The sequence below is a fragment of the Streptomyces zaehneri genome, from assembly GCF_032248645.1.
GTDB classification, from domain to species: domain Bacteria; phylum Actinomycetota; class Actinomycetes; order Streptomycetales; family Streptomycetaceae; genus Streptomyces; species Streptomyces coriariae.
Map to the genome: position 1 here is coordinate 113,677 of NZ_JASTTJ010000016.1, position 56,172 is coordinate 169,848.

Genomic DNA, 56,172 nt, shown 5'->3' on the forward strand with positions numbered 1-56,172 from the left:
TTGCGCCTGCTGCGCACCGACGAGGACCGGATGCCGGCCTTCCGTGACGTGGCCTGGGACAGGGCGTTGGCCTGGCTGAGGTCCCGTACCGAGGCCGCACTCGCGCCCGAGCAGGAGGCGGCCGTCAGGCTCGCGCTGACCGAGAAGGTCGCCGTGCTCACCGGCGGCCCCGGCTGCGGCAAGTCCTTCACCGTCCGCTCGATCGTGGAGCTGGCCCGCGCCAGGAAGGCGAAGGTCGTGCTGGCCGCCCCCACCGGCCGCGCCGCCAAGCGCCTGGCCGAGCTGACCGGCGCCGAGGCCTCCACCGTCCACCGCCTTCTGGAGCTCAAGCCCGGCGGTGACGCGGCCTACGACCGGGACCGCCCGCTGGACGCGGACCTGGTGGTGGTCGACGAGGCGTCGATGCTGGACCTGCTCCTCGCCAACAAGCTGGTCAAGGCCGTACCCCCGGGCGCGCACCTGCTCTTCGTGGGGGACGTCGACCAGTTGCCCAGCGTCGGCGCGGGCGAGGTGCTGCGCGATCTGCTGGCCGACGACAGCCCGGTGCCCGCCGTGCGCCTCACGCGCGTGTTCCGCCAGGCCCAGCAGTCCGGCGTGGTGACCAACGCGCACCGGATCAACGCCGGACAGCACCCGGTCACCGACGGCATGAAGGACTTCTTCCTCTTCGTCGAGGACGACACGGAGGAGGCCGGCCGCCTCACGGTGGACGTGGCCGCCCGGCGCATTCCGGCGAAGTTCGGCCTGGACCCGCGCCGGGACGTGCAGGTGCTCGCGCCCATGCACCGCGGCCCGGCCGGCGCGGGCGCCCTCAACGGCCTGCTCCAGCAGGCCGTCACCCCCGGTCGCCCCGACGTGCCCGAGAAGCGGTTCGGCGGCCGGGTCTTCCGCGTCGGCGACAAGGTCACCCAGATCCGCAACAATTACGACAAGGGGAAGAACGGTGTCTTCAACGGCACCGTGGGCGTGGTGACCTCGCTCGATCCGGTCGACCAGCGCCTGACGGTGCTGACCGACGAGGACGAGGAGGTTCCGTACGAGTTCGACGAACTGGACGAGCTGGCCCACGCGTACGCGGTCACCATTCACCGTTCACAGGGAAGTGAATATCCCGCAGTGGTGATCCCCGTCACCACGGGAGCATGGATGATGCTTCAACGGAACCTCTTGTATACGGCCGTGACGCGCGCCAAGAGGCTGGTCGTCCTCGTCGGCTCCCGCAAGGCGATCGGTCAGGCGGTGCGCACGGTGTCGGCGGGCCGTCGCTGCACGGCCCTGGACCACCGGCTGGCGGGCCGCTGACGGGCGGTTCGTGCGGGAACGTCGGGACATCACAAAAAATGATCGATCAAATGAGTCGTGAAGGTCACAGAGCACTTCCCCAAGCGTGACGAAGGCGGCAGGATGAGCTGGTTGGCGGCACTGAGTGCCGCCGATAAGCCCAATGGTCGACCCCGAGTGCACTCTCGTGCGCCAAATGGGGGATGGTTAGAGACAGTCAGGGCAACCTCGAAGAAGAGGCACAACGTCGGTGAGGGATGACGTGAGCGAGCACACCAACAACGCTGTAGTACTGCGGTTCGGCGATGGCGAGTACACCTACCCGGTGATCGACAGCACCGTCGGCGACAAGGGCTTCGACATCGGGAAGCTTCGCGCCCAGACCGGTCTGGTGACCCTGGACAGCGGCTACGGCAACACCGCCGCCTATAAATCCGCCATCACGTACCTCGACGGCGAGCAGGGCATCCTCCGGTACCGCGGCTACCCGATCGAGCAGCTGGCCGAGCGGTCGACCTTCCTCGAGGTCGCGTACCTGTTGATCAACGGCGAACTGCCGACCGTCGACGAGCTGTCCGTCTTCAAGAGCGACATCACCCAGCACACGCTGCTGCACGAGGACGTCAAGAACTTCTACCGCGGCTTCCCGCGCGACGCCCACCCGATGGCCATGCTCTCGTCGGTGGTCTCCGCGCTGTCCACGTTCTACCAGGACAGCCACAACCCGTTCGACGAGAAGCAGCGCAACCTCTCCACGATCCGGCTGCTCGCCAAGCTTCCGACGATCGCGGCGTACGCCTACAAGAAGTCGATCGGCCACCCGTTCGTCTACCCGCGCAACGACCTCGGCTACGTCGAGAACTTCCTGCGCATGACGTTCTCGGTGCCGGCGCAGGAGTACGACCTCGACCCGGTCGTCGTCTCCGCGCTCGACAAGCTGCTGATCCTGCACGCGGACCACGAGCAGAACTGTTCGACGTCCACGGTCCGCCTGGTCGGCTCCTCGCAGGCGAACATGTTCGCCTCGATCTCGGCCGGCATCTCCGCGCTGTGGGGCCCGCTGCACGGCGGCGCCAACCAGTCCGTGCTGGAGATGCTCGAGGGCATCCAGGCCAACGGCGGCGACGTCGACTCCTTCATCCGCAAGGTGAAGAACAAGGAGGACGGCGTCCGCCTGATGGGCTTCGGCCACCGGGTGTACAAGTCCTTCGACCCGCGCGCGAAGATCATCAAGGCCGCGGCGCACGACGTCCTCTCGGCCCTCGGCAAGTCCGACGAGCTGCTGGACATCGCGCTGAAGCTGGAGGAGCACGCGCTCTCCGACGACTACTTCGTCTCGCGCAACCTCTACCCGAACGTCGACTTCTACACGGGCCTGATCTACCGGGCCATGGGCTTCCCGACCGAGATGTTCACGGTCCTGTTCGCCCTGGGCCGCCTCCCGGGCTGGATCGCCCAGTGGCACGAGATGATCAAGGAGCCCGGCTCCCGCATCGGCCGCCCGCGCCAGATCTACACGGGTGTCGTCGAGCGCGACTTCGTTCCCGTCGAGGAGCGCTGACACCTGCCGGTGGGGGCGCCGCTGCTTGAGGGCGCCCTGTCGGCGGGTCGTGTCCTCCTGGCTTGCCCGGGGCGTCGTCCGGGTCCGCTGGTCACGGGATCGCGGGTGGTCTCGGGGTTGCGGCCGGGGGTCCGGGGGGTGCCCCCGGGCGGCACGGCCACGGGTGTCGTCGAGCGCGACTTCGTTCCCGTCGAGGAGCGCTGACACCTGCCGGTGGGGGCGCCGTCCGATCGGGCGCTGCGTCACCGGCGAATATTCCTGACTGCCCGGGACCGATGTCCCGGGCAGTGGTGTGTCCGGGCAGTGGTGTGTGCGTCACCCGTGGTCCTGCCTGGCGGCAGTGGTCGTCGACGGGCTCGTGCGCGGCGGTGTGGCGGCCTGCTGCACGGGTGTCCGGCGGTCAGGTGCGCGGGGCATACGGAAGGCGCCCCGGCGCCAGTCCCCCCACGGGCCGACGACCAGGGCGCCTTCCCATGTCCCGGTGCGGATTCCCCCCACGGGATCCGGCCGGGCGTTGTGAGAACAGCGCCTGAATTCGCTGTTTGTAACCATCTTCGGTTGTCGTGCCTGCGGTTGGGCAGAACGAGCAGAACTCGTCCCGCCGCCGTGTGCGATCTGCCGGGACAGCGCACGCTGGGAGGGCCGCTCAAAGCTTCCCGGTGTACGTGCCCCGGCAACGCATCTCTGAGGAAGTCCCCCAAGACACCCTCAGACGTCAGGTCACGCCCCCCAAGACGCTTCCTGACATCGTCAACTTAGACCTTCGAACCCCTTCGATGGTTACGTTCACATCACTGTGATCTGTGTCTCTTGCATATGTCCGTTAGATGCGCAAGAGACCGGATACAGCGATCGAGGCCCAAGCGTAAGAATGATGCGCGAGCCTTGTGAAGAGCTTATGTGAGGCTCGCGCAGGACTCCAGGGGTCTCCCTGATCGGCGACGTCCTACTCGGCGGTATTACTTGAAGGCACGCAGCCGCAGGCTGTTCGTCACGACGAACACCGACGAGAACGCCATCGCCGCCCCCGCGATCATCGGATTCAGCAGCCCGGCGGCGGCCAGCGGCAGCGCGGCCACGTTGTAGCCGAAGGCCCACACCAGGTTGCCCTTGATCGTCGCCAGGGTCCGCCGGGACAGCCGGATGGCGTCCGCGGCCACCCGCAGATCGCCCCGCACCAGCGTCAGGTCGCTCGCCTCGATGGCCGCGTCCGTGCCCGTCCCCATGGCCAGCCCCAGATCGGCGGTGGCGAGCGCGGCCGCGTCGTTGACGCCGTCCCCGACCATGGCGACGACCCGCCCCTCGTCCTGCAGCCGCCGTACGACGTCGACCTTGTCCTCGGGCAGCACCTCGGCGATCACCCGGTCGATTCCGACCGCTTCGGCGACCGACTCCGCGACCGCCCGGTTGTCCCCGGTCAGCAGCACCGGGGTGAGCCCCAGAGCCCGCAGCTGCCGTACCGCCTCGGCGCTGGTCTCCTTGACCGCGTCCGCGACCGCGAGGACCCCGCGCGCCACGCCGTCCCACCCCACGACGACGGCCGTGCGGCCGCCTCGCTCGGCCTCCTCCTTCGCCCGGGCCACCTCGTCCGGGACCGTCTCGAAGAGGCGCCCCACGGCCACCTCGTGGCCCTCCACCCGTCCGCGCACCCCGCGCCCGGGCACGTTCTCGAACCGCTCGGCCGCCGGCAGTTCGCCGGCCCTCTCCTCGGCGCCCGCCGCCACCGCCCGGGCGACCGGGTGCTCGGAGGCGTGCTCCAGGGCGCCCGCGAGCCGCAGCAGCCGACGCTCGTCGGTGCCGTCGACGACGTACACGTCCTGAAGGGTCATCCGGCCGGTGGTGACGGTCCCGGTCTTGTCGAGGACGACGGTGTCGACGCGGCGCGTGGACTCCAGGACCTCCGGGCCCTTGATGAGGATGCCGAGCTGGGCGCCGCGCCCGGTGCCGACCATGAGCGCGGTCGGCGTGGCGAGCCCGAGCGCGCACGGGCAGGCGATGATCAGGACCGCGACGGCCGCCGTGAACGCGGCTACCGTGTCACCCGTCGCGCCGAGCCAGCCGCCGAAGGTGGCGAGCGCGATCAGCAGCACCACCGGTACGAAGACCCCCGAGATCCGGTCGGCCAGCCGCTGCACCTCGGCCTTGCCGGTCTGCGCGGCCTCGACCAGCTGCGCCATGCGCGCGAGCCGGGTGTCCGCGCCGATCCGGCCGGCCTCGACGACCAGCCGGCCGCCGGCGTTCACGGTCGCGCCGGTGACGGCGTCGCCGGGCCCGACGTCCACCGGGACCGACTCGCCGGTCAGCATCGAGGCGTCCACGGCGGACGTGCCCTCCACGACCGTCCCGTCGGTGGCGATCTTCTCCCCGGGCCGTACGACGAACCGGTCCCCGACGGCCAGCAGGTCGACCGCGATCCGCACTTCCCTCCCGTCGCGCAGCACGGCCACGTCCTTCGCGCCCAGCTCCATGAGCGCCCGCAGCGCCGCCCCCGCGCGCCGCTTGGAGAGGGCCTCCAGGTAGCGGCCGAGCAGGATGAACGCGGTGACGCCGGCGGCGACCTCCAGATAGATGGTGGAGGCGCCGTCCGTACGGGAGACGGTGAGTTCGAAGGGGTGCCGCATGCCGGGCATGCCCGCGTCGCCGAAGAACAGTGCCCACAGCGACCAGCCGAGCGCGGCCAGCGTGCCGACCGAGACCAGCGTGTCCATGGTGGCCGCGCCGTGCCGCAGGTTCGTCCAGGCGGCCCGGTGCAGCGGCCCGCCGCCCCAGACGACCACGGGCGCGGCGAGCGTCAGCGAGAGCCACTGCCAGTTGTCGAACTGGAGCGACGGGACCATCGCGAGCAGGACGACGGGCGCGGCGAGCAGCGCGGAGACGAGGAGCCGGTGCCGCAGGTCCGCGAGCTCGGGGTCCTGGGGCGTGTCCTCCCGGACCGGCTCCGGGGCGGGCACGGGTTCCTCGGCCGTGTACCCGGTCTTCACCACGGTCGCGATCAGGTCGGCGACCTCGGTGCCGGCCGGATAGCTGACCTTGGCCTTCTGAGTCGCGTAGTTGACCGTCGCGACGACACCGTCCATGCGGTTGAGTTTCTTCTCGACGCGGGCCGCGCAGGAGGCGCAGGTCATCCCGCCGATGAGCAGTTCGACCTCGGCGGTCGGCGCGGGCGGTTCGGCTATCGGGGTTTCCGTGCTGGTGCTGGTGCTGGTCATGTCCGTGCTCCAGGAAGCTGACCGGGCCGTACGGAACCAGTATCAGCTGGTCGGCACGGCCCGGTGGTGGAGGAGGGGTGTCGAGGAGAGGTGATCGAGGTGCGGGTGCCTCAGGCCTGGCCGACCAGCTCGAAGCCCGCCTCGTCGACGGCGGCGCGTACGGCCTCCTCGTCGAGTGCGGCGGCGGAGACGACCGTGACCTCGCCGGTCGAGGCGACGGCCTTCACCGAGGTGACACCGGTGAGCTCGGAGAGCTCGCCGGAGACGGCGCCCTCGCAGTGGCCGCAGCTCATGCCGCTCACCTTGTAGACGGTGGTGACGGAGCCCGTGGTGTCGGTTTGAGCGGTCATGTCGTTCTCCTCGTGGAGGCAGGTGGGGCGGGCGGGGCCGCGAGAGGTCTCCCGTCCATCGAGACTATACCCCTAGGGGGTATCAATCAAAGAAACGGGACCCGCCGCGCGGAGGGTGTGCGGATGCTTCCGGCGCAGGAGGCGGGTACCCGGACTACCGGGCCGTGGCGACCTCGGCGCCGCTGTCCTCGGCGCGGCCCGGCCGGTCGCCCACCAGCGGCTCCAGGTAGCGGATCAGTACGTGCTTGAGCTCCTGTACATACGCGTCGCGCTCGGCGCCCTCGTGGCCCAGGACCAGCTCCAGGCCCGCCTTGTACAGACCCAGGCACATGTGCGCGGTGCGGGTGAGGTCGGCGGGCGGCGAGTCCGGCAGCAGGGAGGAGAGCAGGCCCTCGACGCGGGTGAGCAGGGTGGCGTGCAGCGCGTCGTGCTCCTCGGCCATGTGGCCGGGGATGTCGGGCCCGTGCATCAGGGCGAAGAACACCGGATGGTCGCAGTTGAAGGCGATGAACCGGTCCACGGCCGTCCCGACGGCCTCCTCCAGCGGGGTCGCGGGGTCGACCGGGGCGAGCGCCTCGCCGAAGGTGTCGCGCATCTCGTGCATGAGGCGGTCGCCCAGCTCGATCGCGATCGCTTCCTTGTTCGGGAAGAACTGGTAGAGCGTGCCCGGTGAGACGCCGGCCTCGCGGGCGATGGCGTTGGTGCTGGCGGCGGTGTAGCCGGTCGTGCAGAAGACGCTGGCCGCGGCCTCGAGCAGCTGCGCGATACGCCGCTCGCCGCGCGCCTGGCGCCGGCGCGGCTGTTCCTTCTCCTGGCTCTCGGCCACGCGTTTTCCCCAGCTTTCCCGGACCCGATTGACAAACGCGAGTGGTCGCTCGCATTCTGGGAGCCAGAAACGCGAGCGCTCTCTCGTGTTTGCCATTTTACGGCTTGCACGACTGCTTGCAGGGTGAAGGGGACACCGCACGATGACCGAAGTCAACAGCCCACCCCGTCCCGGAGGCTGGACCCGCTTCGTGACCGCCCGGCCCGGGCTGTCGCTGCTCGCGGCCCTGGTGCTCACCGTGCTCGCGGTGCTGGCCGGCGGCGGGGTCGCCGAGCGGCTGGGCAGCGGCGGCTGGGAGGATCCGGGCGCGCAGTCCACGTACGCGACCAAGGCCCTGGAGCGTGAGTTCCCCGGCTCCCAGCCCAACCTCCTGCTGCTGGTCGACGCGGGCGACGCCTCTGTGGACGACCCGGCGGTCGTCGCCGAGGCGAACCGCCTCACCGCGAGCCTGGCCGCCGAGAAGGGCGTCGTCGGCGTCGGCTCCTACTGGCGGGCCGACGCGGGGGCGGCCCCCGCCCTGCGCGCGCAGGACGGCCACGAAGCGCTGATAGCCGCCCGCGTCACGGGCGCCGAGAAGACGATGGGGGAGACCCTCGACCGCATCGCACCCGCCCTGCGCGGCACGCACGGGCCGGTGGAGGTGAAGATCGGCGGCGGCGTCGCCGTGCGGCACGAGATGCAGACCATCATCCAGGAGGACCTGACCCGCGCCGAGATGATCGCCCTGCCGATCACACTCGTGCTGCTGGTGATGGTCTTCGGCAGCGCGATCGCCGCCCTGCTGCCGCTCGGCGTCGGCATCGTCGCGATCCTCGGCACCAACGCCGTCCTCAGCGGCCTCACGCGGTTCACCGACGTCTCCATCTTCGCGATGAACCTCACCACGGCCCTGGGCCTCGGCCTCGCCATCGACTACGCCCTGTTCATCGTGCGCCGCTTCCGCGAGGAACTCGCCGCCGGCGCCGACCCGACGACGGCCATCGGCACCACCCTGCGCACGGCCGGCCGCACGGTCCTGTTCTCCGCGCTCACGGTCGCGGTGTCCCTGGCGGCGATGCTCCTCTTCCCCCAGTACTTCCTGCGCTCCTTCGCCTACGCCGGCATGGCCGTGGTCCTGCTGGCCGCCGCGGCCGCCCTGATCCTGCTTCCGGCTGCGCTGATCCTGCTGGGCGACCGGGTCAACTCCCTCGATCTGCGCCGTCTGTTCCGCCGGGGCCGGCCCGCGCCCGTGTCCGGCGACGAGGGCGGCAGGGCCTGGGGCCGCACGGCGAGCCTGGTCATGCGCCGCGCCCCCTTCCTCGCCCTGGCCACCACGGCCGCCCTCGTCCTTCTCGGACTGCCCTTCCTCGGCGTGAAGTTCGGCACGGCCGACGACCGCCAGCTGCCCTCCTCGGCCGAGTCCCACGTCGTGCAGCAGCACATCAGGGACGGCTTCCCGGGCAGTCCCGGCGGTGGCCTCGAGGTGCTCGCCGAGGGCAGGGCGACCCAGGCCCAGTACGCGGCCTACAAGGAGCGCGTCGCCGCACTGCCGGAAGTGGCCCGGGTGGACGGCCCGTTGGTGAACGGCGACTCGGCGTACTTCACGGTGCTGCCCAAGGGCGAGGCCGTCGACGACGCGGCCCAGAACCTGGTGGGGGAGCTGCGCGCCACATCCGCTCCCTTCGGGACCGCCGTGACCGGCACGGCGGCCGTCCTGGTCGACTCCAAGCACGCGATCGGCGCCCAGCTGCCCTGGGCGGTCGCCTTCATCGCCATAGTCACCCTGCTCCTGGTCTTCCTGCTGACCGGCAGCGTGCTGATCCCGCTCCAGGCGGTGCTGCTCAACGCGCTCAGCCTGACGGCGATGTTCGGCGCCGTGGTCTGGGTCTTCCAGGACGGCCACCTCTCCGGCCTGCTCGGCTTCACCAGCCCCGGATCCATCGAGACCACCCTCCCGGTCCTGATGTTCTGCGTGGCCTTCGGCCTGTCGATGGACTACGGCGTGTTCCTGCTCTCCCGCATCAAGGAGGAGTACGACCGCACCGGCGACCACGAGGCTGCCGTCGCCCTGGGCCTGCGGCGCACCGGCGGCCTGATCACGGCGGCGGCGGTCATCCTGGCGGTGGTGATGGTCGCGATCGGCACCTCGCGCGTCACCAACACCAAGATGCTCGGCCTGGGCATCGCCCTGGCGGTCCTGATGGACGCGATGGTGGTGCGCAGCCTCCTGGTCCCGGCCATCATGCGCCTCACCGGCAGGGCCACCTGGTGGGCGCCGGCGCCGCTGCGCAGGTTCCACCAGCGGTTCGGACTGAGCGAGGGGGAGCCGGCGCGGCAGGCGCCGGCCGCCGCATCGGAACGTCCGCCGGACGAACCCGCGCCCGGCGGACCCGGGCGGGACAAAGTCGACGCGCGCGGTTAGCGTTCGCGGAGATCCATGGTGGACAGAGGTCCGCGGGTCACCGCGGGTCTCCGCAGGCGAAGGCGAGGGTGAGTGCACATGCGGGCTGTGGTGTTCGAGCGGTACGGGGAGCCGGCCGAGGTACGTGAACTGGCCGACCCCCGACCGGCCCCCCACGGAGTCACCGTGCGCGTCGAGGCCACCGGCCTGTGCCGCAGCGACTGGCACGGCTGGATGGGCCACGACCCGGACATCACCCTGCCGCACGTGCCCGGGCATGAACTCGCCGGTGTCGTACAGGAGGTCGGTGGCCGGGTCACCAGGTGGCGGCCGGGCGACCGGGTCACCGTGCCCTTCGTGTGCGGCTGCGGCAGCTGCCCGTCCTGCGCGGCCGGCGATCACCAGGTCTGCGAGCGGCAGACCCAGCCCGGCTTCACGCACTGGGGCTCCTTCGCCCAGTACGTGGCCCTGGACCACGCCGACGTGAACCTGGTCGCGATCCCCGACGGCCTGTCCTACGCCACCGCCGCCTCCCTCGGCTGCCGGTTCGCCACGGCGTTCCGGGCCGTGGTGCAGCAGGGCCGGGTCGCGGCGGGGGAGTGGGTGGCGGTGCACGGCTGCGGAGGCGTGGGCCTTTCGGCGGTGATGATCGCGGCGGCGAGCGGGGCACGGGTGGTGGCGGTGGACGTCTCCCCGAAGGCCCTGGACCTGGCGCGGAAGTTCGGCGCGGCGGAGTGCGTGGACGCGCGGGGTGTGCCGGACACGGCGTCCGCGGTCCGTGAGCTGACCGGGGGCGGCGCCCACCTCTCCCTCGACGCGCTCGGTTCCCCCGCCACCTGCGCGGCCTCGGTGAACGGGCTGCGCCGCCGTGGCCGTCACATCCAGGTCGGCCTGCTCCCCTCGGCGGACGGCGCGACCCCCGTCCCGCTCGCCCGCGCCATCGCCCTGGAACTGGAGATCCTGGGCAGTCACGGCATGGCCGCGCACACCTACCCGGAGATGCTGGAGCTGGTCCGTGCGGGGGTGTTGCGCCCCGGTCTGCTGGTGACGTCGACGATCGCACTGGACGAGACCCCGGCCGCCCTGGCCGCGCTGGGCAGCGCCCCGGGCGCCGGGGTGACGGTCATCGATCCGTGGGCCTGAGCGCGGCCCACTCCCGGTCCAGGATCGCCATGAGCACCTCGTCGACCCACACCCCGTTGCGCAGCGCGGCCTCCCGCCGCACGCCCTCGACCACGAACCCGACCTTCTCGTAGACGCGCCGGGCCCGTTCGTTGTCGCCGTACAGCTCCAGCTGGACGCGGTGCAGGCCCAGTTGCTCGAAGCCGTGGCCGACGATGAGCCGGGTCGCCTCGGTACCGAGCCCGCGGTCGCGGCCCCGGGCTCCGATCAGCGTGCGGAAGGTGCAGCTGCGGGCGTCCGGATCCCACTCGTGCAGCACGACCTCCCCGACCAGTTCGCCCGTGTCGCGGACGGTGACGGCGAGGTCCAGCCGGTCGGGCTGCTCGGCGCGGGAGCCGTACCAGGACCTCACCCGCTCCCGGGTGAGGTCGCTGTTCGGCGGGAAGGTGAAGCGGACGACCTCGGGGTCGCCGATGATCTCCCACATGCTGTCGGCGTCGGCCTCGGTGAAGGGCCGCAGCACGGTCTTCGGGCCGCAGAGCAGGGGCTTGACGGAGAAGTTCACCCGCAGCACTGTGCCCCACGCGTCCGTGAGGCACAGCTGGTTTTCTTCCGACGGTCTTCTTCCGGCGGTCTTCTTCCGGCGACGGTCAGTCCAGAGCGCGTCCCCGGTTGCCCGGCCGGGAGGCGACCCAGGCACGCACGGTGTCGGCGTACCAGAAGGGCTTGCCGCCCTCGACATGGTCGGGCGGGGGCAGCAGTCCGTGCTTGCGGTAGGACCGTACGGTGTCCGGCTGCACCTTGATGTGCGCCGCGATCTCCTTGTAGGACCAGAGCCTTCGGTCGGTCATGAGCTGCACCTCCCTGCGCGCGCGGGGGTCGGCGGCCGGGAGGCCGCCCGGGGGAGCCCGGCACTGCGCTGGCGATCACCAAGCCTGTGCCCGGTGAACGACGCTCGGTGACGGTGAGGAAGCGGCTGTCGGCCTTGTGTGACACAAGAGCCGCGTACGCGCGACATACGTGACGGAAAAGGGGACTTTGTGACACAGATGCAGCACAGAAGTGTGCGGGCTCATGGGAGGGGCGTGTTGACAACCGCCCCGAGTCGCCGACAGGAGGCGGGCCGGGCCCGCTGCGACAGGCCCGACCCGTTCCCGCTCCCCGCCATCCCCCCGGAACGACCAGAACGGCCGAAGCGCCCGGAGCACTCGAAGCACCGGAAGGCTCGAAGCACCCGGAACGGCCGGAAATCGCCGGATCAACTGGCAGACCCCCAGCCTGTATTCAGCCAATGCGGCGGGTCTTGGAAAAATGCGCACCCGGTCCGGACCAATCGTCCGGGCGGGCCGGCAGGACCAGGCTCGTCGCCTCGCCGCTCAGCCGGTCCGCCGCCGGCGACAACTGCGCCAAAAGCCGCCTGGCCTGCGTGAACTCCCTCGGCGTGCACCCTGTCATCGCCTTGAACTCACCGCTGAGATGGGCCTGGTCGTAGAAGCCGCAGAGGGCGGCGGTCTCTGCCGCGCTCCGGCCCTGCGCCAGCAGCCGACGGGCCCGTTGCAGCCGCAGCACGCGGGCCGCCGCCTTGGGGCCGAGCCCGATCTGCTCACGGAAACGGTTCTCCAGGTGCCGCACGCTCCAGCCGACCTCCTCGGCCAGCCGGGGCACGGGTATCGCGCCGCCCGTCCGCACCAGCAGCGACCAGGCCCGCGCCACCCGCTCCGCACTCGGCGTACCGGCCTCCCGCCACCGGGTGAGAACCTCGTCCAGCAGCCCGAACCGGTCCGCCCAGCCGGGTAACGCGGCCAGCGCGGCGGCGAGTTCACCGAGGGGCGATCCCAGGGAGTGCGGCAGTTCGTCGGGGTCGACGGGGCGGTTGACGAGTTCGTGCTGGGGCGTGCCGAAGAGAGAGAACGCGGCCCAGGGGGTCATGAGCACCTCGATGCCCGAGAACCGCCCGCCGTGCTCCCCGACGGCGGGGGTGGTCGTGGGCCCGCAGTACACGGAGACGAGCGTGTCCGGCGTCCGCCCCGCCCGCGAGATCCGCACGGGCTGCTCGAACCCCAGCAGCAGGGTCGAGGCCCCGATGGGCGTCTCGAGCCGCCGCCGCGGCCGGTTCATGGCGAGCCGGATCCCGCGGTAGCTCATCACCGCGGGCCGCAGCCGCGGATGGGGCCGAGCCGCGGCGAACTCCCAGGACCCATCGGGTCCTTCACCGGATCGGGTGCGTACGGCACTTCCAGCCATGGGCACTCATGGTGCTACGGCAGGGGCGACGCCGTTAAGGGGCGCGGGCTGTATTGATGTGCGGCTCCGCCGCGTGGGCGCGACAAGCCGCACCCAACCTGCACTCGCGCGGACACGGAACCCGGCACCCCGGCGGGCGGCGCGTCTACGCCCCGCACGACCTCAAAAACGCCCGCGTACGTTGCGCGATCGGCAGCGGAGCGTCCGGCTCGCACGGATACATGTCCTGCTCGACGATCGCGAACAGATCGACATCCAGCTTCCGCGCGGCCTCCAGCACCGGCCCCAGCGCGGGCACACCGGCGGGCGGCTCGCACATCACGCCGCGCGCGACGGCCGGCCCGAACGGCACCTGGTCGGCCCGCACGTCCGCGAGGATCTCCGGGTCGACCTGCTTGAGGTGCAGGTACCCGATCCGCTCGCCGTAGGTCTCGATCAGCTTGACGCTGTCGCCGCCGCAGTACGCGTAGTGCCCGGTGTCCAGGCACAGCGACACCAGGTCGGAGTCGGTGCCGTCCAGGAAGCGGACCACGTTCTCCTCGCTGTCGATGTGCGTGTCGGCGTGCGGGTGGACGACGATCTGCAGGCCGTACCGCTCCCGCACCTCCCTGCCGAGCCGCTCGGTCAGCGAGGTGAGGTTGCGCCACTGCTCGGGCGTGAGGGTGTCCGGCTCCAGTACCTCGCCGCTCTTGTCGTCCCGCCAGAAGGACGGGATCACGACCAGGTGCTTCGCGCCCATCGCCTGGGCGAGCACCGCGTTGTCCGCGACGTGCGCCCAGGTCTTCTCCCAGACGGCCTCGCCGTGGTGCAGGCCGGTGAAGACCGTGCCCGCCGACACCTTCAGGCCACGTTTCGCCGTCTCCTCGGTGAGGAGTACGGGATCGGTCGGCAGGTACCCGTAGGGGCCGAGCTCGATCCATTCGTAGCCGGACTGCGCGACCTCGTCGAGGAAGCGCTGCCAGGGGACCTGGGCGGGATCGTCCGGGAACCAGACGCCCCAGCTGTCGGGGGCGGATCCGACACGGATGCGGGAAACACCGGAAACTGGTGACTGAGGTGACAACGACGTCATGGGCGTCAGCGTGCTGTCTCACCGAAGGGGGTGTCAAGGGCTGGTCCGAATGTCTGGACAAAACATTGACAGGGCCCGCCGCGCGGGGCTACAAAGCCGTGAGAGCCGATACGGGGACGTGCCGGGGACGTGCCACGAGCGGTCTCACGGGGACGAGCCGATACGAAGGGAACTCGATGGCGTACGACCTGATCACCATGGGGCGGATAGGGGTGGACCTCTATCCGCTACAGACGGGCGTCCCACTCCCGCAGGTCACGTCCTTCGGGAAGTTCCTGGGGGGATCGGCGACCAACGTCGCGGTCGCCGCCGCCCGCCTCGGCCGCGAGACGGCGGTGATCTCCCGCACCGGTGACGACCCCTTCGGCACCTATCTGCACGAGGCCCTGCGCGGCTTCGGCGTCGACGACCGCTGGGTCACCGCCGTGCCCGGACTGCCGACGCCCGTCACCTTCTGCGAGGTCTTCCCGCCGGACGACTTCCCGCTGTACTTCTACCGGCAGCCCAAGGCGCCGGACCTGGAGATCGACGCCCACGAACTCGACCTCGACGCCGTCCGCGAGACCCGCGTCTTCTGGGTCACCGGCACCGGCCTGAGCGAGGAACCCAGCCGGACGGCGACCCTCGCCGCCCTGGCCCACCGGGCCAAGGCCGGCACCACGGTCTTCGACCTCGACTGGCGCCCGATGTTCTGGAGCCACCCCGACACCGCCCGCCCGTTCTACGTCGAGGCCCTCAAGCACACCACCGTCGCCGTGGGCAACCTCGACGAGGTGGAGGTCGCCACCGGAGTGCGCGAGCCCCGGGCCGCGGCCCAGGCGCTGCTGGACGCCGGTGTCGAACTCGCGGTGGTCAAGCAGGGCCCCAAGGGTGTCCTCGCCGTCAACAGCGAGGGCGAGTCCGTCGAGGTCCCGCCGCTCCCGGTGAGCGTCCTGAACGGCCTCGGGGCCGGTGACGCCTTCGGCGGATCCCTCTGCCACGGTCTGCTCGCGGGCTGGGACCTGGAGAAGATCATGCGTCACGCCAACGCCGCGGGCGCCATCGTCGCCTCCCGGCTGGAGTGCTCCTCCGCGATGCCGACACCGGACGAAGTGGAAGCCGCGCTCAAGGCGGGGGCCGTCCTGTGACGACCGTGGACATCTCCGAACTCGTCCGCCTGCGCACGCAGCGCCCCGAGGCGATCGCCGAGGCGGCCGCCCGCCGCCCGCGCAGACCGCTGCTGGGCGACTCCGGCCGCCTGATGATCGTGGCCGCCGACCACCCGGCCCGTGGCGCGCTCGGCGTCGGCGGCGACCGGCTGGCCATGGCCAACCGGGCCGGGCTGCTCGAGCGCCTGTGCCTGGCACTCTCCCGGCCCGGCGTCGACGGCGTCCTCGCCACCGCCGACATCCTGGACGACCTGCTCCTCCTCGGCGCCCTCGACGGCAAGGTCGTCATGGGCTCGCTGAACCGCGGCGGCCTCCAGGGATCGGTCTTCGAGCTGGACGACCGCTTCACCGGTCACCGCCCCGAGGACATCGAGCGGCTGAACTTCGACGCGGGCAAGCTGCTCGTGCGCATCGACTACGACGACCCGGGCTCGCTCACCACCCTGGAGTCCACGGCCCGCGCCATCGACGACATGGCCGCCCGTAGGCTCCCCCTCTTCGTCGAGCCGTTCATCAGCCGCCGTACCCCCGACGGCAAGGTGGGCAACGACCTCTCCGCCGAGGCCGTCACCAAGTCGATCGCCATCGCCTCGGGCCTGGGCGGCACCTCGGCCTACACCTGGCTGAAGCTCCCGGTCACCGACAACCCCGACGACATGGCCGAGGTCATGCAGACGTCCACGCTGCCCGCCGTCCTGCTGGGCGGCGAGGTCGGCGAGGACCAGGACGGCGCCTACGAGAAGTGGCGCGGGGCGCTCCAGCTCCCCACCGTCCGGGGCCTGGTGGTCGGCCGTTCGCTGCTCTACCCGGCGGACGGGGATGTCGCCGCCGCCGTGGACACCGCCGTAGGACTGCTGTGAGGGCCGCATGACACACACAGAGCCGCACCACGACCTGTACCTCCCGCACGGCACCACGGCCGGCGCCGACTACACGCTCGACATCGATCCGAAACGAGCCGGCTGGGGTTACTGCAGTCTGCGGGTCGTCGAGCTGGAGCCGGGTGGCACACACCTGTTCACCACGGGTGACAGTGAGTGGATCGTGCTTCCGCTGCAAGGCGGATGTACCGTCCGAACAGCCGGTGAAGAGTTCCAACTCCTGGGCAGGGAGAGCGTTTTCGCGTCGGTAACCGACTTCGCGTACGTTCCCCGTGGCGCCCGGGTCCAGATCGCCTCCGGCGCGGGAGGCCGCTTCGCCCTGGCAGGAGCGAAGTGCGAGCGACAACTCCCCGCCCGCTACGGCCCCGCGCCGGAGGTCCCCGTCGAAGAGCGCGGCAGCGGCAACTGCGCCCGTCTGGTGCGCAACTTCGCCTCCGCCGACGCCTTCGACTGCGACAAGCTGATCGCCGTCGAGGTGATCACCCCGGGCGGCAACTGGTCCTCGTACCCGCCGCACAAGCACGACGAGCACCGGCCGGGCGAGGAGGCCGAACTCGAGGAGATCTACTACTTCGAGATCGACGGCCCGAACGGATTCGGCTATCAGCGCGTATCCCCTTCACGCGAAGGCGGATCCGACGTCCTCGCGGAGGTCCGCTCCGGCGACGCCGTGCTCGTCCCCGACGGCTGGCACGGCCCGGCCATCGCCCAGCCCGGCCACGCCATGTACTACCTGAACGTGATGGCGGGACCGGGCGAGACACGGGAGTGGCGGATCTGCTTCCACCCGGACCACGTAGAGAGCACAGGGGGTTACCGATGACGGCGCAGACCTCGACGACGAGGCTGACGGTCGCCCAGGCACTCGTCCGCTTCCTCGCCGCCCAGTACACGGAGCGCGACGGCGTACGGCAGCGGCTGATCAGCGCGACCTGGGGCATCTTCGGCCACGGCAACGTCGCCGGCCTCGGCCAGGCGCTGGTCGAGTACGGCGACGACATGCCGTTCCACCAGGGCCGCAACGAGCAGTCGATGGTCCACGCGGCCGTCGGCTACGCCCGCCAGTCGAACCGGCTGTCCACCCACGCGGTGACGACGTCGATCGGCCCCGGCGCGACCAACCTGGTCACCGGCGCCGCCCTGGCGACCGTCAACCACCTTCCGGTCCTGCTGCTGCCCGGCGACATCTTCGCGACCCGCGTCGCCGACCCGGTGCTCCAGCAGCTCGAGGTCCCCTACGCGGGCGACGTGTCGGTCAACGACACGCTGCGCCCGGTGTCGAGGTACTTCGACCGCGTCACCCGCCCCGAGGCCCTGATCCCGGCGGCCCTCCAGGCGATGCGTGTCCTCACCGACCCGGTGGAGACGGGCGCGGTCACCCTCGCGCTGCCCCAGGACGTCCAGGCCGAGGCCTACGACTGGCCCGACGAGTTCTTCGCCGACCGCACCTGGGTCGTACGCCGTCCGGGCGCCGACCCGACCGAACTGGCGGAGGCGGTCCGCACGATCCGGGCCGCCCGCCGCCCGCTGGTCGTCGCCGGCGGCGGGGTCCACCACAGCCGCGCCGAGGAGGCGCTCGCCGAGTTCGCCGAGACCACCGGCATCCCGGTCGCCTCCACCCAGGCCGGCAAGGGCTCGCTGCGCTACGACCACCCCCAGGACGTGGGCGGCGTGGGCCACACCGGCACGGCGACGGCGGACGAACTCGCCCGCACCGCCGACCTGGTGATCGGGGTGGGCACCCGGTACACGGACTTCACCACCGCCTCCAACACCCTGTTCGCCGCCGACGGCGTCCGCTTCCTCAACCTCAACATCGCGCCGTACGACGGCCACAAGCTCGCCGGTCTGCCGCTCGTCGCCGACGCCCGCAGCGGCCTCGGCGAGCTGACCGCGGCCCTCCAGACGCACGGCCACCGGGTCACGGACGCCTATGTCACCGAGTACTCGGAGGACAAGGAGCGCTGGGAGCAGCGCGTCGACGCCTGCTACGAGGCCGAGGAGCCGGACGTACGGCCGACCCAGCCGCAGGTGCTCGGCGCCCTGGACGCCCTCGCCGACGAGTCGGACGTGATCATCAACGCGGCCGGTTCACTCCCCGGTGACCTGCACAAACTGTGGCGGTCACGCTCCCGGGACCAGTACCACCTGGAGTACGGCTACTCCTGCATGGGGTACGAGATCCCGGCCGCGATCGGCGTGAAGCTGGCCGCCCCCGAGCGCAACGTCTGGGCACTGGTCGGCGACGGCACGTACCTGATGATGCCGACGGAGATCGTGACGGCCGTGCAGGAGGGGATCGCGATCAAGATCCTGCTCGTGCAGAACCACGGCTACGCCTCGATCGGCGGTCTGTCGGAGTCGGTGGGCGGCGAGCGGTTCGGCACCGCGTACCGCTACACCTCGGACGACGGCACCTTCACCGGGGCCCCGCTGCCCGTCGACCTGGCCGCCAACGTGGCCAGCCTCGGCATGCGCGTGCTGCGCGCGAAGACCGTCCGCGAACTGCGCGAGGCCCTCGCCGAGGCGCGCCGCGCCGACACTCCCACATGTGTCTACGTCGAGACGGAAACGGCCGACACTGTGTCGGGCCCGCCGCCCGCGCAGGCCTGGTGGGATGTACCTGTGGCCGAGACCGCGACCCGAGCGTCCGCGGTGAAGGCACGTGAGCTGTACGAACGGCACGTCTCCACCCGTCGCCGCCATCTGTGAAGGAGTACTCGGTCATGACGAAGATCGTCAACCACTGGATCGGCGGCAAGACCGTCGAGGGCGCGTCGGGCACGTACGGGCCGGTCACCGACCCGGCGACCGGCGCCGTCACCACCAAGGTCGCGTTCGCGACCGTCGACGAGGTCGACGCCGCGGTGGCCGCCGCCAAGGACGCCTACGCCACCTGGGGCACCTCCTCGCTGGCCAAGCGGACCACGATCCTGTTCAAGTTCCGGGCGCTGCTGGACGCGCACCGGGACGAGATCGCGGAGCTGATCACCGCCGAGCACGGCAAGGTGCACAGCGACGCGCTGGGCGAGGTCGCGCGCGGTCTGGAGATCGTGGACCTGGCGTGCGGGATCACGGTGCAGCTGAAGGGTGAGCTGTCGACGGAGGTGGCCTCCCGGGTGGACGTGTCGTCGATCCGGCAGCCGCTGGGTGTCGTCGCGGGCATCACGCCGTTCAACTTCCCGGCGATGGTCCCGATGTGGATGTTCCCGATCGCCATCGCGACGGGCAACACCTTCGTGCTGAAGCCGTCGGAGAAGGACCCGTCGGCGTCCCTGAAGCTCGCCGAGCTGCTGGCCGAGGCCGGGCTTCCGGACGGCGTCTTCAACGTCGTCAACGGTGACAAGGTCGCGGTCGACCGTCTCCTGGAGCACCCGGACGTGAAGGCCGTGTCGTTCGTCGGCTCGACGCCGATCGCCCGGTACATCCACACCACCGCCGCCGCGAACCACAAGCGGGTCCAGGCGCTGGGCGGCGCGAAGAACCACATGCTGGTCCTGCCGGACGCGGACCTCGACGCGGCGGCGGACGCGGCCGTCTCGGCGGCCTACGGCTCGGCGGGCGAGCGCTGCATGGCGATCTCCGCGGTCGTGGCGGTCGGCGCGATCGGCGACGAGCTGGTGCAGAAGATCCGCGAGCGCGCCGAGAAGATCAAGATCGGTCCCGGCAACGACCCGACCTCCGAGATGGGCCCGCTCATCACGAAGGTGCACCGCGACAAGGTGGCGTCCTACGTCACGGGCGCGGCGGCCGAGGGCGCGGAGGTCGTCCTGGACGGCTCCGGCTACACGGTCGAGGGCTTCGAGGACGGTCACTGGATCGGCATCTCGCTGCTCGACAAGGTCCCGACGACCGCGAAGGCCTACCAGGACGAGATCTTCGGCCCGGTGCTGTGCGTGCTCCGCGTGGACACCTACGACGAGGGCGTGGCCCTCATCAACAGCTCGCCGTTCGGCAACGGCACGGCGATCTTCACCCGGGACGGCGGCGCGGCCCGTCGCTTCCAGCTGGAGATCGAGGCGGGCATGGTCGGCGTGAACGTCCCGATCCCGGTCCCGGTGGGCTACCACAGCTTCGGCGGCTGGAAGGACTCGCTCTTCGGCGACCACCACATCTACGGCAACGACGGCACCCACTTCTACACCCGCGGCAAGGTCGTCACGACCCGCTGGCCGGACCCGGCCGACGGCCCGGGCGGCGTGGACCTGGGCTTCCCGCGCAACCACTGAGCCGGCGCCCGCACGGCGCCCCGTCGTCCCCGGTGAGGGGAGGACGGGGCGCCGTCGTGCGCGCGGCCTGCTCGTCGGTGAGGCCTACCGACCGCCGGCTTCCTTGATCGCTTCGGTGAGGTCGCCGGTCTGCGCGGCCGGCGGGGCCTTGACCTCGGCCGTGGCGCCGAACTTCTCGAAGTCCATGGTGACCTTCATGGTGCCGATCTCCTGGATCATGCGGACCGGCAGGTCCCGGGCTCCGACCCAGACATCCATGGTGATCGAGGTCGCGCCGCCGGTGAGCGAGCCGAAGAGGTTGTCCTCGTTGCCGTAGGCCTCCTTGTACTTGCCCATGCCCTTCTGGTCGACGACGGCCCGGTAGTGGGTCGCGGTCTTGCCGTTCACCGTCTCCGAGCCCAGGTCCTCGACGTTGTCGGCGTACTTCAGGCCCTTCATGGACGCCGACGGGCTGCCCCCGCCGCTCCCGCTGAGCGCCTGCGCGCCCTGCCGGCCGAAGACGGCCGAGCCGTCGATCTTCATCCACTCCTTGCCCTCGAGCGGGCCCGAGGCCTGCGGATCGACGTCGTAGTAGTACGCGCCGTCCACGAGGAGCATGCGCATCTTCGGATCGTCCTGCATCTGCTGCATCTGCGCGGCCGCGGTGTCCATCAGGACGTCGAACGCGAATCCGTCGCCCCAGGAGTAGGTGCCGTCCATGGTGACCGGGGTGCCGGCGCCCATGGAGGTGGTCATCCTCACCTCCGCCGAGCCCACCTGTTCGGTCCGGTCGGTCGCCCTGCCGAGCGCCGCCATGATCGCGTCGGTGCCGTCCACGGCCCTGGCCGTGCCCTCGGCGGCCTGGGTGCCGCACCCGGCCGTCGCGATCAGCGCCGCCGCCGTGACCGCCGTCCAGGCAGCCGCGTACTTCAGCCTCATGAGTCCCCACCCTGTGCTTCGTCTGTGATCCCCGAACCCTGACGAGACACACTGACACGTCCGCATGCCGAACGTCCGCACGTTTTTTTGCCGCCCGCCCTGCGGTTCCCGCATGTCCCCAGGGGCCGGAACAGTCCGCGCGAAACTGCCATATCCGCGACTCCGAGGTGCCTTCGGCGACGGATTCCGTAGGTGAACACCTATTGACGCATCGGTTTCCGTCGGGATTCCATGCAGCCGCCGGGAGCGGACGAAAGACGCACGACCAAAGCCGCCGGAGGCGATAGCGCTCCCGCCTCACCCCCGCCGCACGAGTCGATCGGAATCGCCGCATGACCGACACGCTCCCCCCTGTCGAGGCCGCCCTCCCCCAGGCGCCCGACGGTCCCCAGAAGCTCAAGCGCTCCATCGGAGTCGTCGGCGGCACCCTCCTCACCCTCTCCTGCGTCACCCCCGCCTCCACCCTCTTCGTCGTCGTCCCGGACCTCTTCGGCTCGCTCGGCACCGCGACCGCCCTCACGATCGCGATCGGCTCGCTGCTCTGTATCGCCGTGGCGTTCTGCTACTCGGAGCTGGGCACCCTCATCCCCAGCGCGGGCGGCGAGTACGCCATGGTGTCGACCCTGGCCGGGCGGCTCGCCGGCTGGCTGGTCTTCGTCCTCTCCCTGCTCGTCGTCATGATCGTCCCGCCGGTCATCGCGATGGGCACGGCCGACTACCTGGCCCCGGTCGTCCACCTCGACCCCTCGCTCGCGGGCGCCGCCGTCATGCTGCTCGCCACCCTCGCCGGCCTGCTCGACCTGCGCGCCAACGCCTGGATCACCGGCGTCTTCCTGGTCCTGGAGGTCATCGCGGCGGCCGTCGTCGCGGTGCTGGGCTTCGCCCACGGCCACCGCGGCGCGGGCAGCCTCGTCTCGATGCAGGCAGCCGGCGCCGACGGCCACACCGACACCGTCACCGCCATGCTGGTCGTCTCCGGACTCGCCATCGCCCTCTTCGTCACCCAGGGCTTCTCGACCGCCGTCTACCTCTCCGAGGAGCTGGAACACCCGCGCCGCAACGTCGCCCGCACGGTCCTCGCCACCCTCGCCATCTCCTCGGTGATCATCCTGGTCCCGGTCGTCGCCATCACCTTCGGCGCCTCCGACCTCACCGAGCTCACCGGCGGCGACATCGGCGCCATGGTCACCGCCTGGTCCAACTCGGCCGTCGGCACCTTCGTCAGCCTCTGCGTGGCGCTCGCGATCATCAACGCCGGCATCGTGATGGTCATCCAGAACTCCCGCGTCCTGTTCGCCTCCGCCCGCGACAAGGCCTGGCCCCGGCCGGTCAACGACCTCTTCGCCAAGCTCGGCCGGTTCGGCTCCCCCTGGGTCGCCACCCTCGCCGTCGGCATCCCCGGCGCGCTGCTCTGCTTCGTGAACCTGGACACCCTCTACGGCGTCACCGGCGTCTCCGTGACCGGCATGTACCTGCTCGTCGCGATCGCCGCCCTGCTCTCCCGCCGCGGCCGGCACCGGCACACCCACGCCTGGCGCATGCCCCTGTGGCCGGTGCTGCCGGTCCTGCTGATCGTCGTCCTCGGCTACATCCTCACCCAGCAGGAGACGGCCTACCTCGTGTGGACCGGCGGCATCACCGCCGCCGCCACCCTCTACTGGGCCTGCTACCTCCGCCCCCACCGCGACACCCGCTGGCTGGTGTCGATCCCGGAGGACGCCCAGGACACGCCGGTCTGAGTACCGCGTCCGGTGTACGGCGCGACGGCCGCGTACGCCGCGGGGATGGCGACGAGTTCGGTCTGCGGTCGACAACTCCACGACAGGTTGACCCCGTACGGTTGAAGCATGGATCTTCGACTGCCCGGTCTGCGAGGACCGCGGCGGCCACGACGGATCGTCTCCGCCGTGGCCGCCGTGGTCGTACTCGCCGGTGCCGGTACCTGGACGGCCGTCGCCGCCGACGACGACACGCCCGCGGTGCACCACACCGACCGGGTCATGGCGGTGGACGGCGTACGCCTGGACACCTCCTACTTCACCTCCGGCGCCGCCGGCCGCCGCCCCGCGGTCCTCCTCGGGCACGGCTTCGGCGGAAGCAAGGACGACGTGCGTCAGCAGGCCGAGAAGCTGGCCCGCGACGGATACGCGGTGCTCACGTGGTCGGCGCGCGGCTTCGGCAAGTCCACCGGCAAGATCGGGCTGAACGACCCGAAGGGCGAGGTCGCCGACGTCTCCCGGCTGATCGACTGGCTCGCGAAACAGCCCCAGGTGCAGCTCGACAAGAGCGGCGACCCCCGGGTGGGCGTGGCCGGCGCCTCCTACGGCGGCGCGATCTCCCTGCTCGCCGCGGGCCACGACGACCGCGTCGACGCCATCGCCCCCGCGATCACCTACTGGAACCTCGCGGACGCCCTGTTCCCCGACGGCGTGTTCAAGAAGCTGTGGGCCGGCATCTTCTTCAACACCGGCGGCGGCGCCGCCCGCTTCGAACCCGCGCTGGCCGCGATGTACGACCGCGTCGCCGAGTCCGGCACCCCCGACACCGCCGCCCGCGAGCTCCTCGAGCAGCGCTCGCCGTCCGCCGTCGCCGACCGCATCAAGGTCCCCACACTCCTCCTCCAGGGCCAGACCGACTCCCTCTTCACCCTCGCCCAGTCCGACGCGGCCGAGAAGGCGATCCGCGCCAACGGCGCCCCCGTCGACGTCGACTGGATCGCGGGCGGCCACGACGGCGGCGACATGGAGGGCGATCGCGTCCAGACACGCGTGCGTGCCTGGTTCGACCGCTACCTCAAGGACGACAAGGCCGCCGACACCGGCCCCGCGTTCCGCGTCACCCGCACCGGAGGCGTCGACTCCACCGACGGCGCCGCCCAGCTCAGGGGCGCGAGCGCGGACAGCTACCCCGGCCTGGAGAACGGCGAGCGCTCGTTCCCCCTGACCGGCCGCCGCGAGGAGCAGTCCTTCGCCAACCCGCCGGGCGCCAGCCCGCCCGCCGTCTCGGCCCTGCCGGGACTCGGCGGCGCAGGCCTCTCCCAGCTCTCCTCCCTCGGCGTCGGCGTCTCCCTCGACTTCCCCGGCCAGTACGCCGCCTTCGACTCCGCCCCGGTCACCGGCGACCTGCGCGTCACCGGTTCCCCGACGGTCACCGTCCACGTGAAGTCGACGTCCGACACCGCCGTCCTCTTCGCCAAGGTCTACGACGTCAGCGGCAGCGGCAGCCAGGTGCTGCCCTCCCAGCTCGTCACCCCGGTCCGCGTCGAGGGCGCCAAGGACGGCAAGGACGTCACGATCACGCTCCCGGCGATCGACCACAAGGTCGAGGAGGGCCACCGGCTGCGCCTGGTCCTCGCCTCCACCGATCTCGGCTACGCCTCCCCGATGACCCCGGCGACGTACACCGTCTCCATGAAGGGTGACCTGAAGGTCCCGACCGCCCCCGCCGTGGCGACCGCGGCCGCCCCGCTCCCGTCCTGGGTCTGGTGGCTGCCCCTCGCGGGCGCGGCGATCGCGCTCGCCCTGCTGCTGACGGCCCGCCGCCGCACCGCGGGCCCCGCCCCCGACGCGGCGCTCGCCGAGGTCCCGCTCCAGATCACCGACCTGAGCAAGAAGTACGCGAACGGCGACCGCTACAGCGTCCGCGACCTGTCCTTCCGCGTCGAGAAGGGCCAGGTCCTCGGTCTCCTCGGCCCGAACGGCGCGGGCAAGACGACGACCCTGCGCATGCTGATGGGCCTGATCAGCCCCGACGGCGGCGAGATCCGGGTCTTCGGCCACGCCATCCGCCCCGGCGCGCCGGTCCTCTCCCGCGTCGGCTCCTTCGTCGAGGGCGCCGGCTTCCTCCCGCACCTGTCCGGCCGGGAGAACCTGGAGCTGTACTGGCAGGCCACCGGCCGCCCCGCAGGCGACGCGCACCTCGAGGAGGCCCTGGAGATCGCGGACCTCGGCGACGCCCTCGCCCGCGCCGTACGCACCTACTCGCAGGGCATGCGCCAGCGCCTCGCCATCGCCCAGGCCATGCTCGGCCTCCCGGACCTGCTCATCCTCGACGAGCCGACCAACGGTCTCGACCCGCCGCAGATCCGCGAGATGCGCGAGGTGATGATCCGGTACGCGGCGGCCGGCCGCACGGTCATCGTCTCCAGCCACCTCCTGTCCGAGGTCGAGCAGTCCTGCACGCACCTCGTGGTCATGGACCGGGGCCGGCTGGTCCAGGCGGGACCGGTCGCCGAGATCGTCGGCTCCGGCGACACCCTCCTCGTGGGCACCGCCACTCCCGTCGAGGAGCCGGTCGTCGAGAAGATCGCCGCGCTGCCGGGGGTGGCCTCCGCGGCCCCCACCGCCGAGGGCCTGCTGGTCCGGCTGGACGCCGACGGCAGCGCCCGGCGCCTGGTCGCCGACCTCGTCCGGCTCGACGTGCCCGTCCAGGCCGTCGGCCCGCACCGCCGCCTGGAGGACGCCTTCCTCACCCTGATCGGAGGTTCCGCATGAGCACGCTCACCGAGGTCGCCTCCGGCTACCAGGCGGGCCGCACGCTGCCGCTGCGCGTCGAGCTGGTCCGCCAGCTCAAGCGCCGCCGCACGCTGGTCATGGGCGGCATCCTCGCCGCCCTGCCGTTCGTCCTGCTCATCGCCTTCGCGATCGGCGGCGAGCCCGGCGGCCGCAACAACCAGGTGACCCTGATGGACACGGCGACGGCGTCCGGCGCCAACTTCGCCGCCGTCAACCTGTTCGTGTCCGCGGGCTTCCTCCTGGTCATCCCGGTCGCCCTGTTCTGCGGGGACACGGTCGCCTCGGAGGCCGGCTGGTCCTCGCTGCGCTACCTCCTCGCCGCCCCCGTGCCCCGGGCCCGCCTGCTGTGGTCCAAGCTCGTCGTCGGCCTCGGCCTCAGCCTGGCCGCGATGGTCCTGCTGCCCGTCGTGGCCCTCGCCGTCGGCTCCGCGGCCTACGGCTGGGGCCCTCTGGAGCTGCCCACGGGCGGCGCGCTCGACTCCGGCACGGCGGCCCAGCGGCTGGTGGTCGTGGTCGGGTACGTCTTCGTCTCCCAACTGGTCACCGCCGGGCTCGCGTTCTGGCTCTCGACGAAGACCGACGCCCCGCTCGGCGCGGTCGGCGGCGCGGTCGGCCTGACCATCGTCGGCAACGTCCTTGACGCCGTCACCGCCCTCGGCGACTGGCGCGACTTCCTGCCCGCGCACTGGCAGTTCGCCTGGGCCGACGCCGTCCAGCCCACCCCCGAGTGGTCCGGCATGATCCAGGGCACCGCCGTCTCCGTGACCTACGCCCTGGTCCTGTTCGCCCTGGCCTTCCGGGGTTTCGCCCGCAAGGACGTGGTGTCCTAGGCCACCGGAGGGTCACCCACCGGTCTCGAAGGACCGCCCTCGCCCGTTCGAGACGGGTCCGCAACACCCCGTGTCGCACGTTCCGGCCCCCTGCCCCGGCACAGTCACAGTCACCGACGTCGACGGACACAGGGGGCGCGCACATGAAGACACACCCGGCACACCGGATACCGGGTAGCACCACGCGGTGACGGCCGGGTGAGCCGAGGCGACCGAGAACCCGTACCGCGGGTGGCACACGAAACGGCGGGTCACCGGAGAACCGGTGACCCGCCGCAGCGGTACGTCAGGCTGTTGCTCAGCCGTTGCCCGCGCCGTTGCCGGCCAGGACCGAGATGTCGTCCAGGATGTGCGAGAGCGGCTCGTCGCCCTTGGCCTGGGTGCTGTTCTCGACACACTGCTGGTTCTGCGGGGCCGACAGGACCGGGATGTCCTGCACGCCGATGTTCAGAGCCGCGATGAGCGACTGGGCGTTGAGCTTCGCCGGCAGGCCGATGCACGGCTTGTTCAGCGAACCCTGGACCAGCGAAAGCTGCGGGCTCTGGTCACCGAAGGTGGCCGAGTTGCCGAACTCCGACGAGGCGCCGTTGCCGCTGGCGGACGTGGTGCCGCTGTCGTCACCGATGGCGAGGGCCTGCGGGGCGCTCATCGCCGCAAGACCGGCGACGGAGGCGGCGAGGGCCGCGGTCGCCCACAGCTTCTTCATGTTCGTTCCCTTCGAAAACGCGGACTCCGGGGGAGGAGCTGCGTGATCAACAACGCCCCGAACCCGCCCGGGGTTGCGCGCTGTGCCCCGATCGGCGTAGCGCATCGCGCACGACAACCGTGCGCCCCTCAGTGGCACGCGTACGCGCTCCCCCGCACCGGAACCGGCTTGCCGAGGATGTCCGGTGGGTCTTTCGGCTTCACCTCCGCACCCCGCTCGACCAGCGGCCGGTCGTCGCGCACCTTGGTGAAGAGTGTGTCCGCCTCCTTCCGGTCCCAGGCCAGCGCCGCGCCGATGCCCAGGCGGGCCGGGGCGAACCCGGCGATCGGCACGGTCGTGAACTCCGTCGCCGAGTCCGGCAGCCGGTGCAGCGCGGCCGCCAGCTCGACGAGCTCGCCGGCCGAGAAACCCTGCCGGCCGGACCCGAGCAACATCTCCACCAGGTGCGTCATACGCCTCGGGTGGGTGAGCAGTCTCCGTTCCTTCACCTCCCGCCAGGCCTGGACGAGGAAGCGCTGCTGACGCTGGATCCGGCCGAGGTCGGCGCTGCCGTCGACATGCCGTGAGCGGACGTACTGCAACGCCTGCCCGCCACCGAGCCGGTGCTTGCCGGGTTTGAGGTCGAGCCTGGTCGCCGAGTCCTTCAGCCGCCGCGGTGTGCACACCTCGACGCCCCCGACCTCGTCCACGCTGTTCACGAAGCGCCGGAAGTCCACCTGGAGGAACCGGTCGATGTTCAGCTTGGCCATCGACTCCACGGTCCGGATCATGAGCTCCGGACCGCCCTCCTGGTAGGCCGCGTTGAGCTTCGCCGGATGCGGCGGGCGTTCCCTGGCGCCGGGCTTCTCCCGGTACGGCGGGATCTCCGCGTAGGAGTCACGGGGCATGCCGATCACGCTGACGCGGTCCCGGTGGGCCGACAGGTGGATCAGCATCAGGACGTCCGAGCAGCCGCAGGGCTTTCCACCGGCATGGAACTTCTGCTTCTGGGTGGCGGTGAGGGTGTCCCGTTCGTCGGTGCCCATCAGCAGGACGTTGAACCCGCGCGGGGCGTGTTCCCGGCCGGGGAGTCCGGGCAGTGAGGGAAGGGCGGAACTGCCGAGCAGCGCGCCCGCGGCGGCCAGGACGATTCCGGGAATCGCCAGGCGGCGTGGCCAAAGGTTTCTCTTCATCGTCACGCGCCGCACGCTAGAACAGCGGGCCGCCGATGATCCGGCGGCCCGCTGTCCGGGCTGATAATCCACCCGCAGGGCTCGAGAAAAGAACCCGTTCAGCGCGTGGGCTCAGCGGTTGGCCGCGCCGTTGCCGGCCAGGACCGAGATGTCGTCCAGGATGTGCGAGAGCGGCTCGTCGCCCTTGGCCTGGGTGCTGTTCTCGACACACTGCTGGTTCTGCGGGGCCGACAGGATCGGGATGTCCTGCACGCCGATGTTGGCCAGGGCGAGGATGGACTGGGCGTTGAGCTTCGCCGGCAGACCGATACAGGGCTTGTTGAAGGAGCCCTGGATGAGCGCCATCTGGGGGCTCATGTTGCCGAAGGTGGCCGAGTTGCCGAACGACTGGCTGGCACCGTTGCCGCTCGCGGACGTGGTGCCGCTGTCGTTGCCGATGGCGAGGGCCGGGGCTGCCGCGGCGGCGGAGACGCCGACGACGGAAGCGGCGACCGCAGCGGTGGCCAGTACCTTCTTGATCACTTGTGAGTCCCTTCGGTGAGAAGCCCCGTCCACCGGAGCGTTCGGATTAACTTCACCTGAGCTGTTTGGTTGCTCCCGTTCACTCCGATGGCCTATTGCGGCGAACTCCGGCTGCCGGGACGGAAAAACCGATCGGGTGACTGGCCGCAACCAAATAGGGCGCTTCCGGTTGGTTCGGTGGCAGGCACATGGTCCTGACCGGGAGTCAGGGCAGGGAAAGGATTAGCGAAATGCTCAAGAAGGCAATGGCCGCGGCGGCGGTCGCCGCTTCCGTCGTCGGTATGTCCGCGGCGGTCGCCCCTCAGGCGCTTGCCATCGGGGACGACGCCGGCACCACCTCCGCCAGTGGCAACGGTGCGCACGAGGCGTTCGGGAACTCGGTGACCAAGGGCGACATGAGCCCCCAGGCCACCCTGGTGCAGGGCACCGCCAACAAGCTGTGCGTGGGCCTGCCGGTCAAGGCCGACGTGCAGTCCGTGCTCGCCGTCATCGCCAACGTCGGCGTCCAGGACATCCCCGTCCTGTCCGCCCCGCAGAACCAGCAGTGCGCCGAGAACAGCACCCAGGCCAAGGGCGACGAGCCGCTGTCGCACATCCTGGACGACATCTCCGCGCTCTCGGGCAACGGCGTGGCCAACCACTGACGTCCCCGGCACTGCCCGCCGGGCGGCCCGTTCTGTTTCCGGCGGGCCGTCCGGCCATCGCGGTCTCCGCTGACTTCCTGTCATTTTTCTCTCGGTTGAGGCGAATCGTTTCCTCGCTAATGGACCATTCGTGTCAATTACCTGAAGGCGTTCGAGTGAATTCCCTTACGGTGCGCGTTTCTTGGTTTCTTCGGCTGTCTATCTCTCGTTTGCAGCTTGCGGGTCATGGTGCGAGCCGTTCCAGTTGCGCTCGCTCGGTTTCGACCGTCATCTGGGCATGACCGCAGAGAAGGGAAACTCATGAAGAAGAGCGCTGCTGTTGTCGCGGGTCTGATCCTGGCCCTCGGCGGGGCTGCTCCCGCCTTCGCCGACGCTGGTGCCAACGGTGCGGCCATCGGCTCGCCGGGCGTCCTGTCGGGCAACGTCGTCCAGGTTCCGATCCACATTCCGATCAACGTGTGCGGCAACACCGTCAACGTCATCGCCGCGTTGAACCCGGCCGCCGGCAACTTCTGCTTCAACGACTGACGACGCGGCACACCAGCCGTACCGCTGGATCGAGGCCGGCCTTGGACGACACACCTGTGGTCCAGGGCCGGCTTTTCCCACTTCTCCAAGTAGGAAGACAACGAGATTGCGACAGACCCTGAGCAGGGGAATGGTCGCGGCCGCCGCCGCGACGGGCATTCTGTCCCTGTACGCGGGCGGCAACGCCCTCGCCGACTCGACAGCCCAAGGAGCCGCCCAGGGTTCGCCCGGGGTCCTGTCGGGCAACGCCGTCCAGGCCCCGGTGCACGTCCCGGTGAACGCATGCGGCAACTCGGTCGACGTCATCGCCGCGCTCAACCCGGTGTTCGCCAACTCCTGTGCCGGCCTCACGGACGCGCAAGACCATCGCTCAGATGGCGCATCACACGATGACGACGCCGAGTCCCGCGACGACGACTCCGGCTACGGGGACGCCGGCTATGGGGACGCCGGTTACGGGGACGCCGGTCACGACGACGTCGGTTACGGGGACGCCGGTCACGACGACGTCGGTTACGGGGACGCCGGTCACGACGACGTCGGTTACGGGGACGCCGGTCACGACGATCCCGGCTACGGGGACTCTGGTCATGGGGGCTCGGGCTACGGGGACTCCGATCACGCCGAATCCGGTTACGGCGAGTCCCGCGACGACTCCGGCTATGGGGAGGCCGGCCACGGGGATTCCGGCCACGGGGACTCTGGTCATGGGGGCTCGGGCTACGGGGACTCCGATCACGGGGGCTCCGGTCACGGCGAGTCCCGTGACGACGACTCCGGCTACGGGGACGCCGGCCACGGGGATTCCGGCTATGGGGACTCTGGTCATGGGGGCTCGGGCTATGGGGACTCCGGTCACGCCGACTCCGGTCACGCCGACTCCGGTCACGCAGACTCCGGTCCCGGCGCGTCCCGCGACGACGACTCCGGTCACGGCGATTCGGGCGATGGCGACTCCGCTTACGGGGATTCCGGGCACGAGGACCACGGGCCCGGGGACGACTGCGGGGGCTACGGCGACACCTGCGGCGGTGGCGGTCACACGACCCCGCCTCCCGGAGGTGGTCACACGACGCCGCCGGATGGTGGTCACACGACTCCGCCTCCGCATGGCGGCGGCAGTACTCCGCCCGCTGGGGGTCACTCGACTCCGCCTCCGTACGGTGGTCACTCGACTCCGCCTCCGTACGGCGGTGGCAGTACTCCGCCCGGTGGGGGTCACTCCACGCCGCCTCCGTACGGCGGTCACTCCACCCCGCCCGGCGGGGGCCATTCCACCCCGCCCCCGCACGGTGGCCACTCGACTCCGCCTCCCCACGGCGGTCACTCGACCCCGCCCCCGCACGGTGATCACTCCACCCCGCCCCCGCACGGCGGCGGTGGCGGTCAGCCTCCGCACGGCGGGCACACCGCGCCTCCGGAGGGTGGCGGGGAGCACAGCTCGCCGCCGCAGCTGCCGCACACCGGCGGCGACCGTGCCGCTCTGCTGGCCGCCTCCGGCGTCAGCGCGGCGCTCATCGCGGGCGGCGCCGTCCTGTACCGGCGAGGCCGAGCCGCGTCCCGTAGGTGAGAACAGTGGGTGCCGGACGCCCTCGCGCCCGGCACCCACGACCCGTCCGGCTCAACGCCGTACGGTCTCCGCCGCCCCGTGCCGACCCGGTGCCGGGATCGCCCCGCTCGGCACGCCCGTGTGCAGCCGGCGCCGTACGCCCCGGACGAGGGTTCCCGCCGTGAAGGTCGCGCCGTACACGAAGCGCATCGCCGGGCCGAAGCCGGCCGCCGTCACCAGTCCGGCCAGGAACAGGCCGGGCTGGGACGACTCGAAGTCCCGGCCCACCTCGGGGGAACCGTCGGACACCGCGGCCAGCGCCCCGCGCAGTTCGCCGGAGAGCAGGCCGAGCCGGTCACGGGTCGCCTTGAAGCCGGTGGCCGCGATCACGTGCTCGGTCTCGAAGGAGTCCCCTCCGGCCACCTCGAGCCTTACCCCGCCCGGGACCGCTCGCGCCGCCGTCACCTCGTGGTCGAGACGCACCCGCACGGAGCCCTCCACCCGGTCCCGCACCCACCAGGCGCCGGCCGGCCCGAGCGCCGTCGCCGCGATGCGTGCCCGGGTCGGTTCCGGGAGCCGGCGGTAGACACCGGGGCGTTCGGCGTAGAACCAGTTGCGCCAGCCGCAGCCGAGCCCGCTCTGCGGGGAGCGGACCGACTGCCACCACGGGCGCTCCCACGGCGCCGGCACGTCGTTCCAGCGCAGCCGGTCGGCGCGGGCCAACACCCTTACCCGAGAGCCCTGTTCGGCGAGCAGGGCGGCCGTCTCCAGAGCCGCCTGGCCGCCGCCGATCACCGTGACGTCCCGGCCGCGGAAGCGGTCGAGGTCACCGTGGTGGCTGCTGTGCGAGACCAGGTCGCAGGAGAGTCCGCGCAGGGCGGCCGGGATCTCGACGAACGGCATGACGCCCACGGCGAGGGCGACCGTCCGGGTGCGCACGGTCTCGCCGTCCGCGGTGACCGCCTCGAAGCCGCCCGGCCGGGACACGATCCGGGTCACCATGCGCTCGTCGACCTCGGGGACGGCGTTGCGGGCGAACCACAGCCCGTACCGGGCGAACATCTCCACCGGGATCGGCTCGCCGTGCCGGGCCGTCACGCCCTGGGTCGCGCAGTACGCGTCGAGCCGCCAGCGGGCCGCGGGGTCGGAGAGGTTGGAGGCCCACGGCTCGGACTTCAGGAACATCCCGCCCGGCATGTTGTCGCGCCAGGAGGCCATCGGCCGGCCGAAGACCCGCAGCTTCAGCCCGGCGGCCGCGGCGTGCGCCGCGATGGACAGGCCGTACGGGCCCGCGCCCACCACCAGCAGGTCGTACATCAGCAACTGCTCGCTTTCTCGTCGTCGGTCGGTGCGGTCGGTGCGGTCGGTGCGGACGCGGTCGGGGCCGGTGCGCCCGGCGGCGGTTCGGTCAGGTCCGTCAGGGACGGCGTGGGCGGCGTGGCCTGGCGGACCACGCGGGGCCGGACCCCGGCCGCGCCCGAGGCGCCGGCCCGGCGCAGCCGGTCGAGCAGCCGACGGGCGACATGGGCGCCCCACAGGCCCCACATGGCCCGGCCGGGAGCGGTGTCGTCGCACGCGTGCCAGGCCAGCTCACGGCCGCGGCGCGCCGGTCGCAGCGCGGCCAGCGGCGCGTAGTTCTCCACCACGAACGCCCGGCCCGGCAGCGGCACCCCGGCCGGCAGCGGACGGTGGGTCAGATCGAGGTGTTGGGCGCGGACGACGTCGAGTCCGGCGCCGTCGGTGAAGAGCCGGAACTGGGCGCCGGGGCGCGGGTTGAAGTCGAGCAGGTGGTAGTCGCCCGTCGCGCCGCAGCGGCGGAAGTCGAGGTCGAAGATGCCCCGGTAGCCGAGTTCGTCGGTGAGTCGCTGGGCGAGGGTCCGCACCTTTGGGTTCTCGGTCCATTCGCCCACCGCCGTGAGCCCCGCGCCGCGGGGCCAGGCGCACAGTTTGCGGCCGGGGCCGCCGCCGCCGACCGCGCCGGAGCGGTCGGCGTATCCGTGGAAGAACCAGTCGCGGTTTGGGCCCGGCGAGAGGAAGGCCTGGAGGAGCAGTTGGCTGCCGGCCTCGGGAGTGCGCAGGTACAGGTCGCGCGCCTCCTGGGTGGAGCGCACCACCACCGTGCTGCGCAGCCCCGAATCGGCGGGCAGCAGCCAGGGCCGGCTCCACTTGGCCACCACCGGAAGACCGAGCCGCCAGGCGGCGGAGGCGGCCTGTGCCGCGCTGTCCGGGGTCACGGTGAGCGGGTGCGGCACGTCCGCGGCCGCGCAGAGCCTGGTCAGTTCCGCCTTGTCGGCGACCCGTTCGGGCACCGAGCTGGGTTGTTGCGGCAGCAGGTAGGCGGGCGCCAGCTCCTCGCGCAGGCGGCTCACCGCGACCGCGCCGGCGTCGTCCATCGGGATCAGCACGGCGGGCCGCTCGATGCGGGCGGCCACCCGCAGCAGCGTGGCGGCGATGTCGGCGAGGGCGGCGCCGGGCGGCGGCGGTGGATGCAACTGGCGTACGAAACGGGACTTGCGTACGGGACTTCCCGTGGAGTCGGCGACCACGTGCACGTCGATTCCGGCTCTGCCGAGAGAGCGCACGGCACCCAGCGTTCCGTGGTGAAAGGGATTCCGGTCGATCCGCAGAAGAACGGCGGGGACGCGGGTGTCGAGCAGCGACTCGGGCATGTGTTTCCGGGTCCTTCGGTTCAGTTCACCGATATGAGCGATCGAGACACTCGAAAGCCGTAACGGCGGTGGCGTAATTCCTTTTCGTGTGACTTTCATATGACTGAGTGTCAGTAACGCGCGGTCCTTGCGCGTTACGTGAAAGTGGAGAAAGGAGCAGGCATGGCTCCACAGCAGCGACGCGCGCGGTCCCGCCGGTTGGCCGTCGTCGCGGCAGCGGTCGCGGCGTCGGCCGTCCTGGCGTCCGGACCTGGATTCGCCGCGGGCGCGGGGGTGGTGCGGGTCGCTGATCCTCCCGCTCCCACCCCGACCGTCCCGGCGGCCGCGTCGACCCTCCCCGCACCCGCCGAGCCCGGCCCGGTCGTACCCGTCCCGGGCGCGACACCGGCGGCGTCGGTGACCCCCGAGGCACCGGTGGTCCCCGAGACGCCGGTGGTCCCCGAGGCACCGGTGGTACCCGGGGCGTCGGTGGCCCCCGGGGCGTCGGTGTCCCCGGCGGAGACCGTCACGCCGTCCACCCCGGCCGTCCCGCCCGCGAACAGCGACCCCGCGTTCGGCGCCTACCTCGACTACGGCGCCCTGGGCGTGGCCCGGATCGCCGAGCTCAGCGAGTGGCTGGACGGCGCGGAGCTGCGCGTCGGGCACACCTACCTGCCGGGCGACCTGTGGCACAACATCGAAGGTCCGCCCGGCTTCCTCGACGTGTGGGCGGACTGGAGGCTGGAGAAGGACGACCGCATGCTCGTCCTCAACGTGCCCATGATGGAGCGCAACGAGGAGGGGGTGTCCGACGAGGAGGTGCGCGGGCTTCTGCGGCAGGGTGCGGCCGGGGAGTTCGATCACCACTTCAGGGCTCTCGCCGAGCGGCTGGTCGCGCTGAAGGTGCCGGACACGGTGATCGTGCTCGGCTGGGAGATGAACGGCATCACGTACACCCATCGGTGCGGGCCGGACCCGGAGGCCTGGAAGAAGTACTGGAACAGGATCGTCTCCACAATGCGCTCGGTGCCGGGCCAGGAATTCAGGTTCGACTTCACGCCGAGCCGCGGCAAGGACGCCGTTCCGTGGACCGAGTGCTATCCGGGGGACGACACGGTCGACATCCTCGGAATGGACTCCTACGACCAGCCGACCGGCCTGTCCTTCGACGAGCAGGTGAAGGAACCCTACGGGCTTCAGGCGCACGTGGACTTCGCCAAAAGCCATGGCAAGCCCATTTCCTATCCCGAATGGGGACTCTTCCGCAACGGTGACAACCCCGAATACATGCGGCGCATGCTCGCCTGGATGGACGAGCACAAACCGCTGTACAACACGGTGACGGACTACTGCCCGCACGGTGTGTGGCAGTGCGGGCAGAACCCCCGGTCGTCGGTCGTCTACCGCTCGTTGATGTCCGGCCGCACCGACGAGCCGAGCACGCCGCCGACGAGTCCGGTGCCCTCCGTCGAGCCGTCGCCCCCGGCGCCCACGACCGAGCCTCCCGTCGAACCCACGGTGAACTGCACCCCGATGGACCTGGGCGAGTGGGTCGAGTACTGGATCGGCGGCAAGCTGTGCTTCCGGCTGGACTGGTGGTCGGGCGACGAGTGAACCGCGGTGCGGTGGCGGCAGGCCCGCGTCAGGACCTGCCGCCACCGTCACGCTCCCTCCGCTGCTCCAGCCGGAGCAGCAACTCCTTGCCCCGCCGTCGCGCGGCCACGTCGCACACGACCGCCGACAGCAGCGGCGCGGTACGCCGACGGGCCAGCAGCAGGCGCTGGTTGACGACCGGTTCGGGTCGCCAGTGGTGCTTGTAGGGCTCGTTGCCGCGCAGCAGGCTGAGCGCGGCGCGGCCCCCGCTCCTGGAGTGCTCGGCGCATGCGTCGAGCAGCATCACCGCCACGTCCGCCTTGCGTTCGCGCAGCCGCGGATGGGCTCCGTAGAGGTAGCCACCGGCCAGCCGTCGCGACAGCAGGGTCAGATCGACGGCCACCACGTCGTCGTCGAGCCGGAACTCGGTGACCACCGCGTCCCCGGAGCGCACCATCGGCCCGACCGAGCGCACCAGGTGCTCGCAGAACCGTGTCCGCAGGTGCTCGCCCGTCACCTTCCGGCCCTGCCACTGCAACTGGTGCAGTTCCAGCAGCCGGCGCAGCGCCGAGTCGACCTCTTCCGGGCACACGACCTGACGCTCGACGCCCAGCGCGGTGAGCTTGCGCAGCTTGGCGCGCACCCGCTGGGCCTTCGCCGACGGCAGCCGGGACACCAGCTCGTCCATGGGCACGGCGGGCAGCTCCAGGCACACCGAGTCGCTCACCCGTCGCCGGGGGCCTCGCCAGCGCTCGTAGACCTGCTCCACCGCGCCGCCCGGACGCACCTCGCGGAAGTCGATCAGCGCGGTGCGGGCGGCCGCCGCCAGGCCCTCGGTGAGCGCGGCGACGGCATGCTCGCCCTGTTCGTCGTCGACGAGGACGTCCCCGTAGTCGGAGATCGCCCCGCCGAGCGGCACGAGCGCCGGCAGGGGTCGGCGTACGGCCATCAGCGGTGCCGCGGCGACGAGTTCACCGCCGTCGCGGACCAGCAGCAGACGCAGCCGGCCGCGCCTGCCGTACGACAGCCACCACGAGTGGAGCCAGGCGTGGCTCTGGAACGGGGTGGCGCTCGCGCACCGCTGGTACAGCCGGCCCCAGGCGGGGGCCAGGGCGGCGAAGGCCTGTTCGTCGGTGACGAGTTCGGTGGTGAACGTCGGCTTCACAGCGCTCCGTGGGCGTCGGCGGCGAAGGCCGGGCCGGGGACGGCGGCGGGGCGCGCGGCCTCGTCCTCCCGGTCCCGCCTGGGCCGCACCAGCAGCAGCAGTCCGCCGAGCAGACCGCCCGCGCTCGCCCCCACCAGACCCGTCACCGTCGGCGACACCGAGGAGGGGCCGGTCGGCCGGACCGCGCGGGCGAACTGCTGGAGCTCGACGTTGGTGGCGGCCCTGGAACTCCTGGCGTGCTGGGTCAGCGAGCGGGAGACCGCGTTGGCCATGTCGGCGGCCAGGTCGGCCCGGGAGGAGGTCGCCGTGATCGAGACCATCGGCGCGTCCGGCGAGGTCGCCGTCTGCACGCTCTGCTGGAGCGTCTTCACCGGCACGCCTGCCCACACCTGCGCGTCCCCGAGCACCGCCAGCTGCGTGGCGACCCGGCCGTAGGCCTGCGCGAAGCCGAGCGCGGACGCCGGGTCGGACTTCTCGGTGGGGACGGCGACGACGTAGGCGGTGGCCGTGTAAGCGGGCGGCTTGAGGACGCCGTACGTGCCGCCGAGCAGCCCGCCGGCGACGGCGCCGACCGCGAGCAGGGACCAGGGCGGGAGCGCCTTGGCGCGGCGCAGGGCGGCGGGGCGGCGGGGGTTCTCGGTCATGGGGAACTGACTCCCTGGGGTGTCGGGGTGGCGGGGGAGAGCAGGGGCGGTCCGGAAACGGTGGCCGCGTACACGTCCATGAGCTGGGCGGCGCTGCGGGTGATGTCGTAGTGGCGGGCGGCTTCGGAGGCGGTGCGCGGGCCGGGGGGCTGGGCGCGTGCCTCGGTCAGCGCGCGGACGAACGCCTCGGTGCCGCCGGTCACCCGGCGGGCGCCCCTCAACCGGGCGGGCAGCTGCTCGATCGCGGGGCAGGAGGCGTAGAGCACGGGCAGGCCGCAGGCCAGCGCCTCGACGACGGCCAGACCGAAGGTCTCCTCGGGGGAGGGGGAGACGAACAGGTCCATGGCGGAGGTGAGGGAGGGCAGGTCGGGGCCGGGGGTGCCGTCCGGAACGCAGGGGCGTTCGCCGGTGAACAGGACCCGGTCGGCGACCCCCGCCTCGTGCGCGGTGCGGCGCAGCACGTTCTCCTCGGGACCGCCGCCGACCAGCAACAGCCAGTGGTCGGCGGGGAGCCGGGCGAGGGCGTGGATGAGGACGTCGAAGCGTTTGCCCGCCGTGAGCCGTCCGACGCCGCCGACGACACAGGCGTGGTCGGGCAGGCCGAGGCGGCGCCGGGTGTGCCGGCGGGCGTCCGGGTCGAAGCGGAAGCGGGCCAGGTCGATGCCGTTGGGCACGACCTCGATCCGGGGGGCGGGGACCCCCCAGCCGCGCAGCCGGTCGGCGACCGTGGGGGAGACGGCGACCGTGGTGCGGCCCAGCCGCTCGCTGGCCAGGTAGAGCGCGCGGACCCCGGAGGTCAGTTTCCGCCCCTCCATCTGGGAGTCGCCCAGGGAGTGTTCGGTGGCGACGACCGCGCGGACCCCGGCGAGCCGCGCGGCCAGCCGGCCGTACACGCAGGCCCGGTAGAGGTGGGTGTGGACGAGGTCGTAGCCGCCGGAGCGGATGATCCGGACCAGGCGGGGCAGCGCGGCCAGGTCACGGTTGCCGGCCATGCCGAGGTGGACGACCCGGACCCCGTCGCTCGCCAGCCCGTCGGCCACCGTCCCCGGGTTCGTCAGCGTCACCACCTCGCACTCGACGGGCAGGTGCCGCAGCAGCAGCCGAAGTTGCTGCTCGGCCCCGCCGACGCCGAGCCCCGTGATGATGTGCAGTGCCTTCACCGCAGCCCCTCGACGGGCTGTCGGCGCAACCGGTGCAGCCGGTACTTCAGATGCATGCGGAGGAAGTTGTCGCTCTGCCCGATGTGCAGGCGGGGAAGGGCGTGCAGCCCGTTCAGCGAGCCGGGGTCGATCGCGCAGGCGTAGCCGTAACCGGCTTCGCGTACGGCGTCCATGGCGCGCTGGTCGATCGTCCCGTACGGGTAGCAGAAGCCGTCGATCTCGGTGCCGAGCAACGCGGTGAGGGCCGCGCGGCTCTCGGCGGTCTCCGTCTTGAGGGTGAGGTCGTCGGCCTTGGTCAGATCGACGTGGGTGAGGCCGTGCGAGCCGATCTCGACGCCCTCGTAGGCCGCGCGGCAGATGCCGTCGGCGGTCAGCAGCGGCTTGCGCGGGCCCAGCGGGTCCCAGGCGTTGTCGCCGCCGAGCCGGCCGGGCAGCACGAACAGGGTGGCCGAGCAGCGGTGGCGGCGCAGCACGGGCAGCGCCTCGGTGAGGAAGTCGGCGTACCCGTCGTCGAAGGTGAGACCGACCAGGTTGCGGCCCTCGCCCCGGGCGCGGGCGGCGAGCAGTTTCGCCATGGAGACGCCGCGCAGCCCGCGCCGGCGCAGCCACATCAGCTGCTTCTCCAGCCGCTCGGGGGTGACGGTGATGCGGTACGGATCCTCGGAGCAGTCCCCCACGGAGTGGTACATCGCCACCCACGGGACGGGAGTGCGTCTGCTGTGGTCAGGAGCGGACATGGGAGAACCTTCGGGTCGCGGAACGTACGGAACGGAGTGCGGAGACGACGCCCTGGGAGCCCAGGGCGCGGCCGAGCAGCAGGAAGACGACGGTCACGGTGAGCCCACCGGCGGCCAGACCGGACAGGGGGTCGGCGAACCGCCCGGCGGCGAAGGACCCCGCCAGGGTGGCCACCAGCGCCGCCCGCACCGGCCGGCTCAGTTCTCGCAGCACGCCCCGGAACTCGACCGGAACGCTGCGCGGCCCCATCCCGGCCAGCAGGACGAGGGCGGTGACGGTGATGCCGATCGCGTTGGCGGCGGCGATCCCGTACACGCCCCAGGGGCCGACGCTGAGCGCGCCGATCCAGGAGGTCACGACGATCCCGCAGGCCATCGCGCCGACCGGGTACCAGGAGCCTCGGCCGGCCGAGAAGTAGGAGCGGACCAGCACGCCCACCAGGGTCTGGCCGAGCAGCCCGAGCGCGTACACCCGCATCACGCCCGCCGTCGCCGCCGTGTCCTTCGCGGTGAACGCGCCCCGCTGGAAGAGAACCTCGATGATCTGCGGCGAGCAGGCCAGCACGGCGGCCGTGCCCAGCAGCACGACACACGCGGCCAGCGCCAGATCCCGCTCCACCCGGGAGCGGGCCCGTTCGGTGTCCCCCTCGGCGAGCGCCCGCGCGACCACCGGGAAGGTGACCGTGCACACCATCACCGAAAGGATCATCGGCATCTGCGCGACCTTCTGCGCGTAGTTCAGGTGCGAGATCGCCCCGGCCGGCAGCTGCGAGGCGAGGAAGCGCTCGATGAGGACCTGGGACTGCCGGCACAGCGCGAACAGGAGCACGGTCGTGAGGAGCAGGGTGTCGAGGGGCCGGGCCTCCTCCGGCGCGGAGGCCTCCTCGGCCGCTCCGCGTTTCCTCAGCCGGCCCAGCAGGGAGGGCAGCTGGACGAGGACCATCAGCAGCCCGCCGACCGCGACCCCGGCCGCCGCCGAGCGCACCCCCCAACGCCCGCCGAGCACGAACATCCCGGTGATGATGCCGACGTTGTAGGCGACGTAGATCGCGGCGGGAGCTCCGTACCGCCGGTGCGCGCGCAGGGCGGCGCTGCAGTACCCGGCGAGCCCGAAGCTCACCACGCAGGTGGCGGTGAGCCGGGTGCAGTCGACGGCGAGCGCGGGGTCGGGCAGGCCCGGGGCGAGGACCTCGACCAGCTGCGGCGCCAGGCCGATGAACAGGGCGCCCACCGCGACGAAGGCCAGCGACAGGCGGGGCAGCGTGCCGGCGACCAGGGCGCGGACCGGGTCGCCGGGGGCGCCCTGGGAGCGGCGGGCCAGCGCCATGCTGAACGCCGGGATCAGGGCGAACGCGAGCCCGTCCTCGATGAGCAGCGTGGCCGCGAACTCGGGCACGGTCCACGCCACGAGGAAGGCGTCGGTGTCGCTGCCCGCCCCGAACAGCCGGGCCAGCGCCTGGTCCCGCACCAGCCCGAGCAGGGCCCCGGCGACGGAGAGGACAGCGGTGACGAGCGTGGCCTTGGCGAGGAACCGACGCGAGGCCGGGGGAAGTTCGCCGTCCTCCTGTCCGTCGTCCTCCTTCTCGTAGGCCGCCGCGGCGGTCGCTGCGGCGGCCTCGTCGGCCGTCTCCCCGGACCGGGCGGCGGACCGCGCCGACGGCACGGAGGCGGGACCGTCCGTGCGAGGCGTCCGGGGAGGTGTGACCGTCATCGGGCGAGCGCCTCCTCGCGGCCACCGGCGCCGGCCAGCGCCCACCAGGCCACGGCCCCGAAGACGACGGCGGTCAGCACGGTCGACGGGCCGCCGATGTCGGCGTACGCGAAGTCCACGAGCTGCCAGATCAGCAGGCCGCAGGCGACGAGCGCACAGTCGAGGCCGGGTCCGCGGCGCCGGACCCGGAACCATCCGCGCAGCCCGCACGCCAGCATCGCCAGCCAGCCGCCCGCGAGGGCGAGCAGCCCGATCAGGCCCTGCTCGCTGAGGATCAGCAGGTACATGTTGTGCGGGGAGAGCAGCGGCTGCTTGACGAATCCGCCGCCCGCCCCGTCGGTGTCGCTGCCGGAGGACAGCGCGAGCGAGGCGTGGCCGTCGCGGTGCTCGGGGAAGCCCTTCATCCCGACGCCGGTCAGCGGCTGGTCGCGCCACATGCCGACCGCGGCCGCCCACATCGTGTACCGGTCGGTGACCGACCGGTCGGGCGCGTCCCTGACCTGTGTGATGCTGTTGACGCGCTCGTGGAGCATCGCCGAGCCGACCCCGAAGCCGCCCACCAGGATCACCCCGGCCGCGGCCGTCACCGCGCCCACCTTCAGCGCCCGCCGCGGCCCGGCGAGCGCCAGCTGGATCGCGCAGGTCAGCACGGTCGCGATCCACGCGCCCCGGCTGAAGGAGAGCGCGAGCGGCACCAGCAGCGCGAGCGCCGAGCAGGCGGCGATCGCGCGCTGCCGTACCGGGGTCCGGCCGAGTGCCAGTCCGACGGCGCAGATCAGGCCGAACGCCACGACGGTCGCCATGCCCATCACGTCCTGCGGCCCGAAGGTGCCGACCGCCCGGATGTTCTCGCCCTGGTAGGAGGCGCCGGTCCCGGTGACGAACTGGTGGACGCCGACCGCCCCCTGCCACCCCGCGAGAGCGACGAACGACCAGGCCAGCACCCGGAAGTCGGCCCGGTCGCGGACGAGGAGGACGACGGCTGCCGGGACGAGCACGAAGATCTGGAGGTAGCGGCCCAGACCGGAGAGCCCCGCCCCCGGCGAGGAGGCGCCCATCGCGGCGAGCGCCAGCCCGACCACCGGCAGTCCGAGCACCAGGGCGGCCGTACGCGACAGCGGGCGCCGCCGCTGCCGCAGCAGCCGGACCGCGCAGAACAGCACGACCAGCGCGGACAGCGCGTCGGCCGGTCCGGCGCCGCCCTCGCCGCCGGGGCCGATCGGCAGGCCGAGCAGGGCGACCACGGCGACCACGGGCAGGACCGGTGACAGCGTCCGGGCGCGGGGCAGGGGCAGGGCGAGGGTCATCGGCGATTCAGCTCCCGGTCGGTCGCACGAGGGCGGCCGCGGTGCGCAGCAGGATGCAGATGTCCTGCCACAGCGACCAGTTGTCGATGTACGCGTTGTCGAAGCGGGCCCGGTCCTCGATCGAGGTGTCCCCGCGCAGCCCCTGGACCTGAGCGAGGCCGGTGATGCCGGTCTGCATCCGGTGGCGGGCCGCGTAGCCGGGGTAGGTCTGGCTGAACTGACCGACGAAGTAGGGGCGTTCGGGGCGTGGGCCGACCAGGCTCATGTCGCCGCACAGGACGTTCCACAGCTGGAGCAGCTCGTCCAGCGAGGTCTGGCGCAGGAAGCGGCAGAAGCGGCTCATCTGCCGCTCGCCGGCCACGCTCCACCGGGTCGCGGCCTCGTGCTCGTCGACCGGGCGGTGGGTGCGGAACTTCAGCAGCGTGAAGGGCCGGCCGTCCTTGCCGATGCGCTCCTGCCGGAAGACGACCCCCGGCCCGTCGGTCAGCCGCACCACCACCGCGCACACCGCCAGCAGCGGGCTCAGCAGCAGGAGCAGCGCCCCGGAGACCGAGATGTCCAGCAGCCGCTTGCCGAGGCTGACCCGGCGCCGGGCGCCCATGTCGAGACGCCGGCAGGAGAACCCGGCGAGCTGTTCACGGCTCGCGTACGAGGGGGTGTCGGCGTCGACCTCCCACACCGTGCAGCCCGACTCGGCGAGCGCCCGCAGCAGCGGGCCCTGCACGGTGCGTACGGCGGGGTGGACGCACAGCACGTCCAGGACGCCGTTCTGGATGAGGGCCCGCTGCACCTCCTGACCCGTGGTCAGCACCGGCAGCCCGTCGGCGCCGTCCGGCAACTCGGCGACGATGCCCACCGGCTGGACCCCGGACCTGGGGTGCCGCAGCACGGCGGCGGCCACCCGCTGCGCGGTCGCGGCGGGGCCGATGACGAGCGCGGCGTGCGGACGGCGCAGCAGCGCCCGGCGGTGCCGCAGGTGTACCAGCGCGCGGCCCGCGCAGCCGGCCGCGGCCTGCGCCGCGAATCCGAGGGCCAGGGTGCGGACCGACAGCGCGTGCTCCGGGTTCCACGCCGCGACGAGCGTGCCCAGCGCCAGCCAGGCCACCGCGATGCGGCCGCAGACGGTGGGCAGTTCGTCCAGCACCCCCGCCACCGGACGCGGACGTTGCGGGCGCAGCAGTATGGTCGCCGTTACCAGCAGGGCCACCAGCAGGGGGCGGCGCTGCGCCCCGGTCAGTGCCAGCGCTCCCACGAATGTGGCGAGGCCGTCGGCGAACAGCAGCGGCAGCGGCGACGCGGGGCGTGCCGGGGGCCGCCGGGTGGGGAACCGGAATCCCGCTCCGCTCTCCCGTCGCGGAATGACCGAGACGGGCGAGTACCCGGGCTGCGCGCCGGGAGAGGGGACGGTGCTTTCCGCAGTCACGAGTGGATGGACTCCCTGCACTCGGTGGGCGCGACGCGCGCCCCTTGTGTGGTCGTGAGCAGTTCGCGGTACACGCCCGCGACCGCCCCGGCCGTGCGCCGCACGTCGTGCGTGGTCAGGACGTGGCGGCGTCCCTGGTGGCCGAGCGACTCGCGCAGCAGCGGGTCGAGCAGCAGTCCGGCGACGGCACCGGCGAGCGCCGCCGGGTTCTCGGCGGGCACCAGACAGCGGGACGCGAGCGCGGCCGGCAGGCTCTCCCGGGCGCCGTCCACGTCGGTCACCACCACGGGCCGCCCGCAGGCCAGCGCCTCCAGCGGGGCCAGTGCCATGCCCTCCCAGCGCGAGGGCAGCACGACCAGGTCGGCGGCCTGGTACCAGGGCACGGCATCGGCGACGGCCCCGGCGAACAGCACCGACTCCGGCGCACGGGACCGGAGCCGCTCCCCGTCCGGACCGTCGCCGACCAGGACCAGCCGGGCGCCGGGCACCTTCCGTGCGATGTCCCTCCACGCCGCCAGCAGGACGTCCTGCCCCTTCTGCCGGCACAGCCGCCCCACGCACACCACCAGCGGGGCGGCCGACTCGAGTCCGGGCAGGAGGGCGGCCCGTACGGTGTCGACGGAGGCCGGGTGGAAGCGCTCGGGATCGATGCCGTTGGGGATGACGCTGACCTGCCCGCCGATCCGGGCACGCAGGCCGGTGGTGCGCTCCGCCTCGCTCACACACACCAGGCGGTCCGCCCAACGGGCTCCGAAACGCTCCCACTTGAGCGCCAGTGCCGCGGTGGTCCCGCCCACCGCCTCGAAGGACCAGGCATGCGGCTGGAACACGGTCGGGATCCGCCCGCGTACCGCGAGCCGCCCGGCCAGTCCGGCCTTCGCGCTGTGCGCGTGCACCAGGTCGGGGCGTACCTCGTCGAGCAGGCGTACGAGCCGTCGTACCTCACCGAAAAGCAAGGGACCCGGCGACCGGCTCGCCGCCCAGTGCCGCACGTCCGCGCCCAGGGACCGCAGGTCCCCGGCGAGCCGGCCGGCCGGGCAGGCCACGGTGACGTGCAGGCCGTCCGCGAGCTGGGCCCGCGTCAGATCCGCCACGACCCGGGCGACCCCGCCGTCCACGGGCTGGGTGAGATGCAGGACCCGCGGGCTGACGTCGGGTTCTGGCTGGTGCATTGCGCGGTTTCCTCGCTCACGGTGGCGCTCGGGACGGGCGGGAACGCGCCTACCTCTTCTTCCGTGTGTCGACGGCGACGAAGAGCGCCCCGGCCCACGCCGCGTCCCGGTGGGAAACGAGCCGAACGGTCAGCTGGTCACCGCCGCGCCGCAATCCGCCGCGCAGATCGAACACGTCGGAGTCGTAGCCGAGGGTGTTGGCGTACGCCGGTACACGCGCCGCCGGAGCCTCCCCCGGCTCGCTGATCGTGGAGTTCAACACATCGTCAGATGGGTTGACCGCGTCCGTGAGCGGGACGGCCGTCCGGCCACCGGTCGAGAGCATGAGCGAATCACCCGTTCGGCCGCGGTCGCCGTCGTACGCGACGAGCCCGGCCCGGCCGCCCGCGCCCGGCGGAACGGCGAGCCCGCGCAGCCGGATCTCCTTGCCCGCGGGGGAGCCGAGGGTGTCGAAGCCGTCCCAGACGGACAGGTCGCGCAGTGGCTCCGTCGGGTTCTCGTAGGCCACGACCAGCGTCCAGCCGCCCCACGCGCCGGCCGCGGAACGGCCCATGGCCACATTGATCTGGGCGACCGTGTACAGGCCCTGACCGCTCGCGCGCACCAGCTCGGTGACGTCCGCGGAGGCCTGGAAGGCGTCGGCGCCCTGGGCAACCCGGTGGCCGACGACCGTGTCCGCGAGCACCGCCTTGTACTCCCCGCCGGGTTCGGCGATCAGCACCCGCCCGTTGTCCTTCGGCGGCTTCTGCTCACCGACGCGCAGGTTGCCGCCCCAGTACAGCCGGGCGTACGACACCCGCGCGCCCCGCGGGAGCCGGACCTCGGCGCGGGAGGAGTTGTAGGTGTTCGGGTCGCGGTCCACGTCGACGTAGAACATGTTGAAGGCGTTGTTGACGGCCGCCCCGCCCTGGCGCGCGGAGGGACAGGAGGGCGCCGCCTTGCCCGTGGGCGTGGTGGTGGTGCGGCAGCTGATCGCCGCGTTGGCCGCGCGGACGATCCCGCCGTGCTGCGTCGCGTGGTAGCGCTGTGCGAAGGCGAGTTGCCGTGCCTCCGCGGCGGGCGGCGCGCCGGCCGCCCGGGCGCCGCCGGGTGCCCAGAGGGCGGTGAGGGCGAGAACGCCGACTGTTGCGCGGCGTAGCAGCGGACCCAGGGAATTACGCATGACCGGCGGTGCCCTTTCGTGCGATTTGCTTGCTATAGGCGTGCGTCGGATGGGGCGCAACTCTAACTGCTGTCCGGATTAATCCGCAGAAACCGGACAAGTGTGTCGGAATGGTGAAGTCGGACTCCGGTGACATCACTCGTTCGGCGGCACAACCCCCGCGAGCCCCGCGCGTTGACCTCAGCGCCGGGCATCCCCGCCCGGGTGTTTGCGTCAAAACCCCAAGGAGCACCTCTCCATGTCGCGTATCGCGAAGGGCCTGGTCCTGACCTCCGTTGCCGCCGCGGCCGTCGCCGGCGCCTCCGGCATCGCCGCCGCCGACAGTGGCGCGAACGGCGTCGCCGAGCACTCCCCGGGCGTGCTTTCGGGCAATGTCGTCCAGGTTCCCGTGCACATTCCGGTCAACGTCTGCGGCAACACGATCAACGTGATCGGCCTGCTGAACCCGGCGTTCGGCAACACCTGCATCAACGACTGACGTCTCTTCTTTCTTTTCGAGGTCACGACACGTCATTCGCCGAACGGCCGCCCTCCCGCCAGGAGGGCGGCCGTTCGCGTTGCGGGGGAGCCGCCGGCGACCTTGCCCCGAATGGGGGGACGTCGCCCCGACACGCTCGGTGAACCTTGACAGGCCCTCTCACCAGGGGTGATGCGACTGAGCTGGGCGAACGGTCGTCACGCAAAGCGATCGAGGTGTTGCGGAGGGCGACGGTCGTTTGCACGGTGGGAACGAGACCCGACGCAATCGAAAGGATTTCCCCATGCGTGGTCTGCCCGTACGGCGTATTGCTTCCACCGCACTTTGCGCCACCCTCGTCCTCGGCATCGCCGGACCCGCCGCCATGGCGGCCGACGGAGCCGCTGCCCGTGAGCGCAACGCCGCGGCGTCGAATACGCCCGTCGCCGGCACCGACGCGCTGCTCGCCCAGGCCCAGGGCCTCGGTGAGATCGGCACTGTCCTGACCCCGGTAGCCAACCTCCTCAACACCGTCCTCAAGGCCGACGACGGCCAGCTCACCGCCGACCAGGCGACCGAGCTCGGCGACGCCGTCAAGGCCGCCGTCGCCAAGATCACGGCGACCCCGGCGACCCCGGCGACCCCGGCGACTCCGGCGACTCCGGCCGACCCCGAGGCGGAGCCGGCCGATCCGGCCGCCGAGGTCCCGGCGAAGCCCGAGGTCCCGGCCGACCCGGCCGCCGAGGTCCCGGCCAAGCCGGCCGACCCGGCCGCCGAGGTCCCGGCCAAGCCGGCCGACCCGGCCGCCGCGGTCCCCGCGAAGCCCGCGGTGCCCGCCGCCCCGGCTGTCGTGCTGCCGGCGAAGCCCGCGGTGCCCGCGGACTCGGCTGTCGTGCTGCCGGCGAAGCCCGCCGACACGGCCGCCGCCCTGCCGGCCAAGCCCGTGCTCAGCAAGGCCGGTGACGACGCCAAGGCGAAGGCCGCCGCCGTCCCGGTGGCCGACGCCGTCGCCGCGCTGGACAAGGCGGTCGCCGCTCTTCTCGCGGCCGCGACGTCCCGCGACGCCAGCCAGGTCGCCCCGGCGGTGACCGAGGTGGTGTCCAGCCTGCTCGACCTGTTCAGCGCGACGCTGGCCGGGGCCGGTCTGACCCTGCCGACCCTGCCCGCCGAGGCTCCGGCCGCGGCGGTGCCGGCGCTGCCCGCCGGCTGACGCTCGCTCCCTGGTTTCCGCACCCCGGCATTCCGCCGGGGTGCGGAAATTTTCCGCGCACACGGTTTCCGCTCTCGGCGGGGCTCGTTAGGCACGACGTCAGAATTTCCCTGGTGGCTCGAGTCGCCGATTCGCCAAGTGGCCGAGTCTCCGAGTCGCCGAAGAAAGGAATCCGATGAAGTCCCTGAAGGCTGCCGCTGTCGTTGCCGGATCCCTGGTCCTCGCCGGTGCCGCCGCGCCCGCGTTCGCGACCCCCGCCGACCTCACGCCCACCAGCCTCAACGGTGCCGTGGACACCCTCACCAGGGGGCCCGTCAACCTGGAGGACGCGATGCCGCTCCAGCACCAGTCGGACGCGCTCGACACCGAGAACAAGGACTCCGTGCTCAGCACGGTCAAGGGCGCGACGGGTGCCCTCAACAACCACGACGCCCTCCTCGGCGGGCTGCCGCGCCGGGGCTGAGCCGCCTTTCCCGAGAGGGCCGGTCCCGTCACCGACGGGACCGGCCCTCGGCGCTGTTCGAGGCGGGTCGAGCGGCGCGTCCCTCGTTCGTGTGGAGCAACGGACCGGGGTCCTCCGGTCGGGTGAGAACGCGCCCGAACGCCCCCCGATGCGCCGATAGGGTCGCGCGGTGACCTCAACCCCGAGCGCAACCCGCCCCTTCCGCGTGGCCGACCTTGGCACCCTCGTCGTGATGCCGTGGAGCGGCGAGGCCCCCGACGGCAGCGACATGCCCTACCTCCTTGCCTACTCCCTCGGTGACACCGCGGAAGGCCCCGAGGGGACCGCCGCCGCCGTCGCGCGTCTGCTCACCGACAACGGCATGCCCGTCGGCGGGGACGTCGTCGACGGCACCGAGCGGCCCAGCCTGCCGTTCACCCTGCTCGTCCAGTCCGGTGCGGCCGTCCTGAACATGCCGGGCCTCAACGCCCAGTGCCTGCCGCCGCAGGAGTGGCTCGCGGCCGTCGAGCAGCGCGGCTACGCCTACCTCGTCCTCACCACCCGCGCCTGGCCGGAGGCCGTTCCCGGCCGGGCCGTCACCCCCGACCAGCTGGCCGCGTTCGCGGGCGCCCACGAGACCCTGACGGCCGCCGCGCACATCGTCCTGCCCGCTCGCAGTCTGCGCGGCTGATGCGCCGGCCGCACCCGGCGCCCGCGGGCGGCGGCCGCGCGTACGCCCTGCTGCTCGTCCTCACCGGTGCGGCCGGACTGCTGGCCGCCTGGGTCATCACCCTCGACAAGTTCAAGCTGCTGGAGGACCCCGGCTTCACCCCCGGGTGCAGCCTCAACCCGGTCGTCTCCTGCGGCAGCGTCATGACGAGCGACCAGGCCTCGGCGTTCGGGTTTCCCAATCCGATGCTGGGCCTGGTCGCCTACGGGATCGTCGTGTGCGTCGGCGTGAGCCTGCTGGCCGGTGCCGCCTTCCCGCGCTGGTACTGGCTGACCTTCACCGGCGGCTGCCTCTTCGGCGTCGGGTTCGTGTCCTGGCTGCAGTTCGAGTCCCTGTACCGGATCAACGCGCTGTGCCTGTGGTGCTGTCTGGCCTGGATCGCCACGATCCTCATGTTCTGGTACGTCGTCGCGTTCGACGTACGCCACGCGTTCCTGCCGGCCCCGGCCGGAGTGCGGAACTTCCTCGCCGAATTCACCTGGGTGCTGCCGCTGCTGCACATCGGGGTGATCGGCATGCTGATCCTGACCCGATGGTGGGATTTCTGGACGAGCTGACCATTCGTCCGTCGTACTGGTGTGTCCTTAGCGCTATATGGCGGGAGCACTATTAGGGCACTCGGGGGAATTGTGAACTGATGTCGTTTTCCGGCTCGTTACCCGGTACGGACGCAACGCCCCCGAACCCCTCCGAAAGGGCCCGTAGCCGAGATGAAGTCGACCACCCGAGGAACCCTCGCCGCAGTCATCACGTGTGTGGCGGCCGCCGCCGGTGCCGCAGCCTGCGTGACCCCCGCCGCCGCGATCGGCACGGTGCCCGTTCCCGTACCGCTCGACGGAGTCGAGAAGTCCCTCAACGTGGAACTGCCCACGATCGGCGGCGAGATCCCCCTGCCGACGCCCGGCGCGCCCGAGGGGCCGCGTTTCGTCGAGGGCCGGCTCATTCCGGACCGGGTCGTTCCGCAGCTGCCCGTCGCCGCGGGGCTGCCCGGTGTGGGGCTGCGGGCGCCCCTGCCGGAGGTCCTGGGGAGCGACTTCAACCACCTCGGCCTCGCCGCCCCCGCCTCCGACCTGCGCACGCAGAGCCCGGGTCTGACCCTGGACGCCCCGCTGACCGCGCCCAACCCGGACCGCTTCGGCCTGCCGGACCTCCAGCTGCCCCAGGCAGGAGTGATCACCCCGGTCCTCCGGGCGGTGCCCGGCGCGGACCTCGGTGTGGGCGAGGGGCTCTAGCCCCTTCGGCGGGCGAACCGCCACGAACCACGGGCCCGGACGCCGTCGTCCGGGCCCGTCGCCGTGCCCGGATCCACGCCCCCGGCGGACCGTTCGGGCGCCGGGCGGTGACCAGGAGGGCCGTCCGGCGGTTACTCCCATGGAAACGCTGCGGAAAGCCGCTACCGAAACCCGCTATGCGGACCCGCGAATGAACCCCGTTACAGGGACCCGCTACAGAAACCCGCTACGGACAGCCGGACCGGATCAGTGGACCGGGCCGGTGCACCGGACGAGGAGCACACCATGGTCGTCAGCGTCGACGGAGTACCCGTGACCGCAGTGCCGGTGGTCACGGGCAGACCCGGCACGGCGCACCGCGCACGGCGACGGGACCTGCTGCGCGGGCTGCTCGGCGCCGCCGCGGCCCTCGCGATCGTCCCCGTCGTCACCGCCTCCCGGCCCTCGCGCCCGGCTGAGGGCGGTCCCACGGACTCCTTCGACGAGACCTACCGGGGCCGGCACATCCAGGGCGCGCTCGCCTCGACGGGAGCCGCGGCCGCGGCGGAGGTCCGGTGGGACATCACGGTCGACGGCCGCCCCCTGCACCTCATGCGCCGCGCCGACGGCACCTGGCTGAGCATGGTCGACCACTACAGCTCGTACGCCACCCCGCTGGAGGCGGCCCGTGCCGCCGTGGACGGGCTCGGCCCGGGGGAGCGGCTGCGCGCGGCGGATCCAGTACACCGACACCCGCACATGGGGGGACACCATGGCCTACACCCGTAAGGACGTCAGCACACTCACCAGCGCCGAACGACGGCGCTTCGTGAAGGCGCTGCTGGAGATCAAACGGAGTGGCGAGTACGACGAGTTCGTCCGCATGCACATCGACTACTACGTGTCCGACGGCGACGGAGGGCTGCGGACGGCCCATATGGCGCCCTCCTTCCTGCCCTGGCACCGAAGGTTCCTGCTGGACCTCGAGCAGGCACTGCGCCGGGTCGACTCCTCGGTGACGGTGCCCTACTGGGACTGGACGCGCGACCGCACCGCGACCGCCGCGCCCTGGACCAGGGATCTCCTCGGTGGCAACGGACGGCGCTCCGACCACCAGGTGACGACCGGGCCGTTCGCCTACGCCACCGGCGACTGGACCATCAAGGAGAACGTGACCGACGGGGAGTTCCTCACCCGGGACCTCGGCCGCGCCGCCGCCCCGATCGGCCTGCCCACCGGGACCGACGTGGACCGAGCGCTCCAGGACCCCGTCTACGACACCGCGCCCTGGGACTCGACGGTCACCCGGGGCTTCCGCAACAAGCTGGAGGGATGGGGCACCGGCTCGGGCAGCGCCGCCTGGCGCAACCACAACCGGGTGCACCGGTGGGTCGGCGGGGTCATGCTCGGCGGCGCGTCGGTCAACGACCCCGTCTTCTGGCTGCATCACGCCTTCGTCGACCTGCTGTGGACCCGCTGGCAGCGCAGGCACCGCGAACACCGCTACCTGCCCGCCGAACCGCCGGGGCCGACCAGCCGCCAGTACCGCCGGGTCGTCGCCCGGCGGGAGAAGCTGCCCCCGTGGGACGTGACCCCGGACCAGTTGGAGGACGCGTCCCGGATCTACCGGTACGCGTGACCGGGCCGCGGTGAGCCCGTCGCGGTGAGCCTGTAGGCGAGCCCGTAGGTGAGCCGGTCGTGGTGAACCGCCCGCGGACAGGGGGAGAGCCCCGGCGCTCGAGGTGCCGGGGCTCTCCTGGTGGTACGTACGCGAGGTACGACCGGGGTGTACGTCCGGGACGTACGGGGTGAAGCTCAGCCGCCGTAACCGCCGCTGTGCTTGTCGTGGTGCTTGTCGCCACCCTTGTGGTGGTCGCTGACGTTGGCGCAGGTGTTGCCGAAGGCCGGGTTCAGCAGGCCGACGACGCTGATGCTGTTGCCGCAGAGGTTGACCGGGATGTTGACCGGAACCTGGACGACGTTGCCCGACAGGACACCCGGCGAACCCACGGCCGCGCCCTGCGCACCCGCGTCCGCCATGGCCAGGCCGGCTCCGCTGACCACCACGGCGCTGGTGCCGAGGGCAACAGCGGCCACCTTCGCGATGCGAGACATCACGTTCTCCTTAGGGAATCGGTTCGTGCGGTGGCAGGGGACGCCGCCGCACTCCCCGTTCAACGCCGGCACCGTGAGCGAGTCACGGTGCGTTCGGACGGATCACCCTTTTTGAACAGGACGGTCGTACAGTCGGGTGGCTAGTGCGACTGGAGATGTGCCGCGACGAAGTCGGTCAGGGTGGCGATGGACTGCAGGCTGTCCAGGCTCAGATCCAGCGCGGCCACGTCCACGCCGTAGCGCTTGTCGACCGTGCCCAGCAGGGTGACGCCGGCCAGTGAGGTGAGGCCGATCTCCGGGCCGAACAGGTCGGTGTCGGCGGGGAGTTCCGCGACCGACGCCTCGTCCAGACGGGCCGCCTCGGCGATCAGTGAACGGAGCTCCCGTTCCACCGCGGCCCGCTCTTGGATGTCAGTCACGCTTCGGTGTCCTCTCGGTCGGATACCCGCAGCCACACGGGTGACCCGGGCAGGTCGCCCTGGAGTGTTCTGCCCAGGACCGCCGAATCCGCAGCGGTGGCGGTGGCGGTGGCAGTGGCGGCAGGGCTGGTGGGGGTGGCGGTGGCGTCCGTGCGGCGCAGGCCTGCCTGGCGGAGCAGGATGCGCATCTCCAGGTTGGCGTCCGTCGGGCGCAGGGTCACCCGGAACTCCTCGGCGCCGGCCTCGCGGGCCCGCTCCATCAGCCGGAACAGGAAGGCCGCCGCCGCGCCCCGGCCGGCCACCCGGCAGGAGAGCGCGAGCAGCGGGACGGACCAGGCGGCGGGTGCACCGCCGTCGGCGCGGTGCGTGCGGTCGACGAGGGCGGCGCCGATGATGCCGTAGTCGCCGAAACGGTCCGTCATGCGGGCGGTGTACAGGTCGTGTCCGTCCGAGGCGGCCAGCTCGCGCAGGCGGTCGGGGGTGAGCCCGGAGGAGTTCAGCCGGTGGGTACGGGCGGCGAGTTCCAGCGCGCGCGGGATCTCGTCGGCCGTGGCGACGCCGACGGTGAGGCGCATGTCGCACCAGCGCAGGAACTCCTCGCGCGAGCCCGCGAAGCGTTCGCCCTCGGCCCTGCGGGTCTCCTCCGTGCGGTAGCGGCGCACGCGTTCGCGGGACTCGGCGGTGACCTCCCGGCCCTCGAACGCGGCCAGCAGCGCGGGCACGTCCTCGGGCGCGAGGGTGCGTACGTCCGGCAGGAGGGCCTCGACCTCGGCGCGCTCGTACGGGGAGTCGTCGACCAGGACCAGGGCGTCCACCGCGATGCCGAGGTCCTTCGCGATCCTGCGCAGCGACTCGCTCTTGTCCTGCCAGGACACCTGCGGGGCCAGGAAGCGCTCCCGCACCTCCGGCACGGCGTCCAGCCGGTCGAGCACCGAGGGCGCGCTGCGGCTCGCGATGCTGCTGAGCACACCGCGGGCCGCAAGGGCGTCGATCGCGGCGAGCGCCGCGGGGCGGGGCGTGGGCAGGTCGTCGGTGGCCGACTCGACGGCGATCTCGTCCCACAGGGTGCCGTCGAGATCCCACACGACGCACTTGACGCCGTCGGGATCGAAGTCGTCCGTGACGCTCATCGGGCGCTGTCTCCCTCCGGCTCGCCCTCGGGGAGGAACAGTTTCATCGACAGGCTGGTGGGGTCGAAGCCGAACTTGCGGTAGACCGTGCGCATCGGGACGTTGCCCACGTGCACCCGGCCGACGACCTCGGTGATGCCGCGGGCGAGGCAGAACTCCAGACCTGCGGTGAGGAGGAGTTCGGCGACGTCGCTGCGGTTGTCCACCGGGGACACCGCCAGGGAACGGAAGTTGGCGTATCGGTCGCCGGTCATCGCGTTCTGGTTGATGCTCACCCAGCACCAGCCCACGGGCTCCTCGCCCGGCCCGTCGGCGACGATCATGCCCTCCTTCGACTTCTCCATGGCACGGCCGAGGCGGGACTCCCACCGCGCGGGGTCGTCGATGGCGTCCTCGCCGAAGGAGACACGGGCGATCTCGGCCTCGAACCTCCCGATGGCCGGCAGATCGCGCTCGTCTGCCTGGCGGGTGACGTACGGCCGGGCCCGCTCGGCGAGGGCGGCACGGTCCTGCTCGGCCGGCGGACGCCAGCCGTGGGCGCGTCCGACGGGAGCGGCCGGAGCCGGAGCGGGGGTGGGCGCTGCCTGCTGGACGGGGGCCTGGACAGGGACCCGCACGGAGGCTTGGACGAGGGGCTGGACCGGGGCGGGAGGCTGCTCGGCCGGGGGCGCCGGATCCTCCGCCGGGACCAGGCGGCCGGGGCGGAAGGGGCCCTTGCCGCAGTTCGGGCAGCCCTCCTCGCGCAGGGCGGCGACCGAGGTCCAGCGGGCGCCGGGCCCGACGCGGAGCCGGGCGTCGCACGCCACGCACGTGTACTCGCGCTGCCGGGTCCGCTTGTCACCCGTGTAGAGGGGACCGCTGAACTCGCCCGCGTGGGAGGGGGCCGTCGAGGTGGTCGTGAGCAGGTGCTGGAAGAAGCCGACACCGCCGAGGATGCCGCTGCCCTCGTACTCGTTGAAGTTGCGGACGAAACCGTTGGTGACCAGGCCCAGCCCCATGATCTCCCGCTGTACCTCCAGCATCTCGTCCGGGCTCTTGCCGCCGAACGAGAAGAAGATGCTGTGCGAGGGTCCGGGCCGCAGTCCTTCCACGGCACGGGAGAGGAAGAGCCGGGCGCCTTCGGCGGTGTAAGGCGGGTCCGTCATGGCCACGTCGTGCTGCTCGTGGAGCTCGGCGGGCAGCGGCAGGCGCAGGTCGTGCTGGACGGTCTCGATACGGGTACCGAGGCCGGCCGACACCTTCTTGATGTAGTCGAGGATCTCCGGGGAGATGTCCACGACGGTCACCTGCTCGACGATCGGACCGCCGAGCACGTCGCCCACCACGGCGACGGCGAGGGACACCAGGTCGTCGTCGCCGATCAGCAGCAGGGAGCCGCCGGGCAGCGCGCCCGCCGTGAGCAGCGCGAGCACCCGGCGCACCTTGGTCTCGGCCGTGCAGTGCGACTGGTCGATCGCCATGTCCGCGGCGGGACCCGACTCCATGAGGGCACGCAGCCGCCGCACGGCTTCGTCCAGGACGTCCGGGATCACGAGCTCGCGCCCGTCACAGGTGGTGCAGGTGGCGTCGAGGATCAGGTCCATGCCGAGCTGGGCGACGAGGTCCAGACCGGCCTCGGTCAGCCGGGACGGACGCTGCGTGGTGACGAATCCCCGGCGGCGCAGTTCGTTCCCGAGGGCGGCCACGATCGGGACGGGCAGCCCGGTCGCGCGGCTGAGGTCCTTCGTGGACGCGGGCGCCAGACGGCGCAGCGCACGCAGGACGGACCGGACTCCGGGCGGGCCCTCCTGGAGCCGGACGGCTTCGGCGACTTCCGTGAGCACGGAATCCGCAGTGGTGCTCCGAGGGTGCCGACGCGCGTTCGTCACAATGCTGCTCCAGGCAAGCTGATTGATGGATTCCGGGACTATCGAGTATACGGGCTGGTACGCAGGCCCACGGACCCACTGGGGCGGCCGGGAACAGGGCGGGAATCGATGCGGAATCCGATCGGGATTCGAGCGGGCGACGGGGAATTCCGTGACGACTGTGCATGTTCTGTATGGAATTC

Annotated in this window: 50 protein-coding genes and 2 pseudogenes (1 of these 52 only partly in view); 25 read left to right on the forward strand and 27 right to left on the reverse strand. The window is 72.0% G+C overall.

What is annotated here, in order from left to right:
- Both recD2 and QQM72_RS25195 read left to right on the forward strand, forming a co-directional pair.
- Positions 1-1,302: the 3' portion of an SF1B family DNA helicase RecD2 gene (recD2, locus tag QQM72_RS25190; RefSeq protein WP_314223130.1), read on the forward strand. Its footprint begins 954 nt before the window's first position; the window shows 1,302 of its 2,256 coding nt (coding positions 955-2,256); its start codon lies beyond the left edge, outside the window; its stop codon occupies positions 1,300-1,302.
- A gap of 241 nt (positions 1,303-1,543) precedes the next feature.
- Entirely contained in the window at positions 1,544-2,842 is a 1,299-nt protein-coding gene (locus tag QQM72_RS25195) for a citrate synthase (protein ID WP_314223131.1), read from the forward strand.
- 959 nt (positions 2,843-3,801) lie between these two features.
- Here QQM72_RS25195 and QQM72_RS25200 read toward each other — a convergent pair.
- The 3 genes from QQM72_RS25200 to QQM72_RS25210 form a co-directional block, all read right to left on the reverse strand.
- Complete coding sequence (locus tag QQM72_RS25200) at positions 3,802-6,051, reverse strand: heavy metal translocating P-type ATPase (protein ID WP_314223132.1); 2,250 nt, start codon at positions 6,049-6,051, stop codon at positions 3,802-3,804.
- Positions 6,052-6,161: 110 nt separating this feature from the next.
- Entirely contained in the window at positions 6,162-6,401 is a 240-nt protein-coding gene (locus QQM72_RS25205; RefSeq protein WP_314223133.1) for a heavy-metal-associated domain-containing protein, read from the reverse strand.
- A gap of 154 nt (positions 6,402-6,555) precedes the next feature.
- Positions 6,556-7,227, reverse strand: coding sequence for a TetR family transcriptional regulator (locus tag QQM72_RS25210; RefSeq protein WP_314223134.1), 672 nt, complete (start codon positions 7,225-7,227; stop codon positions 6,556-6,558).
- 142 nt (positions 7,228-7,369) lie between these two features.
- On the opposite strand from QQM72_RS25210, the gene QQM72_RS25215 reads away from it, so the two are divergent.
- Both QQM72_RS25215 and QQM72_RS25220 read left to right on the forward strand, forming a co-directional pair.
- Positions 7,370-9,628, forward strand: a complete 2,259-nt coding sequence (locus tag QQM72_RS25215; protein ID WP_314223135.1) for an MMPL family transporter — start codon at positions 7,370-7,372, stop codon at positions 9,626-9,628.
- Between the two features lie 78 nt (positions 9,629-9,706).
- Complete coding sequence (locus QQM72_RS25220) at positions 9,707-10,750, forward strand: zinc-dependent alcohol dehydrogenase family protein (RefSeq protein WP_314223136.1); 1,044 nt, start codon at positions 9,707-9,709, stop codon at positions 10,748-10,750.
- Here QQM72_RS25220 and QQM72_RS25225 read toward each other — a convergent pair.
- The 4 genes from QQM72_RS25225 to QQM72_RS25240 all read right to left on the reverse strand — a co-directional run bounded on the left by QQM72_RS25225 (position 10,731) and on the right by QQM72_RS25240 (position 14,045).
- The gene (locus QQM72_RS25225; protein WP_314223137.1) at positions 10,731-11,294 is read right to left on the reverse strand and encodes a GNAT family N-acetyltransferase; all 564 of its coding nucleotides are present in this window, start codon (positions 11,292-11,294) and stop codon (positions 10,731-10,733) included. The genes QQM72_RS25220 and QQM72_RS25225 overlap by 20 nt on opposite strands.
- A gap of 85 nt (positions 11,295-11,379) precedes the next feature.
- Positions 11,380-11,580, reverse strand: coding sequence for a helix-turn-helix transcriptional regulator (locus tag QQM72_RS25230; protein ID WP_314223138.1), 201 nt, complete (start codon positions 11,578-11,580; stop codon positions 11,380-11,382).
- Between the two features lie 433 nt (positions 11,581-12,013).
- Positions 12,014-12,847, reverse strand: a complete 834-nt coding sequence (locus QQM72_RS25235) for a helix-turn-helix domain-containing protein (protein ID WP_314223201.1) — start codon at positions 12,845-12,847, stop codon at positions 12,014-12,016.
- A 271-nt stretch (positions 12,848-13,118) separates the two neighbouring features.
- Positions 13,119-14,045: a sugar phosphate isomerase/epimerase family protein gene (locus QQM72_RS25240; RefSeq protein WP_314223139.1), complete on the reverse strand. Its 927-nt coding sequence runs from the start codon at positions 14,043-14,045 to the stop codon at positions 13,119-13,121.
- A 176-nt stretch (positions 14,046-14,221) separates the two neighbouring features.
- On the opposite strand from QQM72_RS25240, the gene iolC reads away from it, so the two are divergent.
- The 5 genes from iolC to mmsA are packed head-to-tail and all read left to right on the forward strand — an operon-like array spanning position 14,222 to position 20,303.
- Entirely contained in the window at positions 14,222-15,172 is a 951-nt protein-coding gene (gene iolC, locus QQM72_RS25245; protein ID WP_314223140.1) for a 5-dehydro-2-deoxygluconokinase, read from the forward strand.
- A gap of 5 nt (positions 15,173-15,177) precedes the next feature.
- On the forward strand, positions 15,178-16,053 hold the full coding sequence (locus QQM72_RS25250) for a Cgl0159 family (beta/alpha)8-fold protein (RefSeq protein WP_314223202.1): 876 nt from the start codon (positions 15,178-15,180) through the stop codon (positions 16,051-16,053).
- A 7-nt stretch (positions 16,054-16,060) separates the two neighbouring features.
- Positions 16,061-16,897 carry a 5-deoxy-glucuronate isomerase gene (iolB, locus tag QQM72_RS25255; RefSeq protein WP_314223141.1) on the forward strand — a complete coding sequence of 279 codons (837 nt, stop codon included), beginning with the start codon at positions 16,061-16,063 and terminating at the stop codon, positions 16,895-16,897.
- Entirely contained in the window at positions 16,894-18,786 is a 1,893-nt protein-coding gene (gene iolD, locus QQM72_RS25260) for a 3D-(3,5/4)-trihydroxycyclohexane-1,2-dione acylhydrolase (decyclizing) (RefSeq protein WP_314223142.1), read from the forward strand. Before iolB ends, iolD begins: the two co-directional genes overlap by 4 nt.
- A gap of 14 nt (positions 18,787-18,800) precedes the next feature.
- Entirely contained in the window at positions 18,801-20,303 is a 1,503-nt protein-coding gene (gene mmsA / locus QQM72_RS25265) for a CoA-acylating methylmalonate-semialdehyde dehydrogenase (protein ID WP_057600240.1), read from the forward strand.
- A gap of 84 nt (positions 20,304-20,387) precedes the next feature.
- Here the strand turns inward: mmsA and QQM72_RS25270 are convergent, their stop codons facing one another.
- On the reverse strand, positions 20,388-21,221 hold the full coding sequence (locus tag QQM72_RS25270) for a hypothetical protein (protein WP_314223143.1): 834 nt from the start codon (positions 21,219-21,221) through the stop codon (positions 20,388-20,390).
- Between the two features lie 332 nt (positions 21,222-21,553).
- On the opposite strand from QQM72_RS25270, the gene QQM72_RS25275 reads away from it, so the two are divergent.
- From QQM72_RS25275 to QQM72_RS25285, 3 genes are all read left to right on the forward strand, one after another.
- Complete coding sequence (locus QQM72_RS25275; RefSeq protein ID WP_314223144.1) at positions 21,554-22,960, forward strand: APC family permease; 1,407 nt, start codon at positions 21,554-21,556, stop codon at positions 22,958-22,960.
- Positions 22,961-23,068: 108 nt separating this feature from the next.
- On the forward strand, positions 23,069-25,714 hold the full coding sequence (locus tag QQM72_RS25280; protein ID WP_314223145.1) for a CocE/NonD family hydrolase: 2,646 nt from the start codon (positions 23,069-23,071) through the stop codon (positions 25,712-25,714).
- Positions 25,711-26,565, forward strand: coding sequence for an ABC transporter permease (locus tag QQM72_RS25285; protein ID WP_057600232.1), 855 nt, complete (start codon positions 25,711-25,713; stop codon positions 26,563-26,565). The genes QQM72_RS25280 and QQM72_RS25285 overlap by 4 nt, the downstream gene beginning before the upstream one ends.
- A gap of 298 nt (positions 26,566-26,863) precedes the next feature.
- Here QQM72_RS25285 and QQM72_RS25290 read toward each other — a convergent pair whose 3' ends face one another.
- The 3 genes from QQM72_RS25290 to QQM72_RS25300 all read right to left on the reverse strand — a co-directional run bounded on the left by QQM72_RS25290 (position 26,864) and on the right by QQM72_RS25300 (position 28,965).
- On the reverse strand, positions 26,864-27,271 hold the full coding sequence (locus tag QQM72_RS25290) for a rodlin (protein WP_314223146.1): 408 nt from the start codon (positions 27,269-27,271) through the stop codon (positions 26,864-26,866).
- A 128-nt stretch (positions 27,272-27,399) separates the two neighbouring features.
- On the reverse strand, positions 27,400-28,443 hold the full coding sequence (locus QQM72_RS25295) for an LCP family protein (RefSeq protein ID WP_314223203.1): 1,044 nt from the start codon (positions 28,441-28,443) through the stop codon (positions 27,400-27,402).
- A 111-nt stretch (positions 28,444-28,554) separates the two neighbouring features.
- On the reverse strand, positions 28,555-28,965 hold the full coding sequence (locus QQM72_RS25300) for a rodlin (RefSeq protein ID WP_314223147.1): 411 nt from the start codon (positions 28,963-28,965) through the stop codon (positions 28,555-28,557).
- 230 nt (positions 28,966-29,195) lie between these two features.
- Between QQM72_RS25300 and QQM72_RS25305 the strand changes: the two genes are divergently transcribed.
- The 3 genes and pseudogenes from QQM72_RS25305 to QQM72_RS25315 all read left to right on the forward strand — a co-directional run.
- Positions 29,196-29,609 (forward strand): rodlin, encoded by a 414-nt coding sequence (locus QQM72_RS25305; protein WP_142264392.1) that lies wholly within the window; start codon positions 29,196-29,198, stop codon positions 29,607-29,609.
- A 300-nt stretch (positions 29,610-29,909) separates the two neighbouring features.
- A complete protein-coding gene (locus QQM72_RS25310) occupies positions 29,910-30,137 on the forward strand; it encodes a chaplin (RefSeq protein ID WP_314223148.1) in 228 nt (75 codons plus the stop codon).
- A 130-nt stretch (positions 30,138-30,267) separates the two neighbouring features.
- Positions 30,268-30,420, forward strand: a pseudogene (locus QQM72_RS25315) (chaplin family protein); the annotation flags it as partial.
- Between the two features lie 99 nt (positions 30,421-30,519).
- On the opposite strand, the gene QQM72_RS25320 reads toward QQM72_RS25315, so the two are convergent.
- Entirely contained in the window at positions 30,520-31,179 is a 660-nt protein-coding gene (locus QQM72_RS25320) for a hypothetical protein (RefSeq protein ID WP_314223204.1), read from the reverse strand.
- A 420-nt stretch (positions 31,180-31,599) separates the two neighbouring features.
- On the opposite strand from QQM72_RS25320, the pseudogene QQM72_RS25325 reads away from it, so the two are divergent.
- Positions 31,600-31,707, forward strand: a pseudogene (locus QQM72_RS25325) (LPXTG cell wall anchor domain-containing protein); the annotation flags it as partial.
- A 51-nt stretch (positions 31,708-31,758) separates the two neighbouring features.
- Here QQM72_RS25325 and QQM72_RS25330 read toward each other — a convergent pair.
- Together QQM72_RS25330 and QQM72_RS25335 are read right to left on the reverse strand one after the other, a co-directional pair.
- On the reverse strand, positions 31,759-33,003 hold the full coding sequence (locus tag QQM72_RS25330) for an FAD-dependent oxidoreductase (protein WP_314223149.1): 1,245 nt from the start codon (positions 33,001-33,003) through the stop codon (positions 31,759-31,761).
- Complete coding sequence (locus tag QQM72_RS25335; protein ID WP_314223150.1) at positions 33,003-34,355, reverse strand: carboxylate--amine ligase; 1,353 nt, start codon at positions 34,353-34,355, stop codon at positions 33,003-33,005. The genes QQM72_RS25330 and QQM72_RS25335 overlap by 1 nt, the downstream gene beginning before the upstream one ends.
- 162 nt (positions 34,356-34,517) lie before the next feature.
- On the opposite strand from QQM72_RS25335, the gene QQM72_RS25340 reads away from it, so the two are divergent.
- Entirely contained in the window at positions 34,518-35,948 is a 1,431-nt protein-coding gene (locus QQM72_RS25340) for a glycoside hydrolase family 26 protein (protein WP_314223151.1), read from the forward strand.
- A gap of 28 nt (positions 35,949-35,976) precedes the next feature.
- Here QQM72_RS25340 and QQM72_RS25345 read toward each other — a convergent pair whose 3' ends face one another.
- The 9 genes from QQM72_RS25345 to QQM72_RS25385 are packed head-to-tail and all read right to left on the reverse strand — an operon-like array spanning position 35,977 to position 46,408.
- Entirely contained in the window at positions 35,977-37,092 is a 1,116-nt protein-coding gene (locus QQM72_RS25345; RefSeq protein ID WP_314223152.1) for a GNAT family N-acetyltransferase, read from the reverse strand.
- A complete protein-coding gene (locus tag QQM72_RS25350) occupies positions 37,089-37,736 on the reverse strand; it encodes a YveK family protein (protein ID WP_314223153.1) in 648 nt (215 codons plus the stop codon). Before QQM72_RS25350 ends, QQM72_RS25345 begins: the two co-directional genes overlap by 4 nt.
- Positions 37,733-38,896, reverse strand: coding sequence for a glycosyltransferase (locus tag QQM72_RS25355; protein ID WP_314223154.1), 1,164 nt, complete (start codon positions 38,894-38,896; stop codon positions 37,733-37,735). Before QQM72_RS25355 ends, QQM72_RS25350 begins: the two co-directional genes overlap by 4 nt.
- Positions 38,893-39,633, reverse strand: a complete 741-nt coding sequence (locus QQM72_RS25360; protein ID WP_314223155.1) for a polysaccharide deacetylase family protein — start codon at positions 39,631-39,633, stop codon at positions 38,893-38,895. Before QQM72_RS25360 ends, QQM72_RS25355 begins: the two co-directional genes overlap by 4 nt.
- Positions 39,620-41,344: a murein biosynthesis integral membrane protein MurJ gene (murJ, locus tag QQM72_RS25365; protein WP_314223156.1), complete on the reverse strand. Its 1,725-nt coding sequence runs from the start codon at positions 41,342-41,344 to the stop codon at positions 39,620-39,622. Before murJ ends, QQM72_RS25360 begins: the two co-directional genes overlap by 14 nt.
- Positions 41,341-42,651, reverse strand: a complete 1,311-nt coding sequence (locus QQM72_RS25370; protein WP_314223157.1) for an O-antigen ligase family protein — start codon at positions 42,649-42,651, stop codon at positions 41,341-41,343. The genes murJ and QQM72_RS25370 overlap by 4 nt, the downstream gene beginning before the upstream one ends.
- A 7-nt stretch (positions 42,652-42,658) precedes the next feature.
- A complete protein-coding gene (locus QQM72_RS25375) occupies positions 42,659-44,074 on the reverse strand; it encodes an exopolysaccharide biosynthesis polyprenyl glycosylphosphotransferase (RefSeq protein ID WP_314223158.1) in 1,416 nt (471 codons plus the stop codon).
- Entirely contained in the window at positions 44,071-45,246 is a 1,176-nt protein-coding gene (locus QQM72_RS25380; protein WP_314223159.1) for a glycosyltransferase, read from the reverse strand. The genes QQM72_RS25375 and QQM72_RS25380 overlap by 4 nt, the downstream gene beginning before the upstream one ends.
- A gap of 49 nt (positions 45,247-45,295) precedes the next feature.
- A complete protein-coding gene (locus QQM72_RS25385) occupies positions 45,296-46,408 on the reverse strand; it encodes a DUF3344 domain-containing protein (protein WP_314223160.1) in 1,113 nt (370 codons plus the stop codon).
- 238 nt (positions 46,409-46,646) lie between these two features.
- Between QQM72_RS25385 and chpG the strand changes: the two genes are divergently transcribed.
- The 8 genes from chpG (at position 46,647) to QQM72_RS25425 (ending at position 52,097) form a co-directional block, all read left to right on the forward strand.
- Positions 46,647-46,886: a chaplin ChpG gene (gene chpG / locus QQM72_RS25390; protein ID WP_020132935.1), complete on the forward strand. Its 240-nt coding sequence runs from the start codon at positions 46,647-46,649 to the stop codon at positions 46,884-46,886.
- Between the two features lie 283 nt (positions 46,887-47,169).
- Positions 47,170-48,075, forward strand: coding sequence for a hypothetical protein (locus tag QQM72_RS25395; protein WP_314223161.1), 906 nt, complete (start codon positions 47,170-47,172; stop codon positions 48,073-48,075).
- A gap of 175 nt (positions 48,076-48,250) precedes the next feature.
- Positions 48,251-48,538: a hypothetical protein gene (locus QQM72_RS25400; RefSeq protein ID WP_314223162.1), complete on the forward strand. Its 288-nt coding sequence runs from the start codon at positions 48,251-48,253 to the stop codon at positions 48,536-48,538.
- A gap of 169 nt (positions 48,539-48,707) precedes the next feature.
- A complete protein-coding gene (locus QQM72_RS25405) occupies positions 48,708-49,208 on the forward strand; it encodes a DUF5949 family protein (protein ID WP_314223163.1) in 501 nt (166 codons plus the stop codon).
- On the forward strand, positions 49,208-49,804 hold the full coding sequence (locus QQM72_RS25410) for a vitamin K epoxide reductase family protein (RefSeq protein ID WP_314223164.1): 597 nt from the start codon (positions 49,208-49,210) through the stop codon (positions 49,802-49,804). Before QQM72_RS25405 ends, QQM72_RS25410 begins: the two co-directional genes overlap by 1 nt.
- Positions 49,805-49,957: 153 nt before the next feature.
- The gene (locus QQM72_RS25415) at positions 49,958-50,479 is read left to right on the forward strand and encodes a hypothetical protein (RefSeq protein ID WP_314223165.1); all 522 of its coding nucleotides are present in this window, start codon (positions 49,958-49,960) and stop codon (positions 50,477-50,479) included.
- A gap of 285 nt (positions 50,480-50,764) precedes the next feature.
- Entirely contained in the window at positions 50,765-51,247 is a 483-nt protein-coding gene (locus QQM72_RS25420) for a tyrosinase family oxidase copper chaperone (protein ID WP_314223166.1), read from the forward strand.
- Positions 51,231-52,097 carry a tyrosinase family protein gene (locus QQM72_RS25425; protein WP_314223167.1) on the forward strand — a complete coding sequence of 289 codons (867 nt, stop codon included), beginning with the start codon at positions 51,231-51,233 and terminating at the stop codon, positions 52,095-52,097. Before QQM72_RS25420 ends, QQM72_RS25425 begins: the two co-directional genes overlap by 17 nt.
- Positions 52,098-52,273: 176 nt before the next feature.
- On the opposite strand, the gene QQM72_RS25430 is transcribed toward QQM72_RS25425, so the two are convergent.
- The 4 genes from QQM72_RS25430 to QQM72_RS25445 all read right to left on the reverse strand — a co-directional run bounded on the left by QQM72_RS25430 (position 52,274) and on the right by QQM72_RS25445 (position 55,945).
- Complete coding sequence (locus tag QQM72_RS25430; protein WP_314223168.1) at positions 52,274-52,573, reverse strand: chaplin; 300 nt, start codon at positions 52,571-52,573, stop codon at positions 52,274-52,276.
- Between the two features lie 140 nt (positions 52,574-52,713).
- Positions 52,714-52,992, reverse strand: coding sequence for an acyl carrier protein (locus QQM72_RS25435; protein ID WP_314223170.1), 279 nt, complete (start codon positions 52,990-52,992; stop codon positions 52,714-52,716).
- A complete protein-coding gene (locus tag QQM72_RS25440; RefSeq protein WP_314223171.1) occupies positions 52,989-54,122 on the reverse strand; it encodes an HAD-IIIC family phosphatase in 1,134 nt (377 codons plus the stop codon). Before QQM72_RS25440 ends, QQM72_RS25435 begins: the two co-directional genes overlap by 4 nt.
- The gene (locus QQM72_RS25445; protein ID WP_314223172.1) at positions 54,119-55,945 is read right to left on the reverse strand and encodes a GNAT family N-acetyltransferase; all 1,827 of its coding nucleotides are present in this window, start codon (positions 55,943-55,945) and stop codon (positions 54,119-54,121) included. Before QQM72_RS25445 ends, QQM72_RS25440 begins: the two co-directional genes overlap by 4 nt.
- Positions 55,946-56,172 lie beyond the last annotated feature (227 nt).

What these genes read in the sequence shown, in the direction of transcription:
- QQM72_RS25330 (WP_314223149.1), bottom strand. Translation starts at nt 33,003, where the DNA reads ATGTACGACCTGCTGGTGGTGGGCGCGGGCCCGTACGGCCTGTCCATC.
- QQM72_RS25220 (WP_314223136.1), top strand. Translation starts at nt 9,707, where the DNA reads ATGCGGGCTGTGGTGTTCGAGCGGTACGGGGAGCCGGCCGAGGTACGT.
- iolD (WP_314223142.1), top strand. Translation starts at nt 16,894, where the DNA reads ATGACGGCGCAGACCTCGACGACGAGGCTGACGGTCGCCCAGGCACTC.
- QQM72_RS25285 (WP_057600232.1), top strand. Translation starts at nt 25,711, where the DNA reads ATGAGCACGCTCACCGAGGTCGCCTCCGGCTACCAGGCGGGCCGCACG.
- QQM72_RS25425 (WP_314223167.1), top strand. Translation starts at nt 51,231, where the DNA reads ATGGCCTACACCCGTAAGGACGTCAGCACACTCACCAGCGCCGAACGA.
- QQM72_RS25395 (WP_314223161.1), top strand. Translation starts at nt 47,170, where the DNA reads ATGCGTGGTCTGCCCGTACGGCGTATTGCTTCCACCGCACTTTGCGCC.
- QQM72_RS25200 (WP_314223132.1), bottom strand. Translation starts at nt 6,051, where the DNA reads ATGACCAGCACCAGCACCAGCACGGAAACCCCGATAGCCGAACCGCCC.
- QQM72_RS25430 (WP_314223168.1), bottom strand. Translation starts at nt 52,573, where the DNA reads ATGTCTCGCATCGCGAAGGTGGCCGCTGTTGCCCTCGGCACCAGCGCC.
- QQM72_RS25385 (WP_314223160.1), bottom strand. Translation starts at nt 46,408, where the DNA reads ATGCGTAATTCCCTGGGTCCGCTGCTACGCCGCGCAACAGTCGGCGTT.
- murJ (WP_314223156.1), bottom strand. Translation starts at nt 41,344, where the DNA reads ATGACGGTCACACCTCCCCGGACGCCTCGCACGGACGGTCCCGCCTCC.
- QQM72_RS25360 (WP_314223155.1), bottom strand. Translation starts at nt 39,633, where the DNA reads ATGTCCGCTCCTGACCACAGCAGACGCACTCCCGTCCCGTGGGTGGCG.
- QQM72_RS25415 (WP_314223165.1), top strand. Translation starts at nt 49,958, where the DNA reads ATGAAGTCGACCACCCGAGGAACCCTCGCCGCAGTCATCACGTGTGTG.
- QQM72_RS25400 (WP_314223162.1), top strand. Translation starts at nt 48,251, where the DNA reads ATGAAGTCCCTGAAGGCTGCCGCTGTCGTTGCCGGATCCCTGGTCCTC.
- QQM72_RS25350 (WP_314223153.1), bottom strand. Translation starts at nt 37,736, where the DNA reads ATGACCGAGAACCCCCGCCGCCCCGCCGCCCTGCGCCGCGCCAAGGCG.
- QQM72_RS25370 (WP_314223157.1), bottom strand. Translation starts at nt 42,651, where the DNA reads ATGACCCTCGCCCTGCCCCTGCCCCGCGCCCGGACGCTGTCACCGGTC.
- QQM72_RS25340 (WP_314223151.1), top strand. Translation starts at nt 34,518, where the DNA reads ATGGCTCCACAGCAGCGACGCGCGCGGTCCCGCCGGTTGGCCGTCGTC.
- QQM72_RS25290 (WP_314223146.1), bottom strand. Translation starts at nt 27,271, where the DNA reads ATGAAGAAGCTGTGGGCGACCGCGGCCCTCGCCGCCTCCGTCGCCGGT.
- chpG (WP_020132935.1), top strand. Translation starts at nt 46,647, where the DNA reads ATGTCGCGTATCGCGAAGGGCCTGGTCCTGACCTCCGTTGCCGCCGCG.
- QQM72_RS25335 (WP_314223150.1), bottom strand. Translation starts at nt 34,355, where the DNA reads ATGCCCGAGTCGCTGCTCGACACCCGCGTCCCCGCCGTTCTTCTGCGG.
- iolB (WP_314223141.1), top strand. Translation starts at nt 16,061, where the DNA reads ATGACACACACAGAGCCGCACCACGACCTGTACCTCCCGCACGGCACC.
- QQM72_RS25240 (WP_314223139.1), bottom strand. Translation starts at nt 14,045, where the DNA reads ATGACGTCGTTGTCACCTCAGTCACCAGTTTCCGGTGTTTCCCGCATC.
- mmsA (WP_057600240.1), top strand. Translation starts at nt 18,801, where the DNA reads ATGACGAAGATCGTCAACCACTGGATCGGCGGCAAGACCGTCGAGGGC.
- QQM72_RS25280 (WP_314223145.1), top strand. Translation starts at nt 23,069, where the DNA reads ATGGATCTTCGACTGCCCGGTCTGCGAGGACCGCGGCGGCCACGACGG.
- QQM72_RS25275 (WP_314223144.1), top strand. Translation starts at nt 21,554, where the DNA reads ATGACCGACACGCTCCCCCCTGTCGAGGCCGCCCTCCCCCAGGCGCCC.
- iolC (WP_314223140.1), top strand. Translation starts at nt 14,222, where the DNA reads ATGGCGTACGACCTGATCACCATGGGGCGGATAGGGGTGGACCTCTAT.
- QQM72_RS25215 (WP_314223135.1), top strand. Translation starts at nt 7,370, where the DNA reads ATGACCGAAGTCAACAGCCCACCCCGTCCCGGAGGCTGGACCCGCTTC.
- QQM72_RS25235 (WP_314223201.1), bottom strand. Translation starts at nt 12,847, where the DNA reads ATGAACCGGCCGCGGCGGCGGCTCGAGACGCCCATCGGGGCCTCGACC.
- QQM72_RS25310 (WP_314223148.1), top strand. Translation starts at nt 29,910, where the DNA reads ATGAAGAAGAGCGCTGCTGTTGTCGCGGGTCTGATCCTGGCCCTCGGC.
- QQM72_RS25230 (WP_314223138.1), bottom strand. Translation starts at nt 11,580, where the DNA reads ATGACCGACCGAAGGCTCTGGTCCTACAAGGAGATCGCGGCGCACATC.
- QQM72_RS25420 (WP_314223166.1), top strand. Translation starts at nt 50,765, where the DNA reads ATGGTCGTCAGCGTCGACGGAGTACCCGTGACCGCAGTGCCGGTGGTC.
- QQM72_RS25380 (WP_314223159.1), bottom strand. Translation starts at nt 45,246, where the DNA reads ATGCACCAGCCAGAACCCGACGTCAGCCCGCGGGTCCTGCATCTCACC.
- QQM72_RS25440 (WP_314223171.1), bottom strand. Translation starts at nt 54,122, where the DNA reads ATGAGCGTCACGGACGACTTCGATCCCGACGGCGTCAAGTGCGTCGTG.
- QQM72_RS25205 (WP_314223133.1), bottom strand. Translation starts at nt 6,401, where the DNA reads ATGACCGCTCAAACCGACACCACGGGCTCCGTCACCACCGTCTACAAG.
- QQM72_RS25270 (WP_314223143.1), bottom strand. Translation starts at nt 21,221, where the DNA reads ATGAGGCTGAAGTACGCGGCTGCCTGGACGGCGGTCACGGCGGCGGCG.
- QQM72_RS25305 (WP_142264392.1), top strand. Translation starts at nt 29,196, where the DNA reads ATGCTCAAGAAGGCAATGGCCGCGGCGGCGGTCGCCGCTTCCGTCGTC.
- QQM72_RS25295 (WP_314223203.1), bottom strand. Translation starts at nt 28,443, where the DNA reads ATGAAGAGAAACCTTTGGCCACGCCGCCTGGCGATTCCCGGAATCGTC.
- QQM72_RS25410 (WP_314223164.1), top strand. Translation starts at nt 49,208, where the DNA reads ATGCGCCGGCCGCACCCGGCGCCCGCGGGCGGCGGCCGCGCGTACGCC.